This window comes from Noviherbaspirillum cavernae (assembly GCF_003590875.1).
Classification (GTDB): Bacteria; Pseudomonadota; Gammaproteobacteria; order Burkholderiales; family Burkholderiaceae_D; genus Noviherbaspirillum; species Noviherbaspirillum cavernae.
On record NZ_QYUN01000002.1, the window covers coordinates 856559 to 914229 of the forward strand.

Annotated in this window: 52 protein-coding genes and 1 tRNA gene (1 of these 53 cut by a window edge); 17 read left to right on the plus strand and 36 right to left on the minus strand. The window is 60.2% G+C overall.

The window, feature by feature from the left end; translation table 11 throughout:
• Positions 1-640, plus strand: partial view of an orotidine-5'-phosphate decarboxylase gene (gene pyrF / locus D3870_RS04105; protein WP_119741657.1) — the 3' portion only. 191 nt of this gene lie to the left of the window's left edge; the window shows 640 of its 831 coding nt (coding positions 192-831); the start codon falls outside the window, past its left edge; its stop codon occupies positions 638-640.
• A 111-nt stretch (positions 641-751) separates the two neighbouring features.
• Here the strand turns inward: pyrF and D3870_RS04110 are convergent, their stop codons facing one another.
• Positions 752-1657 carry a LysR family transcriptional regulator gene (locus D3870_RS04110; protein WP_119736889.1) on the minus strand — a complete coding sequence of 302 codons (906 nt, stop codon included), beginning with the start codon at positions 1655-1657 and terminating at the stop codon, positions 752-754.
• A gap of 147 nt (positions 1658-1804) precedes the next feature.
• On the opposite strand from D3870_RS04110, the gene D3870_RS04115 reads away from it, so the two are divergent.
• On the plus strand, positions 1805-2602 hold the full coding sequence (locus D3870_RS04115) for a putative hydro-lyase (RefSeq protein WP_119736891.1): 798 nt from the start codon (positions 1805-1807) through the stop codon (positions 2600-2602).
• A 15-nt stretch (positions 2603-2617) separates the two neighbouring features.
• Positions 2618-3175 carry a nuclear transport factor 2 family protein gene (locus D3870_RS04120; RefSeq protein WP_119741659.1) on the plus strand — a complete coding sequence of 186 codons (558 nt, stop codon included), beginning with the start codon at positions 2618-2620 and terminating at the stop codon, positions 3173-3175.
• On the opposite strand, the gene D3870_RS04125 is transcribed toward D3870_RS04120, so the two are convergent.
• The 6 genes from D3870_RS04125 to D3870_RS04150 form a co-directional block, all read right to left on the minus strand.
• Complete coding sequence (locus D3870_RS04125) at positions 3172-3660, minus strand: CinA family protein (protein ID WP_119736893.1); 489 nt, start codon at positions 3658-3660, stop codon at positions 3172-3174. The genes D3870_RS04120 and D3870_RS04125 overlap by 4 nt on opposite strands.
• 134 nt (positions 3661-3794) lie before the next feature.
• Positions 3795-4319, minus strand: a complete 525-nt coding sequence (locus D3870_RS04130; protein WP_242489860.1) for a phosphatidylglycerophosphatase A family protein — start codon at positions 4317-4319, stop codon at positions 3795-3797.
• Positions 4316-5284 (minus strand): thiamine-phosphate kinase, encoded by a 969-nt coding sequence (gene thiL, locus D3870_RS04135; RefSeq protein WP_119736894.1) that lies wholly within the window; start codon positions 5282-5284, stop codon positions 4316-4318. The genes D3870_RS04130 and thiL overlap by 4 nt, the downstream gene beginning before the upstream one ends.
• Before the next feature lie 54 nt (positions 5285-5338).
• Positions 5339-6538 carry an FAD-dependent oxidoreductase gene (locus tag D3870_RS04140; protein ID WP_119736896.1) on the minus strand — a complete coding sequence of 400 codons (1200 nt, stop codon included), beginning with the start codon at positions 6536-6538 and terminating at the stop codon, positions 5339-5341.
• 72 nt (positions 6539-6610) lie between these two features.
• Positions 6611-6775 (minus strand): rubredoxin, encoded by a 165-nt coding sequence (locus D3870_RS04145; RefSeq protein ID WP_119736898.1) that lies wholly within the window; start codon positions 6773-6775, stop codon positions 6611-6613.
• A 39-nt stretch (positions 6776-6814) separates the two neighbouring features.
• Positions 6815-7294 (minus strand): rubrerythrin family protein, encoded by a 480-nt coding sequence (locus D3870_RS04150; RefSeq protein ID WP_119736899.1) that lies wholly within the window; start codon positions 7292-7294, stop codon positions 6815-6817.
• Between the two features lie 219 nt (positions 7295-7513).
• On the opposite strand from D3870_RS04150, the gene D3870_RS04155 reads away from it, so the two are divergent.
• On the plus strand, positions 7514-9826 hold the full coding sequence (locus D3870_RS04155) for an NADP-dependent malic enzyme (RefSeq protein WP_119736901.1): 2313 nt from the start codon (positions 7514-7516) through the stop codon (positions 9824-9826).
• Positions 9827-9928: 102 nt separating this feature from the next.
• Here D3870_RS04155 and D3870_RS04160 read toward each other — a convergent pair whose 3' ends face one another.
• Entirely contained in the window at positions 9929-10840 is a 912-nt protein-coding gene (locus D3870_RS04160; protein WP_119736903.1) for a 5'-nucleotidase, read from the minus strand.
• A 186-nt stretch (positions 10841-11026) separates the two neighbouring features.
• A tRNA-Leu gene (locus tag D3870_RS04165) sits at positions 11027-11111 on the minus strand.
• Between the two features lie 160 nt (positions 11112-11271).
• Here D3870_RS04165 and D3870_RS04170 point away from each other — a divergent pair.
• Positions 11272-13233: an APC family permease gene (locus D3870_RS04170; protein ID WP_119736905.1), complete on the plus strand. Its 1962-nt coding sequence runs from the start codon at positions 11272-11274 to the stop codon at positions 13231-13233.
• 843 nt (positions 13234-14076) lie between these two features.
• Complete coding sequence (locus D3870_RS04175; RefSeq protein ID WP_158590373.1) at positions 14077-14988, plus strand: NHL repeat-containing protein; 912 nt, start codon at positions 14077-14079, stop codon at positions 14986-14988.
• Between the two features lie 174 nt (positions 14989-15162).
• Here D3870_RS04175 and D3870_RS04180 read toward each other — a convergent pair whose 3' ends face one another.
• From D3870_RS04180 to D3870_RS04265, 18 genes are all read right to left on the minus strand, one after another.
• A complete protein-coding gene (locus D3870_RS04180) occupies positions 15163-20535 on the minus strand; it encodes a two-partner secretion domain-containing protein (protein ID WP_147375696.1) in 5373 nt (1790 codons plus the stop codon).
• The gene (locus D3870_RS04185; protein WP_158590374.1) at positions 20522-22174 is read right to left on the minus strand and encodes a ShlB/FhaC/HecB family hemolysin secretion/activation protein; all 1653 of its coding nucleotides are present in this window, start codon (positions 22172-22174) and stop codon (positions 20522-20524) included. Before D3870_RS04185 ends, D3870_RS04180 begins: the two co-directional genes overlap by 14 nt.
• A gap of 17 nt (positions 22175-22191) precedes the next feature.
• On the minus strand, positions 22192-22650 hold the full coding sequence (locus D3870_RS04190) for a cyclic nucleotide-binding domain-containing protein (protein ID WP_119736912.1): 459 nt from the start codon (positions 22648-22650) through the stop codon (positions 22192-22194).
• 28 nt (positions 22651-22678) lie between these two features.
• On the minus strand, positions 22679-23125 hold the full coding sequence (locus tag D3870_RS04195) for a Crp/Fnr family transcriptional regulator (RefSeq protein WP_158590375.1): 447 nt from the start codon (positions 23123-23125) through the stop codon (positions 22679-22681).
• 8 nt (positions 23126-23133) lie between these two features.
• On the minus strand, positions 23134-23661 hold the full coding sequence (locus D3870_RS04200; RefSeq protein ID WP_158590376.1) for a DUF805 domain-containing protein: 528 nt from the start codon (positions 23659-23661) through the stop codon (positions 23134-23136).
• On the minus strand, positions 23658-24401 hold the full coding sequence (locus D3870_RS04205) for a TadE/TadG family type IV pilus assembly protein (RefSeq protein ID WP_119736918.1): 744 nt from the start codon (positions 24399-24401) through the stop codon (positions 23658-23660). The genes D3870_RS04200 and D3870_RS04205 overlap by 4 nt, the downstream gene beginning before the upstream one ends.
• A complete protein-coding gene (locus tag D3870_RS04210) occupies positions 24398-24892 on the minus strand; it encodes a tetratricopeptide repeat protein (protein ID WP_158590377.1) in 495 nt (164 codons plus the stop codon). Before D3870_RS04210 ends, D3870_RS04205 begins: the two co-directional genes overlap by 4 nt.
• Positions 24893-24900: 8 nt before the next feature.
• On the minus strand, positions 24901-25254 hold the full coding sequence (locus tag D3870_RS04215) for a DUF192 domain-containing protein (RefSeq protein WP_119736922.1): 354 nt from the start codon (positions 25252-25254) through the stop codon (positions 24901-24903).
• The gene (locus D3870_RS04220; protein ID WP_119736924.1) at positions 25251-26141 is read right to left on the minus strand and encodes a type II secretion system F family protein; all 891 of its coding nucleotides are present in this window, start codon (positions 26139-26141) and stop codon (positions 25251-25253) included. The genes D3870_RS04215 and D3870_RS04220 overlap by 4 nt, the downstream gene beginning before the upstream one ends.
• A gap of 1 nt (position 26142) precedes the next feature.
• The gene (locus D3870_RS04225) at positions 26143-26994 is read right to left on the minus strand and encodes a type II secretion system F family protein (RefSeq protein WP_119736925.1); all 852 of its coding nucleotides are present in this window, start codon (positions 26992-26994) and stop codon (positions 26143-26145) included.
• A complete protein-coding gene (locus tag D3870_RS04230; RefSeq protein ID WP_119736927.1) occupies positions 26991-28670 on the minus strand; it encodes a TadA family conjugal transfer-associated ATPase in 1680 nt (559 codons plus the stop codon). The genes D3870_RS04225 and D3870_RS04230 overlap by 4 nt, the downstream gene beginning before the upstream one ends.
• A gap of 10 nt (positions 28671-28680) precedes the next feature.
• A complete protein-coding gene (locus D3870_RS04235; RefSeq protein ID WP_119736929.1) occupies positions 28681-29985 on the minus strand; it encodes a type II and III secretion system protein family protein in 1305 nt (434 codons plus the stop codon).
• Positions 29986-29999: 14 nt separating this feature from the next.
• Complete coding sequence (cpaB, locus tag D3870_RS04240; RefSeq protein ID WP_147375697.1) at positions 30000-31079, minus strand: Flp pilus assembly protein CpaB; 1080 nt, start codon at positions 31077-31079, stop codon at positions 30000-30002.
• A gap of 42 nt (positions 31080-31121) precedes the next feature.
• Positions 31122-31421 carry a hypothetical protein gene (locus tag D3870_RS04245; RefSeq protein WP_119736933.1) on the minus strand — a complete coding sequence of 100 codons (300 nt, stop codon included), beginning with the start codon at positions 31419-31421 and terminating at the stop codon, positions 31122-31124.
• Positions 31418-32140, minus strand: a complete 723-nt coding sequence (locus D3870_RS04250; RefSeq protein WP_119736935.1) for a hypothetical protein — start codon at positions 32138-32140, stop codon at positions 31418-31420. The genes D3870_RS04245 and D3870_RS04250 overlap by 4 nt, the downstream gene beginning before the upstream one ends.
• A gap of 12 nt (positions 32141-32152) precedes the next feature.
• Entirely contained in the window at positions 32153-32986 is an 834-nt protein-coding gene (locus D3870_RS04255) for a hypothetical protein (RefSeq protein WP_147375698.1), read from the minus strand.
• A 7-nt stretch (positions 32987-32993) separates the two neighbouring features.
• A complete protein-coding gene (locus D3870_RS04260) occupies positions 32994-34580 on the minus strand; it encodes a pilus assembly protein TadG-related protein (protein ID WP_158590378.1) in 1587 nt (528 codons plus the stop codon).
• Between the two features lie 105 nt (positions 34581-34685).
• A complete protein-coding gene (locus D3870_RS04265; protein ID WP_422879637.1) occupies positions 34686-34922 on the minus strand; it encodes a hypothetical protein in 237 nt (78 codons plus the stop codon).
• A gap of 381 nt (positions 34923-35303) precedes the next feature.
• Between D3870_RS04265 and D3870_RS04270 the strand changes: the two genes are divergently transcribed.
• The 4 genes from D3870_RS04270 (at position 35304) to D3870_RS04285 (ending at position 41247) form a co-directional block, all read left to right on the plus strand.
• On the plus strand, positions 35304-36209 hold the full coding sequence (locus tag D3870_RS04270) for an SEL1-like repeat protein (RefSeq protein ID WP_119736940.1): 906 nt from the start codon (positions 35304-35306) through the stop codon (positions 36207-36209).
• Positions 36210-36357: 148 nt separating this feature from the next.
• On the plus strand, positions 36358-38244 hold the full coding sequence (locus tag D3870_RS04275; protein ID WP_119736942.1) for an SLC13 family permease: 1887 nt from the start codon (positions 36358-36360) through the stop codon (positions 38242-38244).
• Positions 38241-39275, plus strand: a complete 1035-nt coding sequence (locus D3870_RS04280; protein ID WP_119736944.1) for an ABC transporter substrate-binding protein — start codon at positions 38241-38243, stop codon at positions 39273-39275. The genes D3870_RS04275 and D3870_RS04280 overlap by 4 nt, the downstream gene beginning before the upstream one ends.
• A 46-nt stretch (positions 39276-39321) precedes the next feature.
• Positions 39322-41247: an adenylate/guanylate cyclase domain-containing protein gene (locus D3870_RS04285; RefSeq protein WP_158590379.1), complete on the plus strand. Its 1926-nt coding sequence runs from the start codon at positions 39322-39324 to the stop codon at positions 41245-41247.
• Between the two features lie 30 nt (positions 41248-41277).
• On the opposite strand, the gene D3870_RS04290 is transcribed toward D3870_RS04285, so the two are convergent.
• The 5 genes from D3870_RS04290 to trxA form a co-directional block, all read right to left on the minus strand.
• On the minus strand, positions 41278-42645 hold the full coding sequence (locus D3870_RS04290) for an MATE family efflux transporter (RefSeq protein WP_119736948.1): 1368 nt from the start codon (positions 42643-42645) through the stop codon (positions 41278-41280).
• Between the two features lie 9 nt (positions 42646-42654).
• Positions 42655-44376, minus strand: coding sequence for an ArnT family glycosyltransferase (locus D3870_RS04295; protein WP_119736950.1), 1722 nt, complete (start codon positions 44374-44376; stop codon positions 42655-42657).
• 184 nt (positions 44377-44560) lie between these two features.
• A complete protein-coding gene (locus D3870_RS04300) occupies positions 44561-44827 on the minus strand; it encodes a type B 50S ribosomal protein L31 (RefSeq protein ID WP_119736952.1) in 267 nt (88 codons plus the stop codon).
• Positions 44828-45075: 248 nt separating this feature from the next.
• Positions 45076-46341, minus strand: coding sequence for a transcription termination factor Rho (rho, locus tag D3870_RS04305; RefSeq protein ID WP_119736953.1), 1266 nt, complete (start codon positions 46339-46341; stop codon positions 45076-45078).
• A 109-nt stretch (positions 46342-46450) separates the two neighbouring features.
• Positions 46451-46777, minus strand: coding sequence for a thioredoxin TrxA (gene trxA, locus D3870_RS04310; protein WP_119736955.1), 327 nt, complete (start codon positions 46775-46777; stop codon positions 46451-46453).
• Between the two features lie 323 nt (positions 46778-47100).
• Between trxA and D3870_RS04315 the strand changes: the two genes are divergently transcribed.
• Together D3870_RS04315 and D3870_RS04320 are read left to right on the plus strand one after the other, a co-directional pair.
• Positions 47101-49809: a PD-(D/E)XK nuclease family protein gene (locus D3870_RS04315; protein ID WP_119736957.1), complete on the plus strand. Its 2709-nt coding sequence runs from the start codon at positions 47101-47103 to the stop codon at positions 49807-49809.
• Positions 49806-53135, plus strand: coding sequence for a UvrD-helicase domain-containing protein (locus D3870_RS04320; protein ID WP_199710505.1), 3330 nt, complete (start codon positions 49806-49808; stop codon positions 53133-53135). Before D3870_RS04315 ends, D3870_RS04320 begins: the two co-directional genes overlap by 4 nt.
• Positions 53136-53281: 146 nt before the next feature.
• Here the strand turns inward: D3870_RS04320 and D3870_RS04325 are convergent, their stop codons facing one another.
• Positions 53282-53743: an SHOCT domain-containing protein gene (locus D3870_RS04325; protein WP_199710507.1), complete on the minus strand. Its 462-nt coding sequence runs from the start codon at positions 53741-53743 to the stop codon at positions 53282-53284.
• A gap of 159 nt (positions 53744-53902) precedes the next feature.
• On the opposite strand from D3870_RS04325, the gene D3870_RS22480 reads away from it, so the two are divergent.
• Positions 53903-54139, plus strand: coding sequence for a hypothetical protein (locus D3870_RS22480; RefSeq protein WP_199710797.1), 237 nt, complete (start codon positions 53903-53905; stop codon positions 54137-54139).
• 40 nt (positions 54140-54179) lie between these two features.
• The gene (locus D3870_RS23205) at positions 54180-54308 is read left to right on the plus strand and encodes a hypothetical protein (RefSeq protein ID WP_422879638.1); all 129 of its coding nucleotides are present in this window, start codon (positions 54180-54182) and stop codon (positions 54306-54308) included.
• Between the two features lie 146 nt (positions 54309-54454).
• Here the strand turns inward: D3870_RS23205 and D3870_RS04340 are convergent, their stop codons facing one another.
• Complete coding sequence (locus D3870_RS04340; protein WP_147375699.1) at positions 54455-54751, minus strand: hypothetical protein; 297 nt, start codon at positions 54749-54751, stop codon at positions 54455-54457.
• Positions 54752-54910: 159 nt separating this feature from the next.
• Between D3870_RS04340 and D3870_RS04345 the strand changes: the two genes are divergently transcribed.
• Positions 54911-55306 carry a hypothetical protein gene (locus tag D3870_RS04345; RefSeq protein ID WP_147375700.1) on the plus strand — a complete coding sequence of 132 codons (396 nt, stop codon included), beginning with the start codon at positions 54911-54913 and terminating at the stop codon, positions 55304-55306.
• Positions 55307-55419: 113 nt separating this feature from the next.
• On the opposite strand, the gene D3870_RS04350 is transcribed toward D3870_RS04345, so the two are convergent.
• Entirely contained in the window at positions 55420-55920 is a 501-nt protein-coding gene (locus D3870_RS04350; RefSeq protein WP_119736971.1) for an HAD domain-containing protein, read from the minus strand.
• A 221-nt stretch (positions 55921-56141) separates the two neighbouring features.
• On the opposite strand from D3870_RS04350, the gene D3870_RS22685 reads away from it, so the two are divergent.
• Positions 56142-56312, plus strand: a complete 171-nt coding sequence (locus tag D3870_RS22685; protein ID WP_242490037.1) for a DUF6471 domain-containing protein — start codon at positions 56142-56144, stop codon at positions 56310-56312.
• A gap of 23 nt (positions 56313-56335) precedes the next feature.
• On the opposite strand, the gene D3870_RS04355 is transcribed toward D3870_RS22685, so the two are convergent.
• Positions 56336-56980, minus strand: a complete 645-nt coding sequence (locus tag D3870_RS04355) for an HAD domain-containing protein (protein ID WP_119736973.1) — start codon at positions 56978-56980, stop codon at positions 56336-56338.
• A gap of 295 nt (positions 56981-57275) precedes the next feature.
• Between D3870_RS04355 and D3870_RS04360 the strand changes: the two genes are divergently transcribed.
• Positions 57276-57608, plus strand: coding sequence for a helix-turn-helix domain-containing protein (locus tag D3870_RS04360; RefSeq protein ID WP_242489862.1), 333 nt, complete (start codon positions 57276-57278; stop codon positions 57606-57608).
• The last annotated feature ends 63 nt before the right edge of the window (positions 57609-57671 follow it).

Here is a 57671-nt window from a genome sequence, read left to right on the forward strand (position 1 = left end):
CTTCGCCGCCTTGCGCGCCGAAGACCAGCTCGAAGAGATTTGCGCTTACCTGCGGCAGAAGTATCCGCACATCCCCATCGTGCTCGACGCCAAGCGCGGCGACATCGGCGCGACGGCGGAGCAGTATGCGCGCGAAGCCTTCGAGCGCTACAACGCGGATGCCGTGACGGTCAATCCGTACATGGGTTTCGATTCCGTTGCGCCCTATCTCGAATGGAAAGACCGCGGCGTCATCATCCTGTGCCGCACATCCAATCCCGGCGGCTCCGATCTGCAGTTCCTGCAGGTGGATGGCAAGCCGCTGTATCAGCATGTCGCGCAACTGGTGGCGGAGAAATGGAATACCAACGGCCAGTGCGCGCTGGTGGTCGGCGCGACCTTCCCGGACGAGCTGGCGCAGGTGAGGAAAATCGTCGGCGACATGCCGCTGCTGGTGCCTGGTATCGGCGCGCAGGGCGGTGACATTCAGGCGACCGTGAAGGCGGGGCAGACCGCGAACGGCACTGGAATGATGATCAATTCCTCGCGCGCCATTCTGTATGCGAAGACCGATGAGAAGACGGGCGAGGATTTCACGCAAGCTGCCCGCCGCGTGGCGCTGGAAACGCGCGACGCGATCAATCGCTTCCGCGCCGCCTGAAGCACATAGAGCGTCCAGCAAAAGAATTCTGAGTAGGCGCGTCGCCGCAGACAGTACGGCTGTACGGCAAGGCGGCGCAACACCCTCGGAATCCTTTTGCTGGACGCTCTATCAGAGCGGCATCAACAGGCCGCTCTGCATCAGAATCTCGCGCGCCATCCGCACGATGATGCCGCCGCCAAGTTTTTGTTCTTCCCGCAGGTAGGACACGTAATAGGGGCGCGGTGCGATTGCCGGCTTGACGGGGAGCGTGCGTATGATGCCGGCGTCGATTTCCGCGCGCACCACCGACACCGGCAACACCGACACCGCATGTCCGGCAGCGACGAGCTTGGTCATCACCAGCATCGAATTGCAGGTGCCGAGATTCTCGGGTTCGCAGTCCGCGCTGCGAAACCATTCATCTGCCACCTGATAGAGTGTCGAAGGGGCTGGCGTGACGACGATGCGCCGCCCCGCGATATCGGCCGGCGTGAAATCGCCTCGCGGCAGGGCGAGCCGGCTTGATGCGACCCACTGAAAATCCGCCATGCCGATCGCCTCATCGATGACGTGCGGCGCGGAAATGGGATCGCTCAGAATCGCGACATCCAGTTCGCGCGCATTCAGCCTCCTGCTCAAAGCGGCGCCGACGTCGATGGTCAGCTCGATGCGCAAATCGGGGTACTGCTTGTCGAGCTGGGCCAGCAATTCCAGCAGGCCGGACATCGCGGTGGATTCATTCGCCCCCAGACGCAACAGGCCGCGCATCGGGTCGCGCCGGTTGCGCAGATTTTCCAGTTCATCGGCCAGCCGCAGCATTTTTTCCGCCTGCGCCAGCACGTCGCGTCCCGCCGGCGTGATCTCGATCCGTTGCCGCCCGCGTTCGATCAGCCTGACGCCCAGCGTGTCCTCCAGCTCCTGAATCCGCGCGGAAATCGTCGGCTGCGTGAGGTGCAGGTGCCGCGCGGCGGCATGGAATCCACCGAGACGTGCGATCCAGTAAAAGGTTTCCAGCTGTTGCAGTGACATTTTCATGATCGGAAAATTCTATCAAAAGTTCTTATTATTTTTGATTATCGTCTATCACTGGATGCTCCTATACTGATTGCTCAACAGCAAGAAATCGGCGCGCGCCGCAATCCGCTGTCCTTTATCTGACGCATCAGTTCATCGGGAGAACACATGTCCGCCTTATCCTTCAAAGCACAACTGCCAGCCGACGTGCGCGCCGCAATCCGCAATGGCGAATGGCCCAAGCCCACCGCCGGCCTGGCACCCGGCTATGTGCAGGTCAATTTCGCCATCCTGCCCGCCAGGGATGCCGGCGACTTTCACCGCTTCTGTCAAAAGAATCCCAAGCCCTGTCCGCTGATCGCCATTTCCGAGATCGGCGACCCGCGCATTCCGCAGCTTGGCGCCGATCTCGACATTCGCACCGACACGCCGCGCTACCGCGTGTTCCGCGATGGCAAGGTGATCGACGAGCCTTTCGATATCCGGGAATACTGGCGCGACGATCTGGTCACCTTCGCGATCGGCTGTTCGTTCACCTTCGAACATTCGCTGCTGGAAAGCGGCATCGGCATCCGCCACATCGAACAGAACCGCAACGTGCCGATGTATCGCACCAATATCGCGACCGATCCGGCCGGAAAATTTCATGGCCCGATGGTGGTGTCGATGCGGCCCTTGAAGGCGGCCGACGCGATCCGCGCGATCCAGATCACCTCGCGTTTTCCTGGCGTCCACGGTGCGCCGGTCCATATCGGCGATCCCGCGCTGATCGGCATCAAGGACATCGCCAAGCCGGATTACGGCGATGCGGTGGATATTCGTGACGACGAATTGCCTGTGTTCTGGGCTTGCGGCGTGACGCCGCAATCGGTGATCGTCGAGGCCAAACCGGAGTTCTGCATCACCCACGCGCCGGGCCACATGCTGATCACCGACCTGCGCAACAGCGATCTGTCGGTGATCTGAGTCGTGAGCAAAGTCATGCCGGAATATTCACGACCCACAGCCGAGAGCCTGGTGCGCACTTACATCCAGGCAAAGGACGAAAATCGTCCGCATCTGATGACGCGCGTATTCGCTGCGGACGCCGTTCTGGAAATGGTCGTGAACACCGGCGCGATTTCCTTCCCGGCGGTTTCCACAGGCGTGGAGGCGATTGCCGATACGCTGTCGCGAAAATTCGGGCAGACGTATGAAAACGTCTACACGTTTTGCCTGCAACGTCCCGATGCTCACGTGCGCGGCGGACATTTCTCCTGCGACTGGCTGGTCGGCATGTCGGAAAAAGAGAGCGGGAATGTGCGCGTCGGTTGCGGCCGGTATGACTGGCATTTTCAGGCGCAAGCGCCATTTCTTGTCGAGCGACTGAAAATCACCATCGATGAAATGCAGATACTTCCCGCGCACCGTCTTCAGGAGGTGATCGACTGGGTGGATAGCTTGCCCCGGCATTGGTGCGATTCAAGGACCGCAATCGATACGGCGCCGTGCATTGACGCGCTTGCGCCCGTCCTTGACTACATTGCGCGGAACCGCTAGCCGGCTTGTTCGAGGAAGCGCAACAAACCCTTGAGTGCATGCACGATCGTTTGCTGTCGCACGGATTGACGGTCGCCTGAGAAGACCAGACGTTCGGTATGGACATGCTCATCTTTCGCCCATCCGAAACATACCGTGCCGACAGGTTTTCCGGGCACTGCGCCGCCGGGGCCGGCGATACCGGTGGTCGCGATGGCGACATGTGCGCTGCTGTTGGCGATGGCACCTTCAGCCATCGCTTCCACGACTTCTTCGCTGACCGAACCGAACTGCGCAATCAGTGCTTCCGGCACATCCAGCAATTCTGCCTTGGCGGTATTCGAGTAGGTAATGAAGCCGCAGTCGAACCAGTCGGACGAGCCGGGAATTTCAGTGATGGCGTAGCCCACGCCGCCGCCTGTGCACGATTCCGCCGTCGCCAGAAACAGGCCTTTGGTCTGCAATACGCGGCCAATTTGTTCGGCCAGGCTCTTGATGTCGTCCATGATCCGTCTCCTTGTCTCTGCGATCCATTATGTGAGCATTGGTTTGCGCGGGCAACTGCTTCGCCGCCCGGCTTGAGCGCGACATTCATTTTGCGCGGAGGCAAGCCGGCATTGCTTGCGTCACGTCAACCGGATCACAGACTGCGCCATACCGCAAACACCAGCAAGGTATAGAACGCTGCCACGATATCGTCCCACATCACGCCGAAGCCGCCCTTGATATGCCGGTCGAAATAGCGGATCGGCGCGGGCTTGACCATGTCGAAGAAACGGAACCACAGGAAGGCCCACAGTTGCGTCGAGAAACCCGCGGGTGTGAGAAGCAGCAGCACGGCCCAGAAGGCAATGATTTCATCCCACACCATGCTGCCGTGGTCGGCAATGCCGAGGTCTTTCCCGGTCTTGTGGCAGGCCCAGATGCCGACGAGAAAACCGACAGCGATGATGATGGCCCAGTTCAGCGGCGTGAAGAGATGAGGCCAGCGCGTCGTCAGCACGTGGAAGGACAGCCACGCCAGCAGCGTGCCGCTGGTGCCCGGCATGATCCGGGACAGGCCGCTGCCGAAACCCTGCGCGATGAGATGCGCGGGGTGCGACAGCATGAAGCGTGAGTCGGGTTTGGCGACGAATGCCGTCTGGCCGGGTTCCAGTGTCGTCATGGGGAAGCGAAATGGTCGAAGGAGGCAAGAGGTAAATCCAGCGGTGCGCCATTGGCATCGCGCAGCCGCAGGCCTGGTGCGGCATCGATGCTGCCGACGCGGGTCACGGCGGTGTTGCAGCTACTTGCTGCAGCAATGACCGCATCGCGCTTGCCGGATGGCGCGGTAAAGCACAGTTCATAATCGTCGCCACCCGCAAGCGTGAAGCGGCGGCGTATTTCCAGCGCATGCCGGGCCAGCATCGGTCCCGCCGGCAGTTGGTCGACGTCGAGGATCGCACCGGTCCTTGATCGTTCGAGAATGTGTCCGAGATCGCCGGCAAGGCCATCGGAAATATCAATTGCCGCATGCGCGATGTCGCGCAAGGAAAGTCCCAGTTCCACGCGCGGCGTCGGTGCGTGCATGCGCTCGCCGGCGGTATGCTGTGTCGCGTCGTCCAGCATGATGTCGCCGCGATAGCCGGCCAGTGCCAGACGCGCATCGCCAAGCGAGCCGGAAATCCAGATATCGTCGCCGGCTTGCGCGGCGTCGCGCCGCAAGGCCTGACCGGGCGGAACTTCGCCGAAGACGGTGATGCAGATGTTCAGCGGCCCCTTGGTCGTGTCGCCGCCGATCAGTTCGCAGCCGTGCTCGTCGGCCAGGGCCAGCAATCCCTTGGCGAATGGCGCAAGCCAGTCCGGCCTTGCCTCGGGCAGGGCAAGCGCGAGCGTGAATGCGAGCGGCTTGGCACCCATTGCGGCCAGGTCGGACAGGTTCACCGCGAGGCATTTGTGGCCGAGCATTTGCGGATCGGCACCGGGGAAAAAATGGCGGCCCTCGACCAGCATGTCGGTGGAGATGGCCAATTGCATGCCCGCTGCGGGAGTGACGAGCGCGCAGTCGTCGCCGATGCCGAGCGCAACGTTGCGATGCTGACGCCGGGAGCGCGTGAAGAACTGCGCGATGAGATCGAATTCGGACAACATCACACGATTGTACCGAATGCGCTACCGCAGGGCATCATGCGACGCCCTGCGGCCTCATGCCGCGATATCGATTCCTCTCTTCGTGCCCAGCGCTGACAGCAGTTCCGTGCGTACATTGGCTTCGTGTGGCGCAACGCCAAAGCCCACCAGCACATCTTGCTCGTCGTAAAAACGGCAGACAGTGCGCGCGCCGTCGTCGGCGGCGTGCCAGTTCCCGTTCGCGGCCGCATGCGGTGGAGGCGGCAGCAGCGCCAGCGGATAGGAGGGCGTCTTCACGATCACGGGAGCCGCTTTCAAATCGATGGCAGTCGGCTGGCCGGCGAGTGTGCGTGCGATGGCTCGCGCCGCCGTCATCAGCGGCGCAATGTAGGGCAGGGTGCGGGTCGTGCCGTCCGCGTCAAAAGTGTACTCGGCGCAGTCGCCCAGCGCGTAGACACCGGGCGCGCTGGTCTGGCCGGTGGCATCGACGACGATGCCGCGCCTGGTCGTCAGCCCGGATCCATTTGCCACGTCGAGGTCGGGTCGCAGACCGACTGCCGACAACACGACGTCGGTATCGAATGATGCACCGCTGGCAAGTGTCACCTGCAGCGCATCGTCGCGCCGGTCGATGCGGGCGGCTGTGGTGCCGAATCGCATCGAGACGCCGCGCGCCTTCAAAGCCGCTTCCAGTCCGCGCGACAGGGTGGGTGCGGCAAGTGCCGACAATGGTGCGGCGTTCGGATCGATCAGCGTCACCGCATGTCCGGCACCGGCCAGATCGTCGGCGAACTCGCAGCCGATGAGTCCGGCCCCGAGGATCGCGACGCGCGCCGGACCGCGTGGTTCGACTTGCGCGATGCGGGCACGGAATGCTGCGTAGTCGCTCACATGATTGACCGCCAGCACCGCATCCGCGGCGTCGCCGTCGAAGGCGAGTCGAATTGGCTGCGCACCCATCGCCAGGACGAGTCGGCCGTAGTGATATGTGCCGGTCGTGGTGACGACGGTGTTTTCAGCCGTGTCGATCCGCGTGACGCGCGTCCCGGTCACGATCGACGCGCCAAGCTGTTCAGCCATCTTCGCTGCAGATTGCGTCACCAGCTGTTGCGCGCTTTTGCTCTGCGCAAAGGCATTCGACAGCATGGGCTTGGAATAGAAATCGCCATCGTCGGCCGTGATGATGACCATGGCGGCGGTTTTGTCCAGCTTGCGAAATTCGCGGGCCACGGTGTAGCCCGCGAGCCCCGCGCCGATGATGATGAGGGGTTGCATCGTTGTCCTTGTAATGGGGGGCGAAAAGCGATCGACGAGACCGCTTCTCATGCGATTTTCTATTTGCCGCCGTCAGATTTCGACCATGTCGAAATCAGCCTTGGCCACGCCGCAATCCGGGCATTCCCACTCCGCCGGAATGTCGTCCCATCGGGTGCCGGGCGCGATGCCGTCTTCGGGCAGGCCGGCCGCTTCGTCGTAGATGAAGCCGCAAACGATGCATTGGTAAGTCTTCATGGTTTTCCTCGCTGATTAATATGCTTGTTGTTTGTCTGCTTACGCTTGCTGCTGCACGTTGGCCAGCGCCGCACGATAGTGGTTGGCGTGGCGCTCTTCCACTTTCGCCAGCGCGGCGAAGCGTTTGGCCGCGATTTCCAGCGTGCGCCTGAAGTTGGAGGCATGCTCCATCGATTCGGCGATCTGCTCGTCGAATTCGGCGACCGCGGCCTGATTGCCTTCCTCGACTGCGAGGTGGCGGAACTTCGGATACATCTCGGTGTATTCGTAAGTCTCGCCCTCGATTGCGATTTCGAGCGCCTTGGCCGGCGTCATTTGCGCTTTCGGATACAGCAGGTCGAGGTGGCCGAAGGCATGCATCACTTCTTGATCGGCGGTTTCCTCGAAGATTTTTGCGACGTCGTCGGCGCCAGCTTCACGTGCGAGCTTGGCGAAATAGCGGTATTTGATATGTGCCATCGATTCGCCGGCGAAGGCGGCTTCAAGGTTCTGGATAGTGACGGAATTGTTGTTTGCCATGATTCGCTCCTCAGATTGATGGATTGATTACTTTGCGCAATCAACATGAGAAGGATGATAGTCAACAACAATCTATAAACAAAATTGATTATCTTTATTTTTTCAATAGCATTTAGCGTGTTGACAATCAATTTGGTGCCATTTAACAGCACATGAAATTAGAGGAAACGCTCTGATAGAATCAGTAGCTTTCCGTCAGCTAAAAGGAAGGCGCAGAGCATGGTTTCCCCCATCGACCAAAAAGAGGAACTCCGCCAACAGTTGCGTCAAGCGGCGCTCGAATACCATGAGTTCCCCACCCCCGGCAAAATCAGCGTCACCCCCACCAAGCAGCTGACCAATCAGCGCGACTTGGCGCTGGCCTATTCGCCCGGCGTCGCCGCTGCCTGCGAAGAAATCGTGGTCGATCCGGCCAATGCCTTCAAATACACCGCACGCGGCAACCTCGTCGGCGTCATCACCAACGGCACTGCCGTGCTCGGCCTGGGCGCGATCGGCCCGCTGGCTTCCAAGCCGGTGATGGAAGGCAAGGGCGTGCTCTTCAAGAAATTTGCCGGTATCGATGTGTTCGATATCGAAGTCAACGAAACCGATCCGGACAAGCTGGTCGACATCATCGCGGCGCTGGAGCCGACCTTCGGCGGCATCAACCTGGAAGACATCAAGGCACCGGAGTGCTTCTACATCGAGCGCAAGCTGCGCGAGCGGATGAAGATTCCCGTCTTCCACGACGACCAGCACGGCACCGCCATCATCGTCGGCGCGGCGATCCTGAACGGCCTGAAACTGGTCGGCAAGGACATCAAGAAATGCAAGCTGGTCGTGTCCGGCGCGGGCGCGGCGGCATTGGCCTGTCTCGACCTGATCGTCGACCTGGGCTTCCCGATCGAGAACATCTACGTCACCGACCTGGCCGGCGTGGTCTACAAGGGCCGCACCGAGTTGATGGATCCGGACAAGGAACGCTTCGCGCGCGAAACCAGCGCCCGTACCCTGGCGGAAGTGATTCCCGACGCAGACATCTTCCTCGGCCTGTCCGCCGCCGGCGTGCTGAAGCCGGAAATGGTGAAGACCATGGCCGCCAAGCCGCTGATTCTCGCGCTGGCCAACCCGACCCCGGAAATCCTGCCGGAAGACGTCAAGGCCGTGCGCGACGACGCCATCATCGCCACCGGCCGTTCCGACTATCCGAACCAGGTCAACAACGTCCTCTGCTTCCCCTACATCTTCCGCGGTGCGCTCGATTCCGGCGCGACGACGATCACGCGCGAAATGGAAATCGCCACCGTGCAAGCGATCGCCGAACTCGCGCAGGCCGAGCAATCCGACATCGTGGCGACTGCCTACGGCATCAGCAACCTGTCGTTCGGCCCCGAATACATCATTCCGAAGCCGTTCGACCCGCGTCTGATGACGAAGATCGCGCCCGCAGTCGCCAAGGCGGCCGAGGATTCCGGCGTCGCCTCGCGTCCGATCGAGGATTTGCAGGCGTATGCCGCGCGATTGCAGCAGTTCGTCTATCGCAGCGGCACGTTCATGAAGCCGATCTTCCAGATTGCCAAGAAAGCACCGGCCGGCAAGAAGCGCATCGTTTTCGCCGAGGGCGAGGAGGAGCGCATCCTGCGCGCAGTGCAGGTTGTGGTCGACGAGAAACTGGCCAAACCGATTCTGGTGGGACGCCCGGCAGTGCTCGCGCAGCGCATCGAGAAGTTCGGTCTGCGCCTGAAGCCGGAAGTCGATTTCGAAACCATCAATCCGGAATACGACGAGCGTTATCGCGACTACTGGCAGACGTATCTGGCGAAGACGCGCCGCATGGGCATCACCGAGCAATACGCCAAGCTCGAAATGCGCCGCCGCCATACGCTGATCGGCGCGATGACCGTGCACAAGGGCCATGCCGACGGCATGATCTGCGGCACCTATGGCACCACCGACCTGCACCTGAAATACATCGACCAGGTGATCGGCAAGCGTGAAGGCGTGAATGTCTATGCCGCGATGAATGCGCTGATTCTGCCCGACCGCCAGCTCGTGATGGTCGATACGCATGTCAATGAAAATCCGACCGCCGAGCAGCTGGCCGAGATCACACTGATGGCTGCGGAAGAGATGCGCCGGTTCGGCCTGTGTCCACGCGTTGCCCTGCTGTCGCATTCGAATTTCGGCACCAGCAACAGCGAGTCGGCGAAGAAGATGCGCGCCGCGCTCGCATTGATCCGTGAGATGGCGCCGGACCTGGAAGTCGATGGCGAAATGCACGGCGATGCCGCGCTCGACCCCGCATTGCTGAAAGCCATCATGCCGGACTCGACCTTGAAACGCGACGCGAATCTGCTGGTGCTGCCGAACATCGATGCCGCCAACATTTCCTACAACCTGCTCAAGACCTCGGCCGGAAACGGCATCGCGGTCGGCCCGATCCTGCTCGGTTGCGCGAGACCGGTGCACGTGCTGACACCGTCGGCCACGGTGCGACGCATCGTGAACATGACGGCCTTGTGCGTGATGGATTCGGTGGCGGATCGCTGATCGCTGATCGCGATTGCCGGATCGGCGATAAAAAAGGCCGCTCTCCGAAAGGAGGCGGCCTTTTTGCATGGGATGTTTTCCTGATCCCTTGCCGGACGGCGTTCAGCCCTGCTCGTATTTCAAAGGCACGCGCCCTGTCTGCACCAGCGGCGCGGCCCGATCGCAATGCCCTGGTTGATCATCGAAAAAGATGTGCGGCTTGAATGCGGCCAGCACGTCGGACTTCGACACGCCGCCCATGAAGAACGTCTCATCGATCGCCACATCCCATGCGCGCAAGGTGCGGATCACCCGCTCATGCGCGGGTGAGGAGCGGGCGGTCACCAGCGCGGTGCGGATCGGTGCGGTACGCCCGTCGGCACTCTTGAAATTGTTCTGGATATACGACAGCGCCTTCAGCAGTCGCGCAAACGGACCTTCCGGCAGCGGCTTCATCGCGTTCTCCCGTTCGTGATTCTCGAACGCCTCGATGCCTTGCGTCTGGAATATCCGTTCCGATTCATCGGAGAAGATCACCGCGTCGCCGTCGAAGGCGATGCGAATCTGGTTCAGCTCCTCGAATGCATTCTCCGGCTTCTGATAGAGCAGCGCCGAGGCGACACCGGAATTGATGGCAGCCTGCACATCGTCTTCATGCAAGGACAGGAACAGACTCACGTTGAATGCCCGCAGATATGGCGCAAGCGATGCGCCGCCCGACAGCACGGCGCGCGTGATGTCGAGATCGTAATGCTTGATCGAATTGAAGATCCGCATTGACGTCTCGGTGGAATTGCGCGACATGATGACGACTTCGACGAAGCGCTGGTCATGCATCAGCACATTCAGTTTCAGCAAGGCGCGGACCAGTGCAAAACCTGCGCCGACCTTCAGGATTTCATTCTCGTTGTCGATCTGATGCTTGCGGTAGGTCTCCAGCCCTTGCGTTCTGAAAATGGCTTCCTCCGCTTCCAGGTCGAACAAGGCACGCGAAGAAATGCCGACGACGAGCAGGTTATCGAGTGAGACGGGCATGAAGTGGATTATTCTCGGCTGGTGGAAATGCGAAGTGATTGCAAAAATATCAATTCGCGCCTGTGCATCGATTGCATCATTGTCCGCATTATAAGAGTGCGGCAGGGCGCAGGCAGGAGGAAACGGCTGAGGGAGGAAAATCGGCGCACAAAATGAAAAACGCACCCCAATGGGTGCGTAATCATGTGGTGCCCGGGGCCGGAATCGAACCGGCACGCCTTGCGGCGGGGGATTTTGAGTCCCCTGCGTCTACCAATTTCACCACCCGGGCATGCATCTGAGGCCGTCTCGGCAACGCAGGGCGCAATTATCCCTGATTTGCGACTTTCGAGCAACACGTTACCGGCTGGTTACATTGTCATGTGACAAATGGAAAGCGTATCATCGCCATCTTCCCTGAATTGCGCGGTACTTGTGCTGCATCTTATCGAATGAAGTCTGGAAAATTACGCGAGATCATTCTCGGCAAGGCGCTCGATCCGTTGAAAACGGAAACGCGCCACTCGCTGGCGCTGGTGGCTTTTCTCGCATGGGTCGGTCTGGGGGCGGATGGCTTGTCCTCGTCTGCCTACGGACCTGCCGAAACCTTCCACGCGCTGAACGGCCATACCCATCTCGGCCTGTACATGGCGATCGCGACGGCGGTCACCGTCTTCATCATCGCGCTGGCGTACAACCAGGTCATCGAATTGTTCCCGACCGGCGGCGGCGGCTATCGCGTTGCTTCCAGGCTGGTCGGTCCCTACCTCGGATTGATTTCCGGCTGCGCGCTGATTCTCGACTATGTGCTGACGATCGCCATTTCCGTTGCGGCTGGCGTCGAGGCATTGGCATCGCTGTTGCCGCTCGGCTTTCAGGCTTACAAGCTGCATGCGGAAGCGTTCTTCATCGCCATCCTGATCGTGCTCAACCTGCGCGGCATGAAGGAGACGATCCAGATCCTGCTGCCGATCTTTCTCGGCTTCGTCGTGACGCATTTGTTCCTGATCGTGTACGGCATCTTCGCGCATGCGTCATACCTGCCGGACCTCGTTCCCAATACCTTGACGGAAACCTCGCAGCTCGCAAGCGACATCGGCTGGATCGGTGTGGCAGGCATGCTGCTGCTCGCGTATTCGCAAGGCGGCGGCACCTACACCGGGCTGGAAGCGGTATCGAACAACGTCAATATTCTCGCCGAACCGCGCGTGCATACCGGCAAGATGACGATGTTCTACATGGCGCTATCGCTGGCATTCACCGCCAGCGGCATCATTCTGCTGTATCTGCTGTGGGACGCCAGGCCGGTCGAGGGGCAGACCCTCAATGCATCGACGTTCAAGGCCATCATCGACAGCATGGGCCTGGGCAGCGCCTGGACCAACAAGCTGCTGTTGACGATCGTGCTGATCTTCGAAGCGGGGCTATTGTTCGTCGCTGCCAACACCGGCTTTCTCGGCGGCCCGGCAGTGTTGTCGAACATGGCGGCCGACTCCTGGGTGCCGCACAAATTCCGCTATCTGTCGACGCGGCTGGTGACGCAAAACGGCATTCTGGTGATGGGAATCGCCGCGCTTGCAATCCTGTTCTGGACGCAAGGCAGCGTGACGCTGCTGGTGGTGCTGTATTCGATTTCCGTATTCCTGACCTTTGCGATTTCCCTGTTCGGCTTGTGTCTGTACTGGTGGCAGCATCGCAAGGAACTGGAGCACTGGAAGCGACGCTTCTTCCTTTCGCTGGTCGGCTTTGTCATCTGCGCCGGGATTCTTGCCATTCTGCTGGTCGAGAAGTTTACGGAAGGCGGCTGGGCTACCGCCGTCATCATCGGCGCGATTGCCGCACTGTGCATCTACATTCGCAATCATTATCGTGAAACGAAGGATGCGATCCATGTCGTGGATCAGGTGTTCGCCAACCAGCCGTTCGGGCCGCATGTCAGCGCCGTCAAGCCCGATCCCGATGAGCAGACCGCGGTATTCATCGTCGGCAGTTCGCGCGGCGGCGGCTTGCATGCATTGCTGTGGGTGCAGCGCATGTTCCCTGGGCACTTCAAGAACTTTCTCTTCGTGAATGCGCGCACCGTCGATTCGCACGCCTATGGCGGCGAAGGAGCGGTGGAGCAGATGCGCGCCGAAGCCAATGCGACGCTGAAGTTTTTCGAGGACTTCTGCCACAGCCACGGCATGGCCTCGGCAACCTACCTCGGCTTCGGCACCGACGTGGTCAATGAGGTCACCAAACTGTGCGAAGAGATCAGCAAGGCATATCCGAACGCGATTTTCTTCACCAGCAAACTGATCTTCGAGCACGACAACTGGTTCACGCGCCTGCTGCATAACCAGGCCGCGCTCGCGATCCAGCGACGTCTGCATTTCGAGAGTTTGCAGATGGTGATATTGCCGATGAAGGTGTAATGCGGATGGTGTCATCGCTGCCGCATTTGGGCTGAGTCCGTAGCCGTTTAGCGGGGCGGACGTCGTTCCGGAAAACGCAATCATTGCCCCGTATGCGCGGCATGCAGCTTGCCGCCTTTCGTCAAATATCCCCTTTCCCGAATCACGCCGCAGTCCCGAATCACGCCGCAGCATGGCCGCGCATGCGGCATTCCGATTGCATTCATCGTCATCCGTGCATTGCTCCATGGTTCAGGTGCGTGTTCGCCTGCGCATGCAGCATGCATGTTTCCAACGTGAGCAAAGCATCATGGCGTGATCGCATCAACACAGACCGCGATCCACGAAAACGTCCCATCGCGCCTGCTTGACGATCCGCAAGCGCGGCATCGATTCCCATTGAAGTTCTCGTTCCCGCACGCATTCTGTTGCTTGATTGCATGCTGCCCACGGACAGCGGTTTCAGCTACCTATGGGAAAGCTGATCAAGGTCAATAGTGCCGCTTGATAACAGTCAATTGAGTAACTCCACCGATTAGCAGAATAGAAACCTGGCTACGCACTTCGCACGAGCCACATGCGGTCACACAGTTTTGCAATCAACAGTGAGGATTACTTCAAATGTCAAATGCTAATCGCCCATTTCGCCTTGCCCCTCTTACATCGGCGCTGCTCTGCGTCGCCCTTGCTGCCTGCGGTGGCGGTGGCGGCGACAGCCCGGCGTCCACGACAAATCCGGGTGGTACGACAAATCCAGGTGGTACGACAAATCCAGGTGGTACGACAAATCCAGGTGGTACGACAAATCCAGGTGGTACGACAAATCCAGGCACCACGAATCCGCAACCCGACCTTGCAACGCGCTTGAATGCGCCGACCGGCGTTGCGCGTGATGCCGCAGGAAATCTGTATGTGGTCGATACGGGTAATTTCACGATTCGCAAGATCACGCCGACCACGCCTGCCGTTGTCAGCACCATCGCGGGTACCGCGGGCATCAAGGGGGCCGGTGCGCCTACGGATGATGGCGTAGACGCTGCAGCGAAGTTCGTCAATCCGACTGCGATTGCAGTGCATCAGACAGATGCCACTGCACCGCTCACGCTTTATGTCGCTGATGGAGATAGTGTGCGAAAGATCACCGCCACAACAGTGAACGGAAAAGTGCAAATGCAAGTGCAGACCATCATCAGGGATGCAAGCAAGTTGACTGGTGCAACAGGTATTGCCGTGGATGCCGCTCAAAACGTCTATGTTGCGGATGCCGCAGGCAAGAGGGTCATCTTCGGTACGCCGGCCGGAGACATTGATTCGTTGGCGACCGGGCTGGATGGTCCGCAAGGCCTCGCCCTCGATGCCGCTACCAACACCCTGTATATCACTGATGTCGCTGCGGCGGGTGGCGCAACAGTGATCAAGAAACTTGTTCTGCCGACGACGCTTCCTCCTGCTGCACCGGCGACAGTAACGACCGTCGCTGTCACCGGCACGGCTCAACCATTCACGAACGGGGCTGGCATTGCGGTGAATGCGGGGGGGCTAGTTCTCGTGGAGCCGACTCGCCTGATTACAGTGAGCGCCGCCGGGGTTTCGGCTGTCGTGCCGATCGCTGCAGGAAAAGTCACCTCCCTGAGCGGTGTCGTGTTCGATGGAACCACCGGCTTCGACGTGACCGATAGCGGCAACCACACGGTGAGCAAAGTGACGACAGCAGGTGCGTTGACCACACTCGCAGGCAAGGCCGGCACGGCGGGTGCTGTCGATTCGGCACCGTAAGGAAGGAGGGCGCAACCGATTCCGGATTGCGCCCGCCGGGCGTGCAATGCGATATCTGTGACATCGCATTGCACGCATCCCGGTTCCACTCGCCCTGCAGTGACTGTACGGGCCGGGTCTGTGTGCGGTAGCGGATTCGCTGCTTGCCGCACATCATTCGCCTCTGCTGGAGACTTATCTTGAGCTGCCTTGCTCCGGTTGCTTGGCGCAAGGATCCTGCAACTTCAAGCCCGCATTCCTGATTTCGACAAGGCCCTTGTTGGGTTGATCGCTGGCGCGTTCTTCCTTCCGTGCGGCCGAAATATCGCCACAGCTGACGTCGACCGACGAAGGGGCGAACGCATTTGGCTGATCGCCGGAGCCATTGCCACTGTCGGCTCCGCCGTCTGCATGACCGCCACTGGCGGTGCCTGCGCCACCATCGCCGCTTCCTGCATCGCCGTCTCCTGCGCCGGCATTGCCGCCCGCGTTTGCGCCGTTGCCCATGCCTGCGTCGCCGTCCGCCGTGCCGCCCGAGCCGTTGTCCGCGCCGCCGTCTCCGGTACCGCCGCCGGCCGGGTTCACGCCGTTGTCGCCGCCGCCATCACCGGCATTGCCGCTACCGTCGCCAGCGCCGCCGCTGCCGTTACCCGCGCCGCCATCGCCAGCACCACCCGAGCCGTTACCAGCGTCGTTGTCACCGTTGCCAGCCCCGCCGTCGCCGATGCCCGTACCCGCATCGCCGCCGCCAGCGCCGCCCGAGCCATTGCCCGCGCCATTGTCGCCATCACCGCCGCCGCCAGTACTTGCCCCGCCGTCGCCGCCGCCATCACCAGCGCCGTTGCTGCCGTCGCCGTTACCCGCGCCGCCATCGCCAGCCCCGTTGTCACCATTGCCTGCACCGCCGTCGCCCGTACCGGTATCGCCGTCGCCAGCGCCGCCCGAGCCGTTGCCCGCGCCATTGTCGCCATCACCACCGCCGCCAGTATTTGCGCCGCCGTCGCCGCCACCGTCGCCAGCGCCGTTGCTGCCGTCGCCGACACCACCATCACCGTTGCCTGCGCCGCCATCGCCATCGCCATCGCCGCCGGTGTCATTGCCCGCACCGTTGCCGCCGCCGCCGGGATCGCCGCTGCCGTCACCTGCGCCATTGTCGCCCGCGCCGCCGCCATCATCACCCGCGCCGCCATCGCCTCCACCATCGCCGTCAGAACCCGTGCCGTTGCCGGGCAAGCCGCTTCCACTGCCGTTGTTGCCGCTGCCGTTGCCCGGCGTCGTCGTGGCCGGCGGATAGGGATTCGTATCGGGTGGTGCGGGCGGGCATCCCGCGCAGTCGCTGCCACCCGGTTTGCCGGGATTGCCGGGACTACCCGGTCCGTCGGTGTCGCCGTTATCGCCGCCATCCGGGGGCGTGGGATCGGGATAGGGGCTCGGATTCGTTCCCTGGCAGCCGGCAAGGTCCTGGCAACCCTGCCACAAGCCACCGCTCTTGCCGCCATCTTCCTTCTTGGTGAAGGTCGGCGTGTTGCTGTAGGTATAGATCTTGTTGCCAGTGGAAAGGAGCAGTTTCCGGTTGCCGAGTTTGGCGCCGAAGCTGTCGTTCCAGGGGATGTGGATATCACCGTTGCCGGGGCCGCCCGACGGGAACGGGAAGTCCGTGCTGCCGCTGATGATGATGGTGCTGTAGTCGGGCAGCTTGACGATATCGGCTGACAGGAAATGCGGCTCGTATGGCTTGTTGTCCAGACCATTGCCGATCCACACCGTGTTGTCGTCCAGCGAACGCAGCGTGATTTCCGGCTTGTTGGGGTTCTTGTAGTCGAGGGCCGTGCCCAGCAAGCGCAGATTGTTGCTGAACAGGTGAATCTGGTTACCGAAGGTGTCGAATGAATAGAGATCGAGTTTCGGCGCAGCCAGTCTCAGGTTGTACAAGGGGCCGACGCTGTACGCGACCATGTTGCCGGAGGTCTGCGCGGAGAGGCTGCGATAGCCGAGATTGAATGCGCCGTCGGCACCGATGTGCATGTCGCCGGTCAGCGTGTTCTTGGCTGCGGCGTCGACACTGCTATCGTTCAGGATGACATTCTGCGGCGTGCCGATGAAGAAGGTCGCGGTCGGATTCTTGAACTTGAGCAGCGTGTCGCCGGAATAGTGCGTATCCGCATTGAAGCCGGATTCGTTGGCGTTGTTGACGCCGACACGATTGCTCAGATTGTAGGGCTGCAGCATGATGCGCGCGCCATCCGCCGTCGTCGCATCGAGCACGATATCGAGCGAGTTGGAACGCAGCAGGAGGTTCTTGCCCTTGCTGTTGAGCTTGATGATGGATAGCCCGCCGCCGGTGGTCAGATAGAAGTCGCCAATCGGCTTGTCGGAGCCGCTCACGGTAACGCTGCCGCTACCGCTCGGTGCGGTGGCGCTGCCTGCCGATGCGCCCAGGCCGAGGCCGGTGAGGTTGCCGGTGTATGCGCTGTTGTCGATGACCATCAGCTTGCCGCCGCCGGCACTCAGCGAAGCGACGTTGGTCGTCAGCTGGAAGGTGCCTTGCATGTCGTCGCCGACAACGCCCAGGCTATTCGCATTGATGCGTTTTCCGGCTGCCGTCGAGGCGGTGAAATCGCCGCCCATGCCAATCGTCACCGAGTTGGTTCCATTACTGGCGGCGGCATTGATGTTCTCATTGATCCAGATATTGCCGCCGATGGACAGCGAGACGTTGTTGTCGTTGTAGATGTCGGGCGTGGGTTGGCCGCTGGCATTGACACCCGCAGGTTTGACGATCGTGTTGGATGTGGTGGTGATGCCGCTGACGCCGCCGATGCTGGCGATCGTGAGCGATCCGCCTGCGTAGCTGATCGAGCCATTGGTGCGCGCGGCGAGTACGCCCACCCGATTGTTGGCGTTGTTCAGGACAAAGGGCACGACGCTGTTCGGATTGTTGCCCTGCAGGAGCAGGGTGCTGGCGATCAGCGAACCCTCCACCTTCGGCTTGCCGGTGGCGGAGTCCATATCGCGTCGTTGATACACACCGCCCGAGCCGGCGATCAGCGAGATCCCGGCGCTGCCCGCATCGATGCTTTGATTCAGCGTGAGGCTGGCAGGGTTGGTGCTGCCGTCGGGCAGTTTTTCTGGATCATATCCTGCGGCGTCGCCGGTCCTGATGGTGACGTTGTGGTTGCCGGTCTTGATGCCTTTCACGCCGTACGGGTCGCCCACGGTCAGCGCACCCGCATTGGTAAAGCTGAAGGCACCGTTGATATCCGCAGCGATCGTGCCCACCTGATTGCCGACCTGGTTGAGATTGACTGCGCCTCCGGTCAGTGCGAGATTGCTGGCACGGATGCTGCCGCCGGTCTGCGTCGTGCCGCCGCTGGCGCGGATGAAAATACTACCGGAATCGATGCCTTGCGCCAGCGTCAGCGCGCCGTTGAGGTAGAGCCGGGAATCACCATTGGCATGATTGATGCCGTTTGTTCCGTTGACGGCGCCGACGGTAAGGCTTTTGTTGTTGCTGAATCTGAGCAGGCCGCCGTTGAGGTTGGCGGCAAGCGTGCCGACCCCGTTGAAGCTGGTTGGCGTGCTGCCCGCGCCGAATCCGCCGAGATCCCAGTTTCCCCCGCCGGTCAGCAGCAGGGAATTGGCCGTGATGGTGGTGCTTGCGTTCTGTGCTGCGCCGTTGACGGCATCGATCGCGAGCGTGCCGGTATTGATGTTTTGCGCCAGCGTCAATGTGCCGCTGTTTCTCTGGAGGTAGAGCCGGGTATCGCCATTGGCCTGATTGATGCCGTTGGTTCCGCTGACCGAGCCGACGGTGAAGCTTCTGTTGTTGCTGAATCTGAGCAGGCCGCCGTTGAGGTTGGCGGCAAGCGTGCCGACCTCGTTGAAGCTGGTCGGCGCGCTGCCCGCGCCGAATCCGCCGAGATCCCAGTTTCCCGCGCCCGTCAGCAGCAGGGATTTCGCCGTGATGGTGGTCCCGGCCTTCTGGGTCGCGCCATTGGCGGCGTCGAGCCAGAGCGTGCCGGCCGCGCCGGACACATTGGCGTTCAGTTGAATCCTGTTATCCGCCTTCAGTTGCAATTGATTGACGGTACTCCAGCTGATGCTGTCGTCCACCGTGATCGTGCCGCCATTGGGCGCGGTGCCGCTAGAGGTTGACGTCGTGACCGTGACATTGCCGTTTGCCAGGGCGTTCTGCAGTGTGCTCACCTTCAGCACGGAAGTGCCGCCGTTATTGCTCAGGTCGCCGAAGGGGGACGTCGTACTGATATCGCTGTCGGCAGCGTTGGAAATGGTGATGTCCGCCGGGTCGAGCAACAGATTGCCAGCCTTGCCATTGGCAGCAAGCGTATTCACCGAGCCGTTGAAATCCAGCACAGCCTTGCCGGACACTTCCACGTTGCCACCGTCGCCGCTTTGCGCTCCGCCTTTGGCGGAAATGTTTCCGTAGTAGCGAGTCTGTTCGTCGGCCCACACCACGACCTGTCCGCCGTTGCCATTGTTCAAGGCATCGGCGCGGATTTGCGCATCCTTGCCGACATAGGCGGTACGCGCGTTTGGCAGCGGGCCGTTGCCCTGAAAGCTGCCGCCGACGTGGACCGTGCCGCCGCCGGCATCGCCGGAGGCATCGAGCGTCGCCGCATCCACCAGCGCGACCTTGTCGCCCAGCACGTCGATGCGGCCACCTTTTTGCCCGGCAGCCTTGCCGCTCGCATCCAGCGTGCCGCTGACCAGCGTGTTGCCGCCGTTGGCGGAGAGGTAGATGCCGCCTTCGCGCTCGACCATGGTCTGCGCCTGGATCAGGCCGGAATTGTTGACGGCCGCCGTCGCCAGATCGCGGGCCACGGCTGCGGTCATGATCGCGCGCCCGCCGTCTGCCAGCATCTGTCCGCTGTTGTCCACACCGGACAGGTCGGCGAGGGTTTTTTCGTTGACCGCGAAGTTGATCAGGCTGTCGCCCTTGATATCGACGGTCATCTTGCTGCCGGAAGCGAGCACGGCGGTGCCGAGTTTGGCCTGGATGATGCCGCTGTTGGCGGCGTAATCGCCTGCCAGCACGACGTAGCCGCCTTCGCGCGCCTTGAGCACGCCGGCGTTGATCACCTCGCGCCGGATCGACGAGGCATTGTCGCTGCTGAAGACGTATCTGCCCGCCATGAAATCGTCATTGCGGATCTTCATGGTGGTGGCCAGAAGACCGGCGACATCGACGCTGGCACCCGCACCGAAATACACGCCATAGGGGTTGACTAGAAACACCTGGCCATTGGCCGACATGCTGCCGAGGATGGTCGACGCCTGGTTGCCCGTCACGCGGTTGAGCAGGACGGACGACGAGTCAGGCTGGTTGATGCGCACGCTGTTGCCTGCGCCGATGGAAAAGCTTTGCCAATCGATGATCGCCTTCGACGAGCTCTGGTTGATCACCTGATGCTGCGCATCGGTCTGGCCGTAGTTCGCCGAGCCACCGACGAGCGTGCCGCCGCTCGGGAGTTGCGCATGGGCGAATCCCGGATAGGCAAGGGCCAGTCCGATGACGAGCGATCGCTTGATTGGTTTAAAAGCTTGCACTGATATTCACCCAGATTCTGTGGTTCTTGCCGTCGCCCAGTCCGTCGCGGACGGAGCCGACAGGCGTGGCCACATCGACCGATGCAATCAAGCCCTTGCCCGGATAAATCGTCGCGCCGGCCCCGACGCTGCGCAGCCGGTCCTTGTTGTCGCTGAAGCCCGGCGCCTTGTACGTCGCCTCGCCCACGTCTGCCGTCAGGCGGATGAAGCCGAGGCTTCTGGCGATGGAAAACGGATGGCGCAGTTCCGCAGTCACCAGAGCGCCGCTGTCACCTCGCACTTCGGCGGGCCGGAACGCGCGCACGCTGCCCGGCCCCCCCAGGGAAAACTTCTCCGTGTCCGGCAAGCGTTCCTTGCTGTAGACGATATTGCCGCGCAGGTACAGATCCCATTGCCGGATGAAGGGCGTGGTGTGGTTGACGTCGAGTTCCAGACGCGCATGGACCGCATCCTGCTTGATCGAATCGTTGCTGCTCTTGAAATTCGTTACCAGCCCGAAGCTGGCATTGGTGATCGAGGTGTCGCGATGAATCCGGCTGATCTGGTAGGCGGCAGTCAGGACATTGAGCGAATTGTCGAACAGGGTCGTGCCCAATGCACTTTGCGTCAGCTGATTGCGCCGCACGCCCACGCTCACTTGCTGGTTGTCGTCGCGGCTGCGCACCAGCGGATGACCGATCACCACCTCATCGGTGCTCAGTTCGCCGGTCACGCCCAGCGCCGCGAGCGGGCCGGTGACGTCGTAGGCAACCTTGGAGCTGCCCACGGATAGGCGCGTGCCGACGGTATTAAGCGGCAGCGAATAGTTTGCCTTCCAGTAGCGCACGAGCCGGTGTTCGCTGACCGAGCCACTCAACGACAACTGATCGCCCCAGCCGAATGGCGAGTTGATGTTGAGCGTGGGTTCCACGCGCTTCTGACCGGTTTCCGACCGCCCGAAATTGTTCAGGCTGACGTAGCCGGTAAAGAGCCGCTCCTCGATCTTGATCTCGGCATCGCTCGCGCCGAACTCGGCACCGGGTTCCAGGATGACCTTGGCCCGCAAGCCGGGCAGGTCGTTCAGCAGCAGCAGGTTGTTTTCCAGCCGGTCCGTCGTGACCAGGCTGCCTGGCGTGAGCAGGCCCGTGCGGGCAGCGAGAAAATCCGTCGAATAGCGCTTGTTGCCGTCGAACGTCACCTTGCCGATGCGGCCCTCGACAATCTGGAGTCGAACCACGCCATTCTCGATCTTTTGTGCGGGGATGAAGGCACGTGCCAGCGTGTAGCCGTTCCTGTGGTAATACGCGGTAATCGTGTCGGCGGCCTTGCTCAGGTCGTAAAGATTCAGCTCCAGATCGACGAAGCGTTCCAGCAGCCTCTTCAGGCGACGCTCCTTGTAGACCGTGTTGCCAGACATGGCGAATGCATTGACGCGAAAACGCTTTGCCTTCGGATCGTGAGGCGAGGGCGCCGGTTGCGCGGGCAGCACCACTTGCGGCGGCGTGGCGGGGCGCTGCAGCCTGTCGTCGCGCAGCGTGTCCTGCACGCTGCCCGGCGTGATCGGCGCTTCGGCGGCGAAGGCCGCAGTCTGCGCCAGCAGCAATGCGAGTGCGGCAAGCGGCACGCGACGCATCGCGATATGAGTCTGATTCTTCAGCACGATCTGGTCGGTCTCTTTCAGGCCTTTGCCAATGCGGTGCGGAAGCGCTTGTTTTCTTCCTGGATATCGCGCGCCATCTGGACGGCCGTCATGTACTGCAGGTGATGACCGATCGGCGATGCTTCGTGGAACAGCTGCTGAAACGCCTCGCGCGTCAGCGCCGCCGTCTTGACACGCCCCTTCGCTCGGCATGTTGCCGAGGCGGGCAGGTTGTCCACCAGCGACACGATGCCGAACAGTTCGCCATCGCTCAGTTCGCGCACTTCGTATTCCTCGTCATCCTGGCTGTCGCGGCGGGTGATGCGCACCGATCCCTGCAACAGCATGTACAGCGCTTCGCCCTGGGTTCCCTGCGTGATGAATTCATGACCGTCGTTGTATTCATTCACCTGCAAGCGGTTTGCAAGCACGTCGAGGTGCTGCGCCTTGAACTCCTCGAAGGCGGGCAGATTCTTGAGAAAGACTTTCAATTCCATATTGTTTTTATCCTCGGGTCCGTGAACTTCAAGCGTGCGTCAGCGGCTTGCGGAAACGCTGCGCCATCAATGCGATGAAATGATCCAGCAGCACCTTGGCGACTGTTTCGTTTTCCGTGATCAGCTTGCCGAAGGTGATGTGATGCACTCTGAGCAGCTTGCATGGCGAATTGCTGATGATGGTCGCGCTGGCGAGAAACTCGCCGCTCAACACCGAAATCTCGCCCATCCATTCGCCGGGCTTGATGGTCGCGATCTTCTTGGACTTGCCTTCCTGCTCGATATAGACATCCAGCGTGCCGTCGAGGACGAAGTAGATGCAATCCACCGGCATGCGGTCGCGGATCACGGTGCGCTCAGGCGCGACCTCCTGTATCGAAGCGCCGTCCAGCAGCATTTCCAGATTGGCTTGCCCCAGTTCCTGCGCCAGTTGCGGGAAGCGTGCGCCGAATTGGGAAAGAGTGGATTGGTTCACTGGTGATTTCATGGGTTGTAGGGCTTCAACGAAGTGGACGGTTGCGCAGCGGGCGGTGCTTCCATGGACGGATCGATAGCGCTTTCATCGCTGGCGAGGAAGGTGCCGATCAGCAGCACCGGCAGGATCACGGCGATGGCTTTCATGCCGAATGATTCGGGTTCGGGCTGCATGCCGTACGCGTTCTCGCCACGCGTTCCGGGGATGAACCAGAATGCGAAATTCACGACCGGAACCAGCAGCAGCAATGCGACCCAGCCGCCGAAATTGAAGTCATGGGCGCGCTTGACGGTCAATATCATGAACAGGAACGGCAGGAAAACGTAGAACAGCAGCACGCTGAGCGCGGTGTACAGCGTGCGCCCGAGGCTGCCGGTCAACAGCAGCAGATATCCGGCCGGGAACATGAAGAGGCAAACGCCGACCAGCGCGCCCAGCGAATACGCGATGTAGCGCGCGCGCCCGAGGCGGCCGCGCAGCGAAAACAGTCTGGCGCGCGGCAGCGCCGGCGTCGTCATCATGTTGGCGGCTGTCATGGTCCGATCCATTTTCCCGGATCCCGGAACGGGCTTTGCATGCGCACCACGGCCTCCGATGTGACCGGAATGCGATATTCGTCATCGATGCCGGTGCATGGTTTCGAAGTGGCGCCACCGCCCTCGGAAGCGATCATGTCGGCGGCGGTCGTGCCCACCGATGGCGTGCCGGGAGGGTCGACCACGAGGTGGAAGATCAGCTTGTTCAGGATCGGCACCGCCATCCTGTAGCAATACGTGACGCGCACCTTCAGCAGATTGGCATCCTGGATGTTCATGCTGCCGCCGGGGATGTTGGTGGAGCGGTACATCAGGTTGTCGTTCGGTATTTCGTCGCCCTTTTCGGATTGCCCCTGGTAGGAGTTCAAGGTCGTGGGGGTTGGATTGACGATCCTGATCGACGTGATCTTCGGATTCCTGACCTGCTCGTCCGCCAGTTGCCATGCATTCTTCAGCAAGTCCATGTTGCGCGCGCCGCCGGTGCTGCTGCTATGCGTGAAGAGCGGCATCATGCCCGACACCAGTCCTTCCGCGATTGCAGACATGGAGCCGTTGTTCAACGCGCCCTGACGCGTCGCGGCAAAGGTCGCGTAGTTCAGCGTCGACTTGGTCTGATAGATGAAGCCGAACTGGATCGCACCCAGGATCAGCAGCGCGAGGATCGGAAACACATAGATGTATTCCGCCAATGCCTGGCCGCGTTGGCGCGTGTGCCGGGATCGGATGCGGCGATTCATCATTTCGTCGTCCCGCCGGCAGCAGGCGATGCGGAAGGTGCGGGTCGTGCCTGGCGAGTCAAGCCTTCCAGCGGGATCTTTTCCATGGCGCTGATCACCGTCTCGACCTTGGCATGGAGCGCATTGTCAGGCGCACTCACGTCATGGGCGCGGATGAAGGCCGCCCACGCTTCGCGCAAGCGCACCACACCCATGTTGTGCCATGCGCGTGCGTCGCCACCGTTGAGGAGGAGCGCCTTCTGGTACGCCTGCGTGGCCTGTTCGGGCCGGTTCGTGCGTGCATACAGATTGCCGAGATAAAACCATGCCTCCGCATCGTTGGGCACGGCGCGCAGCAGTCCGACGAGCAGTTTCTCGGCGCGATCGTCCTCGCTGTTCGCGTAAGCATCCTCGGCCTGACGGCGCATGTCGTAAAGATTGCCTTGCTCGGCGGGCAGCATGGCGCAGCCGCTCAACAAGAGCATCGGCAGCAGCAGGGTATGTACGGTTCGCATGGCTCGCTTCATGCTTGTGTTTCCCGCCATGTCAGCACGTCGCCTTTTTTCAGTTTCATGCCGGTCAGCGTTCCGGGCGCAAGCTCCAGCGTGGTGTGTGCGGGAAAGCTGCCCATCATGCGCGATGGCGACAAATGGCTGACCAGCTTGCGCACCTGCCCGCGCCTGTCGAGAAATGCCAGGTCGAGGTCGTAGTGCATGCCGAAGGTATGCACCAGCCGGCATTCATCGATCAGCATGCCTTCGCCCGGCTGCAATTGCGGACGTCCAAGCAAGCCGCGCATGCGGTCCCAGAAGCCGGTGGCGTTCCAGACGCGCGGCACCAGACATTCATCGCGCAGGTAGATCGCACCCAGTTTCACAGCATGCCTTCCTGCATGAACTTCACGACGATAGGGAAGGCGAGCACGATGAACGTGACCGGGAAGATGAAGGCGATCAAGGGCAGAATCAGCTTGACCGGCGCTTCCATGGCGAGCTTTTCGGCGCGCTGAAAGCGCTCGATGCGCCGCTGCTGGGATTGCACGCGCAGGGCGGAGCCGACGCTGGCCCCCATTTTTTCCGCCTGGATCACGGTGCCGACGAAGCTGGTAATCGCTTTCATGTTGAGCCGGTTTTCCATGCGGCGCAGCGCATCGGCGCGCGGCACGCCGGCGCGCAGGTCACGCGTGATCATCTGGAATTCGTTGCGCAGCGCGCCCGCCGGCCCCTTGTCCATCGCCTGCTTGATCGCGCCGGTCAGATTCAGGCCGGCTTCCACTGCCAGCGTGATGAAGTCGAGATACACCGGCAAGGCCTTGAGAATTTCCTTTTCGCGGCGATTGCGCACGTCGCGCAGCCAGATCTGGGGATAGAAATTGCCCAGCAGCGTGATGCCGACCAGGGTGCCGGGCGAAGAGATGTCGAGCGCATGCAGCGAAAACAGGGTCAGGCCGAATGCGACGATGGTCGAGAAGATGCGGACCGCGTAGTACTGCTCTGCCGTCAACATGTAACCGACACCGGTTTCCTGCAAGCGCTTGTGGGTCTTTTCCAGCCACCCGGACGGGATGCGCGAACAGAAGTGGTACTCGATGAAGGTGATCAGCGGCCACGTCATCCTCAAGGCAGGCGGCAGCGGGTCCATATACTCCCGCTCCTCCCTCGGCACCTCGGATTTGAGCTTCCTGACGCTGTAGCTCACGAGCAGGATGGATACGCCGAAGGCGATGCCGAGTATGAGTGCGATCGATGAGGTGGAAAGGATCATGTCAAACGTCGATGGTGGTGATTTTGCGAATGAACAGGTAGCCGATCACGATCATCACGAGGATCACGGTCAGCGTCACCCAGCCGAACAGGGTGGTAAACATCGTGCCCATGGCCTTCGGCTCGATCCAGTTCAGCGCGGCCATGATGAACAAGGGCAGGCAGGACATGATGAGTCCCTGCATCTTTCCCTGCGCGGTCAGGCTGCGGATCTTGCCTTCCATGGTTGCCTTCTCGCGCAGCGTGTGGGCCAGCGACTCAAGGATTTCCGCCAGATTGCCGCCCACCTCGCGCGAGATGCGCAGGCCGGATACCACCAGCGAGAAGTCCTGCAGCGGATTGCGCTTTTCCATGTTGACCAGCGCCGTGTCGAAATCCACGCCGAGACGCTGTTCGCGCAGCATCAGATCGAATTCCTGGCTCATCGGCGGCTTCTGTTCCTTGATCATCGATTCCAGCGCCACATTCAGGCTGGCGCCCGCGCGCATCGCACCGGACACCATCAGGAGCGCATCCGGCAACTGTTCCTCGAAACGCTTCAGGCGCTTCGCCGCGATGCTCTTGATGTAGACCTTGGGCAGGATGAGCGTGCCGATCGCAGTGAACGTGACGAACACGGGGTTGTTCGTGAACAGCCACACCAGCGTCGGCAGCACGATCAGGGCGGCGACGTTGTAATAGAACAGCTTGGTCGGGTCGATGAAGATGAACATGTCGGCCAGCGTCGTTCGCGTCGATGCTTCGAGCGACGATTTTTGCCGCGCCAGCAGCGCCCGCACGCCCTGCATGCCGATCCAGATCGCCATGAAGGCGGCAAGCAGCGCAACCGCCAGTAGGAGTCCGAGGGTATTCACAGCCGTTTATCCTGCGATGCAAACATGTTGAAATCGATCTCCAGGCCGCGCGTGGCGAGTTCTTCGTAGAACTCGGGGATCTGGCCGGTGGCGATGTGCTGACCCTTCACCTTGCCGTCCGGACCGAAGCCTTCGCGCTTGTAGAGGAAGATGTCCTGCAGCTGGATGATGTCGCCTTCCATGCCGGTCACTTCGGTGATGTGCGTGATCTTGCGCGAGCCGCAGGCGAAGCGGTTCTGCTGCACGATGAACTTGACCGCCGACGCGATCTGTTCGCGAATCGCGCGCACCGGCAAGTCCATGCCCGCCATCATCACCATCACCTCGATACGCGCCAGACAGTCGCGCGGCGTGTTGGCGTGCGCGGTTGTCAGCGAGCCGTCATGGCCGGTGTTCATCGCGGTCAACATGTCGAGCGCCTCGCCGCCGCGGCATTCGCCGACGACGATGCGGTCTGGACGCATCCGCAGACAGTTCTTGACGAGGTCGCGGATGCTGACCAGACCCTTGCCCTCGGCATTGGCGGGACGCGATTCGAGTCCGACCAGATTGGGCTGGCTCAGTTGCAGTTCCGCCGCGTCCTCCACCGTGACGATGCGCTCGTCCTTCGGGATGTAGCTCGACATCACGTTGAGCAGCGTGGTCTTGCCGGAACCCGTACCGCCGGAGATGATGATGTTGGACTTCTGCTCCACCACGGTCTTGAGGAACTGGAGCATCACCGGCGTCATCGAGCCGAAACGGACCAGATCCTCGCCCACCAGCTTCTTCTTGGAGAACTTGCGGATGGTGATGTTTGCGCCCTTGAGCGCCAGCGGCGGGATCACTGCATTCACGCGCGAACCGTCCTTCAGGCGCGCATCCACCATCGGCGAGCTTTCATCGATGCGGCGGCCGATCGGCGTGACGATGCGCTCGATGGCGCTGACAACCGACTGGTTGCTGGTGAAGGTGATGTCCGATTTCATCAGCTGGCCTTTGCGCTCGATGAAGATTTCCTCGAAGCTGTTGACCATGATTTCCGATACCGATTCGTCGGCGATCAGGTCTTCCAGCGGGCCGAGACCGACCACTTCGTCCAGTACCCGTTTCACCAGCACGACGCGATCCATGTGGGCTGGAATGTTTCTGTCAGCCGCGACGATTTCCTCCAGCATGACGCGGGTGTTCTCGCGCAGCTCTTCCTCGCTCTGGCGGTTGACGTCCACGCGTCGCAGGTCCATCTGCTTGATCAGTTGCCCGTGGATGTTCTTCAGAACTGCGATCATTTCTTCGCGGTCCGAGGAAGACATTCCTTCCGCAGTCTCGGCGTTATCCGAGGCTGCCATGGGGGATGCAACTGCGGACACACTTGCGGCTGGTGCGGCTTCCGGAAGTGCCTCTTCGATATCCAGCACGGCGAGGGTGTAGTCGCAGATCGTGATCTCCTCGCCCTTCTTGAGCGGACCGTAGGTGCCGGAGATCTTCTGATTGTTCACCTTCGTGCCGGACGATGCGCCATGATCCTCGACGTACACGCCATCCTTGCGGCGATGGATGGTGGCGTGCTTGCGGCCGACCGTCCACCCCTGCAGGATGATGCGGTTCTCATCGCTTTTGCCGATGGTGCAAGTGTCGATGGTGCATTCTTCTTCGGTACGCTGGCCCTTGGGCGTGATGACGGCGATGTGCAACATGGTGAAGGCCTCAGTCGATGATGTCTTGGTTGCTCAGTTTGCGTTCGAAACGCTCGCGGATGTCCATGGTTTTCTCGATCCGTTCGCGGTTGATGGTGGACGAGGGATCGACAACGGTCGGCGTGACCAGGATCACCAGGTCCGTGCGGCCGGTCTTGAAATTATCGGAACGGAACAGGCGGCCCAGCACCGGAACATTGCTGATGCCGGGAACCTTGGTCGCGTCATTCGACATTTCCGTGTTGACGAGGCCGGACATGACGATGGTCTGGCCGTTCTTCACATTGATCTCGGTTTCCGACTGGCGTGTCAGGAAGCCGGGGATGCTCTGCACCGACACGGAGGAGTCGATGCTGCTGATCTCGGTCTTGATCTGGGCCATGATGTTGCCCTGATCGTCCGCCACCGGCTTGATCAGGAGACGAATGCCGTAATCCTTGAATTCCACGGAGGCGGCAAATGCGGAAGACACCGGCAGCGGAATCTGGCCGCCGGCCAGGAATTTCGCTTCGCCGCCGCTGCGGGCGCTGAGTTCCGGTTCCGCGAGGACGAAGGCATCGCCATTGTTCTTGGCAAGATTGATCGTCGTGTTGATCAGGGTCGAAATGCCGAGATAGGTCAGCAAGCCGTTGTTCGGCACCGGCAGCACGCCCTTGAGCGCACCTTGCGTCTGCGGCCGGTCGGAACCGAAGTTGCCGGAGAAGCCCAGCATGGGGCCGGCGGCGGAACCGGGCCATTGCAGGCCGATGTTCTCCAGCAGCGACTTCTTCATCTCGACGATCTGCACTTTCATGTAGACCATCTTCTTCATCGAGACGTCTTCTTCCCGCACGACGCTGACTGCCTGCGGATACATCTTCACCGCAGTCGCGATGCGAACCAGATTCTCCTTGCTGGCGGTGCCGCTGATGACCACGTTGGTGCCGACCGTGTTGATCTGGATGCCGGGAATGTCCGACAGCATTGCGTTGACGCTGCGCTGTGCATCGCCCGCATCCTTCGGGCTGATGCGCACCGTGTAGACGGTCTTGCGGCTGTTGTCAGACCAGATGACGAGCGACGAATCGCCGACCGCTTCGGCGATCAACAGCAGTTCCTTGTTGCCGAGGACGGATGTGCTGAACAGCTTGCCGTTGCCGACCGCGATGCGCTGGATGCGTTCCATCGGGAGGATTTTCACCTCGCCCACGAACATCAGGATTTCATTGTTCTTGATATCGGACAGTCTCTCCTGTGCGTGAAGTGCACCGGAGGCAGCCGCAAAGCATGCGCCGATTGCGAAGAGTCGTAAGAGTCGCAGGAGTTGATTAAGCATTGTTGTTCTCTATCTCACTTTGAGGGCTTGGCGGTCGCGGGATTGTTGCCAAGGCTGAGTTTAAGCAGTTGCGTCAGGTTGTCTGGCACGGCGGTCGGGGCGGCTGCGACCGATGCTGCGGCAGACGCGTCCGCCATCTGAGCCGGTGCAGCGCCGGGTATGCCGGTCGGCAGGCCTGCCGGCATCGGGACGTTGATCGCCGGCGTCATCGCATCGTTGCTTTTGCCGCCGATGATGTACTCGATATAGCCTGTCGATGCGGTGGTGCCACGCGATTTTGCGAGAGCGACCCGCTTCTGGCGCTCGCGGATGTCTTCCAGGAAGTTCTGCGCGTTGACTGTTTCATAGTCGATTTCCTGCTTGTCCTTCTCGTTGCGCAATACCGCCCTGATCTTGCCCAGTTCGGTTGCAAGCGCGAGACGGGCAGCCTGCGTCGGCGTGACTTCGAGCGTGAAATTGCTGTAGCTGACCTTGCGCCGCTCGGGCGAGCCTTGTGTGGCCGGATCATCGTGCGTCACCTTCTGGCCGGTGGCGAGAACCTTGACCTGATCGAGGAAGGGCACGACGGCCTGGTTGTTGTTGCCCTCGCCGCTGCTTGACAGGATCAGCATCAGATCGACGAGGTTGCCGGGTTCGATCATGTGCGACACGGAGTTGATCTCGTCCACATTGATGGTCATGGCGCGCTTGCCATCCTTCAGCGTGCCGGAGAAGTCCGCGAAGACCTCGCGCACATCGGCGCGGCGCAGCGGCTTGCCTTTCTCGACTGCGCGAATCAGCGCCTGGCCCTTCATCGCTTCGAACTGGCCGACCGTGATCGTGTCTTCATAAATGAAATCGACCGGCACATTGCGCGCCGCGACCACGCCCTCGTCGAGCATCACCCCGGGCGGCAAGGACTTGATCGGCACCACCACGGCGATGGTTTCCCCGCGTTGCTGCCGGGACCGCTCCGAGATTTCGGCCTCGATGCTCTGTTCCTTGAACTTGAGGTATTGCATGGTCAGCCACGTAGTGAGCAAGCTCAATGCGATGGCCACGATAAGCATCAACCAGGTCTTGTTGATCTTGATGTTTGGGCGTTGGATTTTCAAGTTGGTCAACCCTGATAAAAAAGTAAGTGATAAGTTCTCGGTTCAATCAAACGACACATCTACCGGCCATTTTGGATCGCTCAGATCCAGGCATTTGTCCGTTGTTACGGTTCCCGATACACCCGCTGCGCCGCCGCTCGTGGATGCGAAGCAGTTGGGCATCGACGAAATCGAAATGGCATACGAGTAGTCGGTGTAGTAGTCGCGGATCGCCTTGGCCAGTTGCTGGATGGGCGGATTGGGGCCTGCCACCAGCACGATCACGCCGAATGCGAGCACCACGAGGTACTCCATGAATGATTGACCGCCTTGCTTGCGGCGCGCCATGGGGAGGTTCTTCATGGCTTGTCCACCAGGTTGGCGAGCACGTTCGTGTTCTGACCGCTGCGCGTGATGACGAGGCTGGCCTCGGCCAGCCCGCGTTTCATGACGATCGTGATGCCGGGGCCCTTGCGGGTATTCATCTGATAGCTGCTGACTGGCTGCCATCCCTGATCGGCCAGCGTCTGGCGATAGAAATTCGCGTTCGTTTCCGGGGAAAATGTATTGCTCAACACCACGGTACGCGCGGTCTTGCCGCTGTCGTGATGCTCGATGTCGTTGAGGATGGTGCTGCCGGACAGCATCGGCAAGGTTTTGTCCTTGTCGATCACGCGCACCTTGTCGGACGACTGTGTCGCGCTCAACAATCCGGTGGAGCCGTTTTTGCCGGCGGCTTGCACCTGCACCGTGAAAAAGCAGTTGCCGCGCACGACGGCAATCGTCTGCCACACACCGACCGTGTTTTCAACCGGTGCCGTGCCAGCCGGGCCGCCTTTCCATGCCTGACGATAAAAGGCGAGAACGTCCGCCGGCGGCTGTTCGCTGTCGAACCGCTTGATGCTCATCGGCACGCCGTTGTACACCATGTATGGTGCGACCCATTCCACCTTCGCCTTCGGTTCTGGGAAGTGCGGACAATTGATCTCCTCGGCATGCGATGCGCCGCCCAGCAAGGCGCAGAATGCCAGTCCGGCGATGCGCCGGCGGGCTCGTGCGTTGTCGTGCTGTTGGCTGTTCATGGCGATGTGTTCTTATTTCAGGCGATCGGCCGGGACCTTGTCCGGTTCGATCTTGCCCAGTTCGAGTTTGGAAAATTCCGGCAGGAAGACGGACACGGCGGTCTGCAGGTACTCCATGATCGGTACGCCGCCGAGTTCCGCGGTAAAGATCGAGAAGGGCACGAGGCCCTTGGTTTGCTGCTTCGTGCTGGTCTTGGCAGGATCGTCCGGGCCGTTTGCCGACCAGCCGTTGGCCAGCAACACATTGGTTTCGCTGAAATTGGCCGTCGACGCCTTGGCCAGGAAGTGGTCGTAATCGATGTCCTTGACCTTGATCGTGACAGTTGCCGCGTACTCGCCGTTCATTTCCAGAGTGAACGGCCCGAGCGTGGCGGCGAAGTTGGCGATGGGGTCGAGAATCTTGTTCAAGGTTCCCGGCGCCTGGCTGTTGCTGACCGAGTTCTGGATGTCGCTGTAATTGGCCAGCAGCTTCTGGCCATTGCGGTCCTGCCACAGCATCTTGGAGCCGCCGCTGAAATCGCCGGCATTGCGGTCGTTGTTCGAGAATGCATCGGCCGGGCCGGTTTCGGACAGATAGCGCACGCCGAGTTCGCGGCGAATCTGGTCGTCGGACTTTGCGTTCGCCTGCCATTTCCGGTCAACGCCGAACCAGCCGATGCTGGACGCCGCGTCGCCGCCGAACCATACCGTGCGTTCCCATGCGGCGTAGCGCGAGGTCTGCACCGCCGCCGCGCGCATGTCGAGATATTTCCCGACCAGCGGAATGGCGAGAAACAGTGGCACCAATACGAAGCCTGCCACGATGAGCAGCTCGATCATTGCCTGACCTCGGTTGCGGGAGTTCATGGTTGGCTCAGTTCAGGTGAAAAGCGAGGGATACGTATTGTTCGGCGAAGCTGTTGGGCGCCAGCCTTGCTTGCCAGTAGGGGCTGTACAGGCTGCCCACTTCGGTCTTGCCGTCGCTGCGCGCCCACAGCTTCTTCGGACGCGAGAAATAGATTTCGGCCTTGCTCAGGCTGCGCATGTAGTTGCTTTGCGTGCCGTTGTTCAAGGCAAACTGGCCGCCAGAAATGCTGTTGCTGGTCGGGATCTTGTTGCCGGCTTTCTCGATTTCGAGGACCAGAGGTGGGCCGACCAGCGCCGGCTTGTTGACCTTCTTCACGTCGAAATACGTGCGCAGACCGGCCGCCGGATCCAGTGACTTGCCGGCACCCTTGCCGCGCTGAATGGCCGCCGCGCCCGCCGTGTTCGGGCTTTGGTAGATGCCGCCATAGGCGTTGGCGGCCGTGGTGCCGAAATTATTGTTCGGCATCAGATTGCTGTTCAGGCCGGCCTGTGCCGCGCCCCAGCCCATCGGGATGAAAGGCAGAATGATGGGAATCGGAATCGGGATGCCGAGAACGCTGATCCAGAAAATTGCCGCGCCGAAGAAGCCGGTGCCGTCCATCGCACTCCAGGTCTTTTTCGTGTTGTTGACCTTCTTGAGTTCGGTGCCGCCCCGATGCCAGAGGTACATGAGCAGCGCGCCATTCTGATAGGGGATCAATCGTGTCGGATCGATCACGAACGGCGTGAGGTACATCATTTCCGGCATGTTCTTGAACGGGCCGCCATCCTTCGTGCTGCGGTTCCGCGAAAACCCATCCAGCGAATCAATCGTGACCTTCGCCATGCGATCGGCGGCCGGGCCGTCCTGATTCAGCATGTTGGGATCTTTTTTGTGGGTGAACAGGAACCACTGCGCGATATGCATCATTGCCGCAACCGTGCCGGGCGTGCTCAGGTCGGCATTGACATCGTTGAGCTTGATGATGTTGTAGGCGTCGTTGAAGGTCAGCAGATCGCTCACGACACCGAGCGATGATTCGTCCACGCCGGCCAGGTCGTCCAGAATCTGCGCGGGCGACAGGCCGATGGTCTGCGCCACGGTCAGAGCCGTGCCGTAGTGGTACACCGTTTGCGCGAGGCCGAGCACATCGATCAACTTGTCCAGCAATACGGTTGTTATCGGCCCGATGGTCTCAAACGTCTGCTTCACGCCCTTGGAAATGGTCTTGGATGCATTCCATGGCACATCCCAGAAAATCTTTGCCATCGGTCCGCCGAGGGAACTGAGGACTTTCGGAACCCACGACGACGGGCCGGCATAGGTGTTGCCGTAGTTGCGCGCCCACGAAGTGAGCCCCACGACTTGCGCTACCGCGACCTGATTGGCGACGACGGCGCGGTTGGTGTACGCAGAGAAATTGTAGTCACGCGCCTCGGCCAGTGCAGCGCTGTATGCGGCGGCGTCGGCGGTGTTTTGCAGTTTCATCTTGTTGATGGACTGCTGACCCATGGTGTACATGGACACCATCACCAGGATGATGATGGAGACGGTAATGAGGGAGAACACCAGCGCCTGGCCGCGCTGGCGTGGATGGGATGGGAAGGGGGCCAAGGTCACGCGCCTGTTCGAATCATCAAATCGGGACGTAATCCTGGCCATTTCCTGCCTCTTGTTTCGAGCGCTACGGAAGGCCCTTCATCGCACCTGAATGTGGTTTTACTTGGCGGAAGCAGCGTTGCCAGCGTCGTAGTTGGCCATGCCTTTGCCTTCTGCTGCCTTGGTATTGGCATTTGCTGCTGCAGTGCCGGCAGCTGCCTTGCCTGTTGCCGCGCCTGTGCCTGCAACTTCACCCGCCAGACCTGCGACTTGGCCACGGATCGTCTGGCCGAACATGCTGTACACGCCGATCGCGGCGACAGCGATCAGGGCGACGATGATGATGTATTCCGTCATGCCTTGACCCTTTTGGTTTTTTGGCAATTTTTTTGTCATGGTGTTGATGCGTGCAGCGATTTGCATGATGTGATCCTCTCCGGGTTGACAGGGTGATGGGTGGTTACTGAACATCTACATGTAAGCAAGTGTTACGAGATGTCAATTTTCGGGACGATACCATATGTGCTATCTTGCTTTGAAGTAATTTTTGCCTTTTTAGAACTTTTTCACTGTGTAATGAAAATAAACAACAGTTGACAAAAATCAATAAATTTTCTGCTGGGATTTGATGCATCGCAATTGCATCATGGCAATCTTTACGTTTTTTGACGGTTTCTCATTCACAGACGAGCCATATCGACGGGCCGTTTTGATATCCATGCACAAAGGAACAAGAAGATGAATCGGTTTTTCAGGGAAGTCGTGCTGCTGTCCGGTCTGGCGGGAATTGTCTTGCCGGTCCATGCCAGTTATGAGTCGGGCCGCGCGTCCTACGAGCGGGGCGATTTTGCGGCGGCATTCAAGGATTTTTCCGCCGCTGCGGCTCAGGGCATCGTCAAGGCGCAGAACGATCTGGGCGTGATGTACGAGAAGGGGCAGGGCGTGCCGGTGGACTATGCGCAGGCATTGAACTGGTATCGCAAGGCGGCGGACAAGGGCTTTGCGCCGGCGCAGACCTCGGTCGGTTATCTCTATGGCGAAGGCCTCGGCGTACCGCGTGATCATGAGCAGGCGATGACGTGGTATCGCAAGGCGTCGGAGCAGAATTTCGCGCAGGCGCAGAACAACATCGGTGCGATGTTCGAAAAGGGCAACGGCGTCGCTGTCGATCCGGCGCAGGCGCTGGAGTGGTATCGCAAGGCGGCGGACAGGGGACTTCCGTCGGGACAGACGAATCTCGGCTACCTGTATGCGCGCGGCAAGGGTGTGGCGAAAGACGATGCCATGGCCGTCGCGTTGTACACCAAGGCGGCCACACAGAACTTCCCGCTGGCGCAGAACAACCTCGGCTACATGTACGCCGAAGGGCGTGGCGTACCGCAGGATTATGCGACGGCGGCGTCGTGGTATCGCAAGGCGGCGGCGCAACGATTCGGCCTTGCCCAATTCAACCTCGCGCGTCTGCATGAGCAGGGCAAGGGCGTGCCGCAAGATGATGCGCAAGCTGTGTCGCTGCTGACGCAGGCGGCCAATGGCGGCTACAAGCCGGCGATGCGCCGGCTGGCGGAGGTGTACACACGCGGGTTGATGGGGCAGAAGGTTTCCATGGATCTGGCGAGCCAATGGACCGGCAAGGCGCGATAAGGCCATCAAGTATTTCCGACAGGGCGCAACGACGTTTCCAGGTGTTGTGCAAACCCGAGCCTCGATCGCCGCAGCGATGCCGGCGCATTGAGACCGCATACCGTGTCCCTCTGTCGGCCACCCCGGAAATTCAAGCAGAGGGACACCCATGACGGCATTGTCGATTGCCGTTGACAGACCGGATGAGGCGCAAAGCATTCGGGACTTGTTGACTGATCCGGTTTTTGAAAAAGCGTCCTATCTGGGGCTGGCGCGGCTTCTTCCCTATACGTCGGAGCGAATCGTGCAGGCGGGCGAATACCTCTATCGCGCCGGCGCTCCCGCGAACGAATTTTTCTATCTGCTGGACGGCAGGGTCAAGCTGAGTTCGCAGAAGCAGCAGGACATCCCTCCCGGCAGCCGCAGGCTGGGCGAGGAAGCGGCAACCGATTTCGATCATTACCTGACGAACGCCGTTGCGCAATCGACGGTACGAGTGCTGGTCATTTCGCGCAAGAGCCTCTCCATCCTGTTCGAATCCCGCCCTGAACTCCGTGGGGAGTTTTATTTCTCATTGATGCAAACCTATGCGGGCGATCATTTGCACCAGGTCGAACGCGTCGAGAAAACCGATGCGCCTGCCGCCGGCAGCGGCAAGACGTCCGAACATGTGCTTGCGCTGCTGGGGTGGCTGCTCACCTTCATCGCGCCGGCGTCGATCCTGTACTTCGGCGACGGCTGGGGTCTGGAAAACAACGCAGTCTACTTTCTCGCCATCTTTTCATCGACCATCCTGATGTGGGTGTTCAGCCTGGTCGACGAATACGTACCCGGCATTTTTGCCTTGCTCGCGACGCTGGCGATGGGGCTGGTGCCGACGCCCGTGATTCTATCGGGCCTGGCATCGGACGGTTTCATGCTTGCCATGAGCGTGCTGGGTCTGGCGGCGGTGATCGTGTCTTCCGGTCTCAGCTATCGCCTGCTGCTTTTGCTGTTGACGAAGCTGCCCAATACCGCGTTCTGGCAAAACAGCGCGCTGATCGGGATCGGCTTCCTGCTCACGCCGCTGATCCCGTCGATCAACGGCCGCGTGGCGCTGGTCAGTCCCTTCCTGTCCGACATGCTGGAAATCCTGCACAAGAAATTCAAGGGGCCGGCCGCCAACCAGCTTGCGGTTTCCGCCTTTACCGGCGTGACGCTGTTTTCCGGTATTTTCCTGAGCAGCAAGTCGGTCAACTTCGTGATCTTCGGCTTGTTGCCGGATCAGATTCAGGATCAATTTCAATGGATGAACTGGCTGGTCGCATCGGCGGCGACCGGCGTCGTGCTGCTGATCCTGTACGTGGTGATGGCGCTGGCACTGCCCGGGGAAAAGGAAGCGGCAAAGCTGTCGCGCGAACAGTTGACGATCCAGCTGTCGCTGCTCGGCAAACTCAAAAATCGGGAATGGGCGGCGATCATAGGCGTCTTGCTGTTCATGCTGGGCGTGGTTACTACCTCGTTCCACAAGGTGTCCTCGCCCTGGCTCGGCATGGCGATCCTGTTCGGCATGCTGCTGTTCGGCGCATTGAACAAGAAGGAATTTCGCGAAAAAATCGACTGGCCTTTCCTGATCTATCTGGGCGGCATCGTCGGCATCACCAGCGCGATCAACTATCTCGGCCTGAGTCAGGTGATCGCATCGCATCTGCCGTGGCTGGGCGAATACATGCACACCAATTTCAGCCTGTTCGTGCTGCTTTTGACCGGCGTCATCTTCGTCATCCGCCTCGCGGTGCCGATCACCGCCACCATCGTGGTGGTGGCGACGATCCTGATGCCGGTGGCTGTGCACTACGGCGTCAATCCATGGGTGGTCGGCTTCATCATTCTGATCATCGGCGAGATGTGGTTCTTCCCGTACCAGTGCTCGTATTACCTGCAGTACCGGCAACTGACCAAGGGCCGCATCTACGATGAGAAGCTGTTCCTGAAATTCAATGCACTTTCCAATGTGATGAAGCTCGCGGCGATCTATGCATCGATGCCTTACTGGAAGACACTGGGGCTGCTATGAAAAGAATTCGCTGGGTGATGAGCTTCATCTTCCTCGCCGCGCTGGCGAGCATCGTGATCGTCTTCAATACCACCAAGCCGCGCGTGCTGATTCTGCACAGCTATGACAAGGACTATGTGTGGACGCGGGATGTCGATGTCGGCATCAATCGTGCGCTCAAGGAGCAGCATGAATACACGACGCGCTGGTTCTACATGGACACCAAGCGTCATCCATGGAAGGAATTCAAGGTCAACGCCGGCAAGACGGTGCAGAAGCTGGTGGAGAGCTGGCAGCCGACGATCGTGATCGCCGTCGATGATGACGCGCAGGAATACGCGATGAAGCATTTCGTCGGCCGCCAGGATATCAAGATCGTTTTCTCGGGGGTGAACGATTCGCTCGACCACTATGGTTACGACAAGGCGGCCAACGTCACCGGCATCCGCGAGATCAAGCCATTCAAGGCCTTGAAGGAAACCCTGCTGCTGATCGCGGAAACGCAAAAGCATGCGGGGCCGCTGCGCATCATGTTCCTCGGCGATACGTCGGAATCGGTCCGTAATGACGAGAAGGAGTTCCGCAAATTCGATTGGGCGCCGATCGAGCTGGTCGAACCACATTTCCCGAAAACCTTCGACGAATGGCGCGATGCAGTCGATCTGGCGGGCAAGAGCGGCGTCGACTTCATCATCACGGCGAACTACCGGAAGATCCTGCGCGAGAAGGACGGCAAGACGCTGATGGCGCCGAATGAAGTCGTCACATGGACGCAGGAAAATTCGAAGGTGCCGGTGATCGGCACCAACGGTTTCTTTGTCGATGACGGCGGCATGCTCGCGATCGGCACTTCGCCCTACGAACAAGGCGAGGTCGCGGTGTCGATGGTCAACGAGATTCTGCGCAGCGGCAAGGCGGTGAACGAGATTCCGACGCAAACCTCGCGCCAGTTCATTGTCGCCATGCGCGAATCCGGCATCAAGAAATGGAATATCAAGCTGCCGGCGGTCTATGAGGCTGCAGCGCGTTCGTCGGCGAATTTTTATCCGTGACGCTGTTTCGGAAAATGGCGCAGACATTCGACAGGGGATACCAGACATGAGCATTGCCCGTTTGCGAAGCACGCGGTTTCATCCGGCGACATGGCCGATTGCCGTGAAACTTGCGATGGCGCTGGTGGTGGCATCGCTGGTGCCGATGCTGGTCGTGTCGTACTACAACCTGCGCGAGGGGCTCGCCATCACGGCGGCAAACGAAGCCGAGGAACTGGAGCAGATTGCCTCCAGCACCGGCGGCCGGCTCGACCAGTTGATCAAGGATACCAAGCACACGATCTCGTATTTCAGCTGGAGCGAGGAACTGATTCACTTGGTGACGGCACCCGACGACGGCAGCCGTGTGCGCGTGGAAGACAAGATGTCGCGCCTGATCGATGCCAATGAGGATATCGAGTTGTTCATGGTGCTGGACAAGGAGGGCAAGGTTCTGGCATCGACCAAGCCGCGCTATCTGGGACGTGTGCTGAATTTTCGAGATTATTTCAAGGATGCCGTCCGGGGGCGCAACTATATTTCTGATCTCGAAGTCGGCACGGCAAGCAACAATCCGGGAATGTATTTTTCCGCGCCGGTGCGCAATCTCGCCGGCAATGTATCCGGTGTCGCGGTGCTGAAACTGAAGGGCGATGCCATCGCCAACATCATGGAAGCGGCGCGCAGCCGTGAGAAATGGCTGACGACTTTTCTTGTCGATGGCGACGGCATCATCATTTATCACCCCGACGAGAAGGTGCAGTACCGGAGCATGGCGCCGTTGTCGGCCGAGCTGCAGAAGCGATTGATCGAGGAAAAGCGCTTCGGCATGGATGTGAGCGAGATTCCCGATCTGGGTCTCAAGGACCTGGCCGACAAGATGGTGAACGCGACGCAGCCGGGGCATGCGAACTATCTTTCTCCCATCAGCAAGCTGCCGGAAATCGTCGGCTTCGCGCGGCTGACGGAAAAACGCTGGCAGGTCGCGGTAAGCGAGCATGAGGATATCTATTCCCGTCCGCTGGAACACTTGTTCCGCAATGCGGTCGCCAGCGTCGCGTTGATGGGCGCGCTCTTCGTCGCGTTCGCGCTGCTGTTCGCGCGCACCTTCACCCGGCCGCTCAAGGCACTCACCGATTCGGCCGGCGCGATCGAAAGAGGGGAACTGGAGCGGGCAAAGGTCCATGTCGCCACGCAGGACGAATTGGGACAATTGGCACAAACCTTCAATGCGATGATCGACGGCATCAAGGCAAGGCAGCGCGAGCGGGATATTTTCGGCCGGATGGTGTCGCCGGAAGTGCGCGAGAAACTGCTGACGGGCGAATTGAAGCTGGGCGGAGAAAATCTGCGCGTGTCCGTGCTGTTTTCGGATATTCGCGGCTTCAGCACCATGTCCGAGAAAATGAGTCCGCACGATGTCGTGCTGCTGCTGAACGAATACCTGACCGAGATGACCGAGGCGGTCCGGCCCTTCGGCGGCTACGTCAACAATTTCATCGGCGATGCCATCGTGGTGATCTTCGGCGCGCCGGAAGCGCAGGCCGGCAACGAACTGAGCGCGATACGCGCGGCGCTGGCGATGAAGGCGCGACTGGAAGTGCTGAATCAGCGGCGCAAGGCGATGGACGATCCGCCGCTCGTCACCGGCATCGGCATCAGCACCGGCAAGGTGGTGGCGGGGCAGATCGGCTCACTGGAACGCTTCATGTACACCGTGATCGGCGATGCGGTGAATGTCGCGGCGCGTCTGGAAGACTTGACCAAGCAGTTCGACGGCAACCCGATTCTGCTCAATGCCGCAACCTGGGAAGGCTGCAAGCACGACGCGCATGGCATCCGGCTCGCGGATCAGGGCATGCAGCGCGTGAAGGGGCGCGCCGAGCCGGTGCATGTCTATGCCGTATTCCCGGAGGAGGATGTGCAGGCGGGGCGGCAGGACGCCATAGGGGTGACGGTGGAACGCGCACCCGCCCTGCCGGAGCTGCGTTGACATCGATTCGGGTCGAAGGCGCTGAATGCGTCAGCCGTTGCGCATCGCATCCCGCTGCACAACGTGCAGGTACCAGAGCAATCCCGCAGCCACCAGAGCTAGACTCGCGCTGTTGCCGAACCAGAAACCTGCCGCTCCCCGCAATGCAGGAGGGCTGACACCGAACGGATCCAGTCCCAGCACATATCCGCCACCGAGTCCCACGCCCCACAGCGCCACTGCGTACATGACGGTCGGTATCACGGCGACCTTGTATGCGCGCAACACGAATGCCGTGGTCACCTGCACCGCATCGAACAGCTGATAGAAGGCGATGAAGAAGAACAGCGGCAATGCGGCCGCGATGATCGTTTCGTTCGGTGTGTAGGCGCGGACGATCCAGTCGCGCGTCAGCCAGACCATGCAGCCGATGGTGACGGACAGGATCGCGGCCAGACGGATTCCGCTGAGTCCGACACGCCGGGCCTTTTCCATGTCGCGTGCGCCGATCGCTTGTGCGACGAGGGTGCTGGTCGCACTGGCGATCGACAGCGGCAGCATGTACAGCACGGTGGCGAAATTGGCCGTGATCTGGTGCCCCGCCACGGCGGTGTCGCCGATGCGCGCAATGAACAGCGCCATGAAGGTGAAGGCGGTGACCTCGATCAGATAGCTCAAGCCCATCGGAATGCCGAGCTTGAGCAACGCAAGTTGCGCGGCCCATTTCGGCGGGACGAAGCCGCTGTTGAAAATCGCATAGACGCGGTAGGAGCGGTCCGTCCGCAAGATGATCCATGCGAGCAGGGCCATCAGCCACGCAACGACTGCTGTTGCCATCGCGCAGCCTGGGCCGCCGAATGCCGGCAAGCCGAAGCCGCCGAAAATGAACAAGGCATTCAAGGGTACCTTGAGCAGCAGCGAAATGATTTGAATTGCCATCAGAGCCTTGGGACGGCCGATTGCGGTATTGAACGCGCCGTAGATGCGAAATCCGAGTGTCACGGGTAACGCGAGCGTGAGGATGCGCAAATACAACGTGCATTTTTCGGTGAGTTCCGGCGACGCGTGCGCCATGGACAGCAAGGGTTGCGGGAACAGCAACGCGACGCAGCCGATGACCGAAAGAAACACTGCAAGCCACGCGCCTTGCTTGATCTCGACGCCGATGTCGTCAAAGCGTTGTGCGCCGAACAGTTGCGCGATGATCGGCGAAAGCGCCTGCAGCACCCCGCTCAGGCCGACGAATACGCTGACGTATATCGAAGCGCCGACCGCCAATGCAGCCAGATCGGTCGCGGAAAAGCGCGATGTCATCGCCGTGTCGATCACGCCATTGGCGATGACCGCAAGCTGGCCGACCAGAATGGGCCATGCAAGTGCAGCAATGCGGGTGGTATGACGAGGTTTTTTTGCTTGCATCCGGCAATGCTATCGCTTCACGCGCGCATACAGCCGGAAGCGTTCGTCGCGGTCGGAAGGGCGATGGCCTTCCCACAACAGACGCCAGCGCTGATTCGCACGCGTGATCAGTTTTGCGCTGCCTGTCTTGCCATCGGGATTCGAGTCCTGCAGCAACAGAAAATCGCAATTTCCCTCGCCGAATCGCGCGAACGGGATATCGCCGAAATAGGCAAATGAAGCACGCTGCGCCGGCCGGACGTCGCTATCGACGCAGTTGCGCACCGGCGGAAGATTCTGCGCCAGTTGCTGCGCAACGCCTGCATAGCTCTTGCCATAGTTGATCCACGGCAGCCATAGCGTCATCAGCAACAGCCAGCACAGGATGACGCCGCCGGACGACAGCACCACTGCGCGCCACAAGACGGATGGTTTGCGCGAAACGCGCCAATGCACCAGCACGATCCAGCCGGCCGATGCGCATGCCGCCACGATGAAGGCGATCAGGTTGAATTCCGGCTTGAATCCAGGCGCGAGCTTGAATGCGTTTTTCGCGATTTGCGCCGGCCAGCCGGTTTGTTTCGCGATCCAGCCGATCCAGATGAATCCGGCGCAGGTCGTCAAGGTCATGACCGAAAACCAGTCCACGGCATTGATCGCCCCGCGCTTCATGGTCGGCAGGCCGAATGCCGCGAGAATTGCCAATGGCGGCAGCAGCGGCAGCAGGCTTTCCTCCGTGCGCGGACCGAGGGTCGCCAGCACGACGAACGTGATCAAGTACATCAGCGGAAGCGCAATATGCAAAGGCTGTTGCTGCTTGCGCCATGCGTAGACCGCCCACGCCGCGAACGGCCATGCCGGCCATGCGAACCAAGGCGTATTCTTCAGCAGGTATTTCGTTGCGTTCCACGAGGGCATGCCCAGCTGCTGATAATTCCATGTCATCCAGGCAGCGTATGGCGAGCTGTGGAATGGCCGCACGTAATGGTTGACCGCAAGCCATGTGGCCGCCACTGCCATTGCGGCAGGCAGCGTGAAGAGCACCAGCCGGGTCAGCAGCTTCTTGTCCCGCAGCGACGAGAAAATCAGCAGAGCAAACCAGAGCGCGAGCGGCAATACCCAGCCGCGAGTGAGCACCAGCAGACCCAGCGTGACGCCCAACAGGAGCGCGGCCCGGCGCGACTGCGCATCGAACAGACGCGCGGCGCCATACATCGAGAATGCGATCAGCGAAATCTGCAATGCCTCTGTGCTGGTACTGTGGCTATGCAGCAGCAGGCCGAGCGAGCCGAGATAGATCAGCAGTGCGCCGTCGGCAAGCGTGCGGCCGTAGTCACGCGGTTCCGGTTGGCCGCCGAAGGCAAGGCGAAGCGGCTGGGCTTCGGCACGACGGCCGAGCAGATAGGTGGTGTACCAGACGGACATCGATCCGAGCAGGAAAAACACGCCGGTCGAAATCCGGGCAGCCAGCGTGTCGCCAAGCAGCCAGCCGAACAGCTTGATGCAGACCGCGCCGATCCAGTAGGCCAGCGGCCCCTTTTCCGGCATCGGCATGCCCACGATATGCGGCCACAGCCAATCCTCCAATCCGCCATGCGCCATCGTCCACATGATGCCGAAACCGGCGGCGTCTTCCGATTTCCATGGATCGCGTCCGATCAGACCCGGAAGGATGTACAGCAGACAGAGCGCAAACAGTACCCAGCGAGGAAGCGCATGCGTGGCGGCTGCGGGAAGGCGGACAGGCTTCATGGTGGGGATCACAAGCGACTTGTTCTTATTGGACCGGCGTTATTGTGCCGGAAAACCGCAGGGCGGTGTTTGCGGCTGCGCGGGTGGGGAGGACAACCATCGCACACATGAAATGCATGTCGTTCGATGGCGTGATCAACAAAAAAGGCAGCCGTAGCTGCCTTTTTTACGCAAAGCTGCGGAATCAGCCTGCAGTCTGAGTCTTGGAACCGCGATTGCCGTACTTCTGGCGGAATTTTTCCACGCGGCCGGCGGTATCGACGATCTTGTGCTTGCCGGTGTAGAACGGGTGGGATTCAGCGGAAACTTCAATCTTGATGAGCGGATAATCCTTGCCTTCGAAATTGATGGTTTCCCGGGTATGAATGGTCGAACGGGTAACGAATTTGAAGTCGTTGGACATGTCCTGGAACACGACTTCGCGATATTCGGGGTGGATGCCTTCTTTCATGTTTTCCTCTGGATGGTTTGGTAGCCAATCGGCACTTCGTCGGTCGTCCTGCTTCTTGACCCGATTGCCGGTCACTTGCCGGGGGGTGAAAACCGGCGATTATACAATGAAATCAGGGGTTTGCCTTGATATAAAGGCGGACGGGAATGCCCATGCCGGGCCCCGGCGCATGGCTTGCAAAACTGAAAACCTGCCGGCGAAAGAAAAGGGCGCATGCAGCGCCCTTTCCAATGAAAGTCCGATGCGGATCAGCTGCCGCCGCGACGCATCATGTCAAAGAACTCGGCATTGTTCTTCGTGGACTTCATCTTGTCGAGAATGAATTCCATCGCCTCGATTTCATCCATGCCGTAGAGCAGCTTGCGCAAGACCCAGATCTTCTGCAACTGATCCGGCTTGATCAGCAGTTCTTCGCGGCGCGTGCCGGACTTGTTGAGATTGATCGATGGATAGACGCGCTTTTCAGCCAGGCGGCGCTCCAGATGCACTTCCATGTTGCCGGTGCCCTTGAACTCTTCGTAAATCACATCGTCCATGCGGCTGCCGGTTTCGATCAGCGCGGTCGCGATGATGGTGAGAGAGCCGCCTTCCTCGACATTGCGCGCGGCGCCAAAGAAACGCTTCGGCCGTTGCAGCGCATTCGCATCGACGCCGCCGGTCAGTACCTTGCCGGAGGCCGGGATCACGGTGTTGTAGGCGCGCGCGAGACGTGTGATGGAGTCGAGCAGGATCACGACGTCGCGTTTCATTTCGACCAGGCGCTTGGCCTTTTCCAGCACCATTTCGGCGACCTGGACGTGACGCGTCGCCGGTTCGTCGAAGGTAGAGGCGACCACTTCGCCGCGCACCGAGCGCTGCATTTCGGTCACTTCTTCCGGGCGTTCGTCGATCAGCAGGACGATCAAGACGGTATCGGGATGATTCGTGGTGATCGCGTGCGCGATGTGTTGCAGCATCACCGATTTGCCGGACTTCGGCGAAGCGACCAAGAGGCCGCGCTGACCGCGACCGATCGGTGCGATCATGTCGATGATGCGGCCGGTGATGTTTTCCTCGCCGCGCATGTCGCGTTCGAGCGTCAGCACCTTGTTGGGATGCAGCGGCGTCAGATTTTCAAACAGGATGCGATGCTTGGACGCTTCCGGCGGCTCGCCGTTGACCTTGTCCACCTTCACCAATGCAAAATAGCGCTCGCCGTCTTTCGGGGTGCGGACTTCGCCCTCGATCGAATCGCCCGTGTGCAGGTTGAAGCGGCGGATCTGCGATGGGGAAATATAAATGTCGTCCGTCGATGCCATGTAGCTGGCGTCCGGCGAACGCAGGAAACCGAAGCCGTCCGGCAGCACTTCCAGAGCGCCGTCGCCGAAAATCTGCTCGCCCGCTTTCGCGCGCTTCTTCAGGATGGCGAACATCAATTCCTGCTTGCGCAAGCGCGCCGCGTTGTCGATTTCGAGTCCGATGGCCATGTCCAGCAGGGCCGAGACGTGGAGCTGCTTTAGTTCAGATAAATGCATAGTGTGTGTGTCCCGGGATGGGAAAAATAAGGTGGGGGAGGGACTTGCGTGGAGTGATTCAACCGGCAGCGGGCGGCGCGAACGCGCCGCGGCGCTGACGTTTATTTAGTTAGATATTGCTGTCAATGAAGGAGGTGAGTTGGCCCTTGGCCATTGCGCCCACTTTTTGCGCGGCGGGGGCACCGTTCTTGAACAGGATCAATGTCGGAATGCCGCGAATGCCGAACTTGGCCGGTACCGCCTGGTTGGCGTCCACGTCCATTTTCGCGATCTGCAGCTTGCCGTCGTACTCTTTCGCGACTTCTTCCAGAATCGGGGCGATCATTTTGCAGGGGCCGCACCATTCGGCCCAGAAATCGACCAGGACCGGCTTGTCGGACTTCAATACGTCCGAATCGAAGGATGTATCAGTGATGTGTTTGATGTTTTCGCTCATGGTTTCCTCAGTGAGAGGGGGAAAGGATATCAGTTGGTGCCTGCGGATTCACCAATCTTGTCGGGCGGTGCGGGCAACGCATCCTGGACGGCTGTTTACTGTATGGAAACGTCGCGCGCAACTTTATTCATGGTATTGAAAGCTGCGACAAGAGGTAATACGGCGGGGAATTGGATAAATCATAACCCATTTTCATGAAAAGTGTGGGCGGCCCGCCTGATTTCCAACAGGACTCGCATAGAATGGCAGCGAGTCCATCCGTCGAAGCTTGTACCTGTGTGCAAGCACCGGTATTTTCGTCGCTTTTTTCCTTGTTTGCTCACATGCTGCAAAGCCCATTGCTGATCGCTCCTGCCGCCGGGTTTTGGTCGCAGACGGCACGCATCCTGCTGGATCATGGAATGTTGTCGGAGTTCGGCGACAGCCGCATGCAGGATTTTTCCGCCATTCGGATCGTTGTGCCGTCGTTCTCCCATGCGCCATTCTTGAAAGCGGCGCTGGCCGAGCGCCTGCAACACGCATTCATTCCTCCGCGCATCACGACATTGCAGGCATGGCTCGCGATGGCTCCGCCCGATTCGGCTGAAGCGCAGACGGTATCGGACAGCGAGCGCCTGATGGAACTGTACGCCGAACTGCGTCAGCATGGCTGGCTCAAGAAGCTGTTCGCGGCGCGCCGCAATACGGACTTGCTGCCGTTGGCGCAGACATTGTTGACGCTGTTCGATGAACTGACGCGGGCGCTGTTGCCGTCGATCCAGCTTTCGCCCGATGCGGCGGAAGCGCGCTGGCAGGCGGCGCTGGAGCAGATCGCGCCTGCGGCCAGAAGCATGCTGTCGGACGAGGCCCAGCTCGTATGGTCCCTGTGGAAAAGCCAGCTCGATACAAGCGATCCGACGGCGCGCCGTTTTGCCAGGATGATGCGTCTGGCCGAACAGGCCGATGCGCCGCTGGTCTGGATCGGCGCGGTCGAGGCGGATGCGATGGAGAACGCGTTTCTTGCAGCCTACGGCGCGCGGCAGCCGGTAGTGCCGGTCCGGCTGGATTGGCGCGCGAGTGCGATCGAGCCTGTCTGTGCACTGGCGTGGCGCGAAATACTCGACGACGACGAATCAATTGCGGCAAACGGTGGCGAATGCGGCGCGGCCGCTACGCCTGCCGGTGTGACGCTGTGCGCGACCGGCAGTCTGGAAGACGAAGCGGTCCGCGGCGCGCAAACAATCATCGACTGGCTGCAGCAAGGAAAATCGAGCGTTGCGGTCATTGCGCAAGATCGTGTCGTTGCACGCCGCATCCGCGCCTTGCTGGAACGTGCGCAGATCCAGGTTTCCGATGAAACGGGGTGGAAGCTGTCCACCACGCGCACTGCATCGGCGCTCGCCGCGCTGCTCGATGCAGTGGCCACGCGCGCCGAAACTTCATCGCTACTGGATTTGCTGAAATCGCCGTTCCTGTTCGCCGAGGTCGATGGAAAATCCGAACGGGTCATGGCGATCGAACACGCCTTGCGCCGCGCGAACGTGCTCGGCGGTTGGGAGTCGGCCGTGGCCGCGCTCTCAAGTGATCCGCTGGCGCAGGATTCGCTGCAGCGCATCGCGCAGCAGGCGCGCCACTTTACCGGCCGCAAGACACTGTCTGAATGGATAACCGCGACCTACCGCGCGCTCGATGCGCTCGGCATGCATGCTGCGCTGGCGGTCGATGCCGCCGGGATGCAGGTCATCGCCATGCTGGAGACCTTGAAGCAGGATTGCGCTTCGTCTTCGCACGCATTCTCGTTTGCGGAATGGCGCGCCTTCATCGGCCTGCAGCTGGAATCGACGCCATTTGTGCCGGCTGACTTCGACCGCCGCGTCGTGATGCTGCAATTGAACGGTGCGCGCTTGCGTGCATTCGACGCGGTGTTGATGGTGGGCGCGGATGCGGATCATTTGCCGTCACAGCTGGACGAGACCCTGTTCTTCGCCAATGCGGTGCGGCGCGAGCTTGGTCTTGCGACCCGCGAGATGCGGCATCGCGCGCAGCTGCGTGACTTTGCCGAATTGCTGACCGTCAATCGCGAGGTGGTGTTGTCGTGGCAGACATTCACGTCAGGCGAACCCAATCCGCCGAGTCCGTGGATCGAGCGCCTGCAGTTGGCGCTGGAGCGCGCGGGGGCAGCGCCATTGCCGATGCATCGCGTGGAAATCGCGCCGCATCTGCTGACGGCGCAGACGGTCGCAATGCCCGCCCCGGTCGCGCCACATCTGGTGCCTTCCAGGCTGTCTGCCAGCGGCTACAACAGCCTGGTAGCCTGCCCCTACCAGTTCTTTGCGACGCGCATGCTGGAACTGCAGGGCATGGACGAGTTGTCCGACATGCCGGAAAAGCGCGATTACGGTGACTGGCTGCACCGCATATTGACCACGTATCACGAGACGCTGCGCGACAACGGGAGCGCGCTGCAGGATCGCGCGAGCCTGCTGCAGCAGATTTCGCAGCAGGTGTTCGACGATGAAATCGCCCGCAGCGGGGCCGCGCTCGGCTACTACAGCCGCTGGCAAAAGGCCATGCCGGCCTATCTCGAATGGGCCAATGCGCGTGAAAGCGAAGGCTGGCATTTCGTCATGGGCGAGGGGAAGTTCGACAAGACGCTGCATTGGGAAGACGGAAAAATCACGCTGCATGGGCGCATTGACCGCATCGACGAAAACGGCGCTGGCGAACGCGCGGTGCTCGACTACAAGACAAAAAATTCGACCGCGCTGCGCGACAGGCTGAAAGAGGGCGAGGATCATCAGCTCGCCTTCTACGGACTGCTGTCCGATCGGCCGGTGGCTCATGCCTCATACGTCGCGCTCGAGCCGGTCAAGGACAAGACCGGCGCAGTCGATGCGCCGAACTATGAAGAGTGGCAGCGCGCGCTGCAGGCGCAAGTGGTGGCGAACATGCATGCGATCGCGGGCGGCGCGCCCTTGCGCGCCAGCGGAATCAATCGTGTGTGCGGGTTTTGCGAAGTGCGCGGATTGTGCCGCAAGGGAGCGTGGGAATGAGCATGTCGTCCACGTTACCCACTTTGCCGCGTGCCTGCGAAATCAATGGCGAGGCCGTCAGCGCGCAACAGTTCATCCGCATCGCCTGCGATCCGCAGCGTTCCGTGGTGGTGGAGGCATGCGCCGGCAGTGGCAAGACCTGGCTGCTGGTGGGGCGCATGCTGCGGCTGCTGCTGGCCGGGGCGGAGCCGGCCGAACTGCTGGCGATCACCTTCACCCGCAAGGCGGCGCAGGAAATGCGCGAACGCCTGATCCACCTGCTGCGTGATCTTGCGCTGAAACCGGAGCCTGAAGTCCTCGCCCTCTTGTTAGAGCGGGGTGTGGACGAGCGAGACGTACCGCAGTTGCTGCCGATCGCGCGCGGCTTGTATGAGCGCGTCCTGTCGAGTGCGCAATCCTTGTCGATCGACACCTTTCACAGCTGGTTCGCGCGCTTGATCCAGATCGCGCCGCTGACGTCCGGCGTGCCGCACGGTTATGCATTGACGGAGACCACCGGTGAATTGCTGACGGAGGCCTATAGCCGCTTGATGCAGGCGATCAATGACGAGCGGTATCGCGAGACGCGCGACGCATTGCTGATGCTGTACGAACTGGCCGGCGACTGGAATGCGGATCGCTTGCTCGACGCCTTTGTCGGCAAGCGCGCGGAGTGGTGGGCGGCGAACCAGGGCGCGACGGAAGAATCGGCCAGCATGCCCTTGCAGTGGCTGCACGAGCTTTGTGGCGGCGATGCGGAAAGCGACGCGCGGCTGGCGCTGTGGGATGACACGCGACTTTGTGCACGGATCGAGGACATGGCCCGTTTGCTTGGGCAGGGGGCCAAGCGCAATCAGGAGCGTGCCGTACTGATCGAAAGCGCGCTCACCGTCGGTCCCGACGTGGAAAATTTCACTCAGCTGCTCGCGCAGTTCCGTGACGACAAGGGCGAGCCGAAGGGTAATGACCACCGGCGCGGAAAGCTGCTTGCCGCGATCGAGCAGCAGCTGGGTGTAGATGGCGTGAGCGTCTTCGAACAGGAGTTCGCCGAGATCGGCGAGTTATTGCTGCAGCGTCAGCGCCGCAGTTGCGAGTCGCTTGTGCTGGCATTGAACAGCGCCTTGTTCACGGTCGGCGCGGCTTATCTCGAACGCTACCAGTCGGTCAAGGCCGAGCAGCGCGCATTCGATTTCAGCGATCTGGAATGGCACGCCTACCGCTTGCTGACCAACGAAGAGCATGCGGCGTATCTGCAAAGCCGGCTGGATGCGCGCTACAAGCACATTCTGCTCGACGAGTTCCAGGACACCAATCCGCTGCAATGGAGCATCGTGCGCGCGTGGCTGAATGCCTACGGCGACGACACCCAGCCGCCCAGCGTATTTGTCGTCGGCGATCCCAAGCAATCCATTTACCGCTTCCGCCGCGCCGAGCCGCGCGTGTTCAGCGCCGCGCGCGATCTGCTGGCGGCGCAGGGCGCGGATGTCCTGCGCACCAACCAGACGCGCCGCAACGCCGGCGAAATCGTCGCCGCGCTCAACGCGGGTTTTGTCGCCAATCCGATCTTTGCGCCGCAAACGACGCTGGCGGATGCGGGTGGCGTGGTATGGCGGCTGCCGCTGATTCAGGAGAAGGAAGCCGCGAAGGCGGACTCATCGGGCTTCGTTTTGCGCGATCCGCTGACCACGCCGCGTGCGGAGGAAGAAGATGCGCGCCGTCTCGACGAAGGGCGCGCCGTCGCCGAGGCGATCGTGGCGGCGAAGCAGGAGCTCGCGCTGCAGCAAGGCCGCGAAACGAAGTGGTCCGACGTCATGCTGCTGGTGAAGAAGCGCGCCTACCTGAGCGCATACGAAAGCGCATTGCGCGAAGCGGGCATCCCGTTCGTGTCGGACAAGCGCGGCGGCTTGCTCGAGTCACTTGAGGTCGCCGACCTGATCGCCCTGCTGACTTTCCTGATCACGCCGGGCGACAATCGCGCCCTGGCACACGTATTGAAATCGCCGATCGTCGGGGCGAGCGACGACGACCTGATTGCACTTGCCGGACGCAGCGAGGGCGCATGGTGGCCGCGCATGCAGATTGCCGCGCGCGATGGCGCATCCGAGGCAATCAAGCGCGCCGCCGGATTGCTGGAACACTGGCTGGCCGAGGCGCCGCATCTGCCGGTGCACGACTTGCTCGATCTGATCCTGCATGAAGGCCAATTGATTGCGCGCTATGCGCAGGCGGCGCTGCCGTTGGTGCGCAGCCAGGTGGTCGGCAATATCGAGGCATTCACGGAGCTGGCGCTGAATCTGGATGCCGGCCGATATCCGAGTCTGCCGAAGTTCATCGATGCGTTGCGCATCCTGAAGAAGGGCGCGGATTCCGATGCGCCGGACGAGGCGAATATCGATGCCGCCGCGGATGCGGTGCGCATCCTGACCATCCACAGCGCGAAGGGACTGGAAGCGCCGATCGTGGTGGTGCTGGACGCAAACCATAGCGAGCCGGCGCGCGACGATCTCGGCATTCTGTGCGACTGGCCGCAGGATGCGGATGCGCCCACGCATTTCTCTGCATTCGGACGCAAGCCGGAGCGCGGCGCGGCGCGCGATGCACTGTTCGAAGCGGAGGAGAACTTCAAGGGGCAAGAGGACTGGAACCTGCTGTATGTCGCCGTCACGCGCGCCAGGAATATCCTGGTCGTCAGCGGCGTCGCCGGCGGACGCGGCGCACTCGAGGACGGCACCATCGACGGCAGCTGGTACCAGCGGATGCAGCATGTTCCGGAAACGATTCTGGAACCGGTCCAGGTTGCGCAGTGCCACGGCGAGCGTGCCCGCGACAGCGAGTTCATCCTGCCCATCTTCGATCCGCCGCAGCTGCCCGGCGTTGTCAAGCCGGACACGGCGCGTAGCGCGGCGATCGATGAGGGGGTTGCCCTGCACACCTTGCTCGAGCGCCTGACGCAATTGCCTCAATGGCCGCTCCTCATGCCGGACGCGGAGACGCTTGCACGCTGGCTGCCGTGCTCGCGTCAGACGGCGCAAAAGGTGCGCGAATCGGCGTTGACAATCCTCTCGCAAACGGAACTGGAAAGATTCTTCAATCCGCATCACTACCGCATCGCGCGCAACGAGATGGAAGTGATATTCGATGGCGCACTGCTGCGGTTTGATCGCGTGGTCGTGTTTGATGATGAAGTGTGGATACTCGACTACAAGCGCGATCTGCTCGAGAGCGAACGCATGGACTATGGCGCACAGCTGGCACGTTATCGCAGCGCGGCAACGGCGGTATTTCCTGACAGGCAGATCAAGTCGGCGCTCATCACCGCCGATGGCAGATTGTGGGTCGTGGATTGAACGGCATGACGATGGGCTGCATTGCACCGTCTGTTTGCGTGTTGTTCGAAACAGGGCACAGCGGCAGATCCCCGGACGTCTTGCCATCCACCAGTGCAAAACGAGCCGGGTACGCCGCTGTCCGATAGAGTCCTTCGGACGCCGGATCAGACCAGCGCTTTTGCCTTGAGTTTGCCGAATTCTTCCTGATTGATGGTGCCTGCATCGAGAAGTGCCTTGGCCTCGGCAATCTGCGTGCTCGGCGATTTCCCGGCCACGTTCCGGATGTAGGCGTCGGTTTCGGATTTTGCGTGCTGGAGGTGGGCTCGCTGTCTCTCTGCCATGCCGCGGCCGCGGACAAGGATGTAGACCAGCGCAGTCAATAGCGGCAGGAAGACCAGAAAGATGATCCACAGAACCTTTGGGAGTCCGCCAAGTTCGCTGTCCCTGAAGAGATCGATGATGACCTGGAACAGGACGAACAGATAGGCCACGAAGAAGAAAGTCGAAACCAGCAGCATGATGAAATCCCAAAAGTTGCTCATTGCACTTCTCCCGAAAAATAGTGGATGCAGATAAAACGGCGTGGAATCCTCTCGAAGCTCTGGAATCAATCGCTTTTCAATCATTGAGAGCCGCTAGTCACACGATATACGCCGAACTGCGCAAATTGCAGATTTCACGCTGAAGGGATGAGAATCGTCATGGTCCTCTCCGAAAGGAAAGAGTTCGACGGCGCGTCTTCTCGACAATTCTGAAAAAATTTCCATCGTCCGATGATCGGGGCCATGACAAGTGCAGCGCTGCTGCGCTTTTTTACGAACACCATGCCGAGGTGGAAGAAGAACGCGACGGTGGCAGATCGGAACCTGATTCCTCGCCATTCGACGCTCGGCTGCGTCCGTTCCATGGCGTCCAATGAAGATCATGAGGCCGGATCGACGTCCACGGAGACCGACCGCGCGACGCTTATTGCAAGACCGCGCGAGGATCAGAGCGAATTCAGAGAGAAATCGACCCGTTGATGATCATCCGCATTCGAATCTGAACCCGTGCCAGATCCCGGTGGAAGGTCTTGACACGAAATGGATCGAGCCGCGCCGCCAGATTGCCCTGCAGTGGCTGGTGGTCATTCGCGGAATCGTCGGACGCGGCTATGCAGTCGAGGTGCTCGCTGAACTCCCCAGCGGCTGACCAAATTCCACCGGCAGTACCAAGCGGTCACTGCCATGCACGCGGGTTGTATGAAGGGTGGGCAATGGGATGCTTACAGCACTTTCGATTGGAAGGACAGGCTTGCCGCGACGGCAAGTTGTTATTCCAGACATCTCAATGTGCCGTTAAGTATTTCCCGCCCAAATATAAAGTATAAATTGTCCAAAACTCTGCTCGCGATATCGAAAAATCCGCGCCGTTACAGCGATAGAGAATCCGCTAATTTTTCTTGGATAAAGCATATCCTGGCCAATCGCCAAGAAATAAAACATATCGTGACCAAAAAAATCATAAGCATTTTTTGTGAGAATTTGCTTGCTTTTCGGGTGCTCGCTTTTCGACATAGCGATGGAGGCACGGCAGTTTTTCAGCACCGCCATACGGCGACTAGAAACTAATTTGCAAATAGCACCGAAAAACACCACTTTTCGCAAATAAGTTGGACTGCCTCCCTTCTCCGACGGGCATTCCCTAAAGGGCGCTGGAGCCCAAAGGCTATGCCCTTCCCCTTGATTGTCCTCAAATAGCCTTACGCAAAATGCTGTTTATATATACAGTATTCTGCGATTTGAGAGGGCGTGATGAGCAACGATGTGGAGATGGAAGAAGCGAAATATTCCCGAGTACCTGCGGATTTCCCACGTCCAGTGCATTTCGGTGCCGTCCCCGGTATGCAACCCAAACTCTTGGCGACAAAGTACAACGGTCGCTTCTACTCACCCGGATGCAGCCCGCCTGAACTCTTCGAGCGTTGGGACATTTGCGAAGACCTAGCCAATCAATTAGCCACCAAATCGTTGGAATCAAAAGCCGGTAAGCGGGCCCACATGACGGAAGCGCAGATACTCGACCAATATCTGCCGAGGCTGATTGAGACCAAATGGACATCTGAGCCAGAGGCACGTTGGGTGATTCGTCGCACGGCGGAAATAATCGGGTGGCCCGTACCTGCCTCGGCCACTGAGTCCTCGGAGTAAACGATGCCAGTACGCGGAGGTGGGGGAAGCCCACGCCAAGTTCTTGACTTTGTCGAAGCTCTGCCTAAGGACATACACACACTATTGGGGCGTCGAACGAGTGGCTGGTTCGTCTAGAAACGTTCAAGCATTTCCCGAATGGCTTCTTGTGTCTGAGGAGCGCTGATGCCGAGATTTCCATCCGTCTGAATGAGATTGTCCCGGCACCACGACGGCCACCCCAGATGGTCGTCGTCAATCGCAAACCAGGATTTCGGCCCGCGCCGAAACACATCGTTCGCTATCTGTCCACCGCGAGGCAAAAACACAAACTCCTCTTTTCGCATTTCACGTTTATGGAATGTCGCCCCAATGACTCGTTCTTGTAAGCCAGGGCTAAGTTGCCTTTTTGCGTAATCAAAGCTGCGAACTCGTACCCAAGACGTCGACAACACAATCGCCACTGACGGATGCGGCGCCAAAAGCTGCTCCAGGATAGGTATCCATTCGAACAGTACACGACCGGGCGTGGCCAGGTAAATGCCTCGCCGAGGGTGAAAATAGACTGCCTCGTCATGCAGCACGCCATCGAAGTCCAGATACAGGATTTTCTCGGCGGAGCGTGTTCTTGGCATGGGAATTCACCTCGTGGTTTATCGAATAACGAACAACGGCAAAGAGAAAATTGCCCAACGCTCCAGAGTACTGTCCGGCCTAGGCGTCCGAACTCGTCTAGTGCAGCTTGGACCGCAGCCAGCGCATCTTGGGCGAGTTCTCTAGATGCGCTTCCTTGCCGCGGCTGTCGGGTAGAAACTGGGCGCCTGGAAGGCAATGCGGTTCCGCGCATACTGCCTCCATGAAGGGGAACGCACAGAAGGAACTCGCACGCAAGGATATTGGCTACAAAGAGCTGTCACGCGCTTTGGAAGCCTCGGCATCGATGAAGACGTCGAACAAAATCAGCCGCGGCACATTCAGCTTCGCCTTCTTCCTGCAATGCATGCGAGCGCTCGGGTCGATGCAATAAAGTTGCGCGACAAACGCGGCGAATCAAGGCTCAGGTTCATCACGTAATTGCGCACGAAGAAGCCTTTGTGCATCAAGTAATTTCTCTGCGGTGAAACCGGTCCATTCATCGCACAGAACAACAAGGCCCTGCTGGTCCAGCTGACACTCGTGCAAATTCCAGCCACTCTCGTGGTCATCGAGCACAAGCACAGCTTGTTCAGGCTGCCGATACTTGACTATCCAATTCTCGACTTCAGTTACCCGCGGTGACCCCGTGCCTTTAGGCGTTGTCCATTGCGCGTGCATGTTCTCAGCGACAAACGACAATCCTGTGCGTTGAAAAATCTCTTGTAATTGCGCTTGACTCAAATAGCTCGACCAGTTGGAACTAATGACGTACTCCGGCTGAAATTCATTGTGGAGTTCGGCTAGGTTAAACCGTGCCTCAGGCGACACAAGTCCGGCCCATAGCTCAGGATAATCGAGGTCTTGTGCCTTAAAGGCCGATATCACCTGAAAGCTTGTGAATTCGCGGCTTATGACAAGGACATCGTCCATATCCAAGAATATGACAGGTCGCATATAGCCTACCTTGCACAGTCGACTGCGGACGCCGGCGCCGGCCAGCTCAATATTTCTGCTACGCGCCGCATCGTCGGCCGACATCGACGCTTTTTTGCTCTTCATCGCACCCACCTCCGTGATTCCAAGTTGCTGTATGCGCGTACAGTATATTAAGGCTGGGATGCGGTTTAAATCCAATCTGCGGCAATCTTTTTTCAGTCTGTTGCTCGGCTTTGTAGACCACTCGTTTCGTGAGATTGCGTTTTGACAAGGGAATAATTTCTTCCCAGTGCTCGCTTCGTCCACATGACGTAGAAATTACAGGCAACATATTGCCGTTTATGTAAAAATTTCTCCGTTACAGGCATAATGTTGCCTGTAATTGATGCGCCCATGTCGGGGGCATCTTGGAGATGAAGTGAAGTACAGTCCCACCAATACACTAAAGGCTCAAACGCTAGGCGAGATGGAAGTGGAGTTAGGGAGCCGATTGAAGACGCTCCGCGTGCATCGCAATCTGGACCAAGCAACGCTTTCAGCGCGCGCGGGCATCAGCGTGCGTGCCTTGCGAAATCTCGAAAGTGGCAGCGGCTCGTCGTTGCGTACTCTTATCCAAGTAATTCGGGCTCTTGGGCGCGAACAATGGCTGGAAACCATTGCTCCTGTCCCGACCATCAATCCGCTAATGTTGACCAGAGCGGCAAAACCACGCCAACGCGCGAGCAAGCCGCGCGTCAAGGCCCCGGGCTGAGGCTCATCTGGTATTCGCTCCGAGGCATCGCAGATTGGTGTCGCGGACGGAAAGGAGGTTGGA

Bases quoted from the DNA above. Each gene is read 5' to 3' on its own strand.
- D3870_RS04120 (WP_119741659.1), top strand. From the start codon at position 2,618: ATGCCGGAATATTCACGACCCACAGCCGAGAGCCTGGTGCGCACTTAC.
- D3870_RS04155 (WP_119736901.1), top strand. From the start codon at position 7,514: ATGGTTTCCCCCATCGACCAAAAAGAGGAACTCCGCCAACAGTTGCGT.
- D3870_RS04235 (WP_119736929.1), bottom strand. From the start codon at position 29,985: ATGCTTAATCAACTCCTGCGACTCTTACGACTCTTCGCAATCGGCGCA.
- D3870_RS04295 (WP_119736950.1), bottom strand. From the start codon at position 44,376: ATGAAGCCTGTCCGCCTTCCCGCAGCCGCCACGCATGCGCTTCCTCGC.
- D3870_RS04320 (WP_199710505.1), top strand. From the start codon at position 49,806: ATGAGCATGTCGTCCACGTTACCCACTTTGCCGCGTGCCTGCGAAATC.
- D3870_RS22480 (WP_199710797.1), top strand. From the start codon at position 53,903: ATGACAAGTGCAGCGCTGCTGCGCTTTTTTACGAACACCATGCCGAGG.
- D3870_RS04345 (WP_147375700.1), top strand. From the start codon at position 54,911: ATGAGCAACGATGTGGAGATGGAAGAAGCGAAATATTCCCGAGTACCT.
- D3870_RS04245 (WP_119736933.1), bottom strand. From the start codon at position 31,421: ATGAAGAACCTCCCCATGGCGCGCCGCAAGCAAGGCGGTCAATCATTC.
- D3870_RS04110 (WP_119736889.1), bottom strand. From the start codon at position 1,657: ATGAAAATGTCACTGCAACAGCTGGAAACCTTTTACTGGATCGCACGT.
- D3870_RS04250 (WP_119736935.1), bottom strand. From the start codon at position 32,140: ATGAACAGCCAACAGCACGACAACGCACGAGCCCGCCGGCGCATCGCC.
- D3870_RS22685 (WP_242490037.1), top strand. From the start codon at position 56,142: ATGAAGGGGAACGCACAGAAGGAACTCGCACGCAAGGATATTGGCTAC.
- D3870_RS04140 (WP_119736896.1), bottom strand. From the start codon at position 6,538: ATGCAACCCCTCATCATCATCGGCGCGGGGCTCGCGGGCTACACCGTG.
- D3870_RS04265 (WP_422879637.1), bottom strand. From the start codon at position 34,922: ATGACGGAATACATCATCATCGTCGCCCTGATCGCTGTCGCCGCGATC.
- D3870_RS04350 (WP_119736971.1), bottom strand. From the start codon at position 55,920: ATGCCAAGAACACGCTCCGCCGAGAAAATCCTGTATCTGGACTTCGAT.
- D3870_RS04205 (WP_119736918.1), bottom strand. From the start codon at position 24,401: ATGATGAATCGCCGCATCCGATCCCGGCACACGCGCCAACGCGGCCAG.
- D3870_RS04355 (WP_119736973.1), bottom strand. From the start codon at position 56,980: ATGAAGAGCAAAAAAGCGTCGATGTCGGCCGACGATGCGGCGCGTAGC.
- D3870_RS04190 (WP_119736912.1), bottom strand. From the start codon at position 22,650: ATGGAATTGAAAGTCTTTCTCAAGAATCTGCCCGCCTTCGAGGAGTTC.
- D3870_RS04270 (WP_119736940.1), top strand. From the start codon at position 35,304: ATGAATCGGTTTTTCAGGGAAGTCGTGCTGCTGTCCGGTCTGGCGGGA.
- D3870_RS04170 (WP_119736905.1), top strand. From the start codon at position 11,272: ATGAAGTCTGGAAAATTACGCGAGATCATTCTCGGCAAGGCGCTCGAT.
- D3870_RS04290 (WP_119736948.1), bottom strand. From the start codon at position 42,645: ATGCAAGCAAAAAAACCTCGTCATACCACCCGCATTGCTGCACTTGCA.
- D3870_RS04285 (WP_158590379.1), top strand. From the start codon at position 39,322: ATGAGCATTGCCCGTTTGCGAAGCACGCGGTTTCATCCGGCGACATGG.
- D3870_RS04255 (WP_147375698.1), bottom strand. From the start codon at position 32,986: ATGAACTCCCGCAACCGAGGTCAGGCAATGATCGAGCTGCTCATCGTG.
- D3870_RS04220 (WP_119736924.1), bottom strand. From the start codon at position 26,141: ATGATCCTTTCCACCTCATCGATCGCACTCATACTCGGCATCGCCTTC.
- D3870_RS04315 (WP_119736957.1), top strand. From the start codon at position 47,101: ATGCTGCAAAGCCCATTGCTGATCGCTCCTGCCGCCGGGTTTTGGTCG.
- D3870_RS04210 (WP_158590377.1), bottom strand. From the start codon at position 24,892: ATGCGAACCGTACATACCCTGCTGCTGCCGATGCTCTTGTTGAGCGGC.
- D3870_RS04300 (WP_119736952.1), bottom strand. From the start codon at position 44,827: ATGAAAGAAGGCATCCACCCCGAATATCGCGAAGTCGTGTTCCAGGAC.
- D3870_RS04160 (WP_119736903.1), bottom strand. From the start codon at position 10,840: ATGCCCGTCTCACTCGATAACCTGCTCGTCGTCGGCATTTCTTCGCGT.
- D3870_RS04230 (WP_119736927.1), bottom strand. From the start codon at position 28,670: ATGTTGCACATCGCCGTCATCACGCCCAAGGGCCAGCGTACCGAAGAA.
- thiL (WP_119736894.1), bottom strand. From the start codon at position 5,284: ATGTTGTCCGAATTCGATCTCATCGCGCAGTTCTTCACGCGCTCCCGG.
- D3870_RS04130 (WP_242489860.1), bottom strand. From the start codon at position 4,319: ATGACGACACTGGAACCCGGCCAGACGGCATTCGTCGCCAAACCCGAC.
- D3870_RS04325 (WP_199710507.1), bottom strand. From the start codon at position 53,743: ATGATTGAAAAGCGATTGATTCCAGAGCTTCGAGAGGATTCCACGCCG.
- D3870_RS04275 (WP_119736942.1), top strand. From the start codon at position 36,358: ATGACGGCATTGTCGATTGCCGTTGACAGACCGGATGAGGCGCAAAGC.
- rho (WP_119736953.1), bottom strand. From the start codon at position 46,341: ATGCATTTATCTGAACTAAAGCAGCTCCACGTCTCGGCCCTGCTGGAC.
- D3870_RS04200 (WP_158590376.1), bottom strand. From the start codon at position 23,661: ATGACAGCCGCCAACATGATGACGACGCCGGCGCTGCCGCGCGCCAGA.
- D3870_RS04115 (WP_119736891.1), top strand. From the start codon at position 1,805: ATGTCCGCCTTATCCTTCAAAGCACAACTGCCAGCCGACGTGCGCGCC.
- D3870_RS04145 (WP_119736898.1), bottom strand. From the start codon at position 6,775: ATGAAGACTTACCAATGCATCGTTTGCGGCTTCATCTACGACGAAGCG.
- D3870_RS04280 (WP_119736944.1), top strand. From the start codon at position 38,241: ATGAAAAGAATTCGCTGGGTGATGAGCTTCATCTTCCTCGCCGCGCTG.
- D3870_RS04150 (WP_119736899.1), bottom strand. From the start codon at position 7,294: ATGGCAAACAACAATTCCGTCACTATCCAGAACCTTGAAGCCGCCTTC.
- D3870_RS04125 (WP_119736893.1), bottom strand. From the start codon at position 3,660: ATGGACGACATCAAGAGCCTGGCCGAACAAATTGGCCGCGTATTGCAG.
- trxA (WP_119736955.1), bottom strand. From the start codon at position 46,777: ATGAGCGAAAACATCAAACACATCACTGATACATCCTTCGATTCGGAC.